Origin of the sequence: Brotaphodocola sp., assembly GCF_050873065.1 — a bacterium.
GTDB lineage: Bacteria > Bacillota > Clostridia > Lachnospirales > Lachnospiraceae > Brotaphodocola.
The window spans coordinates 1-50,825 of the sequence record NZ_JBNMIC010000020.1 but is presented as its reverse complement, the minus strand read 5'-3'; the positions used below and the strand labels follow the sequence as shown (position 1 = coordinate 50,825).

Sequence of the window (50,825 nt, the reverse complement as noted above, 5' to 3'; positions counted from 1 at the left end):
GCAACCATCTTCCCCTGCGCCGAGTGCGCATCCTTGCGGAGCATTTTTTGTATGATAGGACGCAATTTCCTATCATACAAAAAACGAGCAGTCAAAAACTGGATTTACGCAGTTTCTGCTACTCGTTTACCCGCTCATTATATTTCCTGTTTTTCAAAAAGTCAACAAAAAATTTGCTTGCTTTTTTCTCTTCTCCTCGTTTATAATAGGCTTACGAAAAATGGAATTCAAACAGAATCATCAAGAAAAGCCGGCTTTTACAGAGCGTGAAATCAGGAGGATTTGCTTATCCTCACCGATTTCACGCTTTTTTTATCTCATAGGAACTTGCATCCTTTTTATTCTCGGCTTCCTTCTTGCTACAAACGAAAGGAGTTTTTGTCATGAACAACACGAAAAACAAACTGGCAGACATGCCAATCCGCCCCCTGCTATACACGATGGCAGTCCCTCTGATGCTCTCGCTTCTCGTTCAGTCTCTCTACAACATCGTCGACAGCATCTTTATCGCAAGACTCTCTGAGACTGCGCTGACTGCGACCTCCCTCGTCTATGCAATTCAGTTTCTGATGATTGCGATCGGTGTCGGAACCGCGGTCGGCTTGAATGCTCTGCTCTCCAAAAAGATTGGACAACGCAAGATTGACGAAGCCTGTCAGACTGCAACGACTGGTCTTTTTCTGATGATTGCAACCTCTCTCTTCTTCTCACTTGTCGGCGTCTTCTTCTCAGATGCAATCGCCAAAAATATGACAACTGATCCCGAACTTCGAGAACTTTGCAGACAGTACCTCTCGATCAACCTCGTCTACTGTGAGGGCATTTTTCTTCAAACTTACGGTCAGCGTCTGCTCCAGGCAGTCGGAGATACCATACTTTCGATGCTCTCCCTGATCATCGGCGCGATCCTGAACATCATTCTTGACCCGATCATGATCTTTGGATTGTTTGGCTGTCCTGCAATGGGAATCCGGGGCGCAGCCATTGCAACTGTCATCGGACAGATCGCAGGGGCGATCTCTGCGCTTCTCTTCAATCGTTTCAAAAATCCGCTGATTCACGTTCGCTTCCGCGGTTATCGATTCAACTGGCAGGATGTCCGCGACATCTACCGCGTCGGACTCCCCACGATTGTCATGCAGGCGATCGGAAGCCTGATGACATTCACCATCAACCATTTCCTTCTTGAGATTTCGACCACCGCAGTCGCTTTCTTCGGAATTTACTACAAGCTCCAGAATTTCCTGATGATGCCAATCAACGGTCTCGGACAAGCCGGAATCCCAATTGTCGGCTACAACTACGGTGCAAAAAATATCTCCCGCATCCGCGAGACGTGGCGAGTTCTACTCCCAACCGGTGCCGGAATTGCCCTGTGTGGAACCGCACTTTTCTGGCTCTTTCCGGGTCAACTGCTGACCCTCTTTTCCGCAAATGCACAAATGTTGGCACTCGGCGTCCCTGCACTCAGAATTATTTCCGTCTCCTTCGTCTTTGCCTCAATCACGATTCTTTGCGGATACTTTGCTTCCGGACTCGGAAACGGAATCGTCAACATGGTCAGTGCGGGAATCCGCCAGTTTGTTCTTCTGATTCCCTGTCTCTCCTTCTTGATCAGAACCGTTGGTCTCTCGCATGCCTGGTACGCATTCTGGGTCGCAGAAGTCTGCGCCTTTGCCTACAGCTTTACCACCTCCCGCCGTCTGTTGAAAACAACGATAAAGACCTGCTCAAACAATCCCATACATAAATAAAAAATGTGGTTTCCATCTCATAGGAAAGTCCGCGGGCTTTTCCCCACAAATTTACAACTTATAAAAAACAGGGAACAAACTTCAGCCCCAACACAACCGTTTGAAGTTCGTTCCCTGCTCCGTAAAACCTTATTTGATCTTTTATTTATTTTTCCGTCGGTTCTTTTTTCCTGTTTCTGTATCGTTACAGCTATTGCTCCAGATTACCCGAATTGTCACGATTTTTCTCCATGAACTCCACAATCAGTTCATAAACTTCCTCTCTTGATTTCCCGAGAGCTGTTCCAAGCTCCAGATACAACAGTTTTTCTGCCATCTGGAAGTATTTCTCATCCGTCTGCGTCGCTTTTTTCCCCTGCTCCATTCTGAGTTTCTTGCGCCAGTAGATCATCTTGATAATCGAAATCAACGCTTCCGGATCATTCTGCTTGACTGCCTCTTTATACTTCTGTTCCCGGGTCTTCTCATTGTCGATCCACATCGCCTCAATCTCCGGAATCCGCTCAATAAATTTCTGTGCTTCCTCTGCCGTCATGCACGGGCGCAGGCTCGTCTCCGAAGCTGAAACCGGGACATAAATCTTCTCCTGAAGATTATCCAATGGAACTAAGCGATAATATAATTTCTTACTGTCCGCTCCGCTCATTTCCAGATGCAAAATCTCCTCGACTCTGCACACTCCGGTGATCGGTTTGACAACAAATTCTCCTGTCTGATATTCACGCATAAAACCCCTCCATTCTATCACTTTTATTATAATCCTTCTTTTTCTTTCCTTCAAAAGCGATTTTTCATAAAAATGAAGGGGCTCTGTCTGCGCATTCTCACCAAATTTGGACTTAATTCAGCCGGTATAATTTCCGGTACTTGTCTTTCAGATAATTCACATAATAGTGCGGATTGAAGTCCTCGCCTGTCATATCGCGGATGATCTCGGCGCTCGTCTTCATCTTGCCGAAGCGATGAACATGCTCTCTCAAATACTCGCGGATCACCTCAAGTTTTCCGGTCTCAAGCAGTCCGTCGACATCCATCTGCGTGCGCATGTAGGCATACATCTGTGCTCCAAACGCACTTCCAAGCGCATATGACGGGAAATATCCAAATGATCCCTGTGCCCAGTGGATATCCTGAAGCACACCCTCGGCATCATTTGCCGGGCGGATTCCAAGATATTTTTCATAGAGATCACCCCAGAGTTTCGGCAGTTCCCGCACATCGAAATCGCCCTCAATCAGCTTTTTCTCAAGCTCATAGCGCACAAGCACGTGAAGGCTGTACGTCAGCTCATCTGCCTCCGTGCGGATCAGTCCCGGCTGTACCTTGTTGATTGCCCGGACAAACATCTCACGCCCGACTCCGCGCAGTTCCTCCGGGAAGAGTTCTTTGAGTTTGCCGTAGAGCGGTACCCAGAATGACTCACTGCGCCCGATCAGATTTTCAAAGAAACGCGACTGGGACTCATGCATCCCCATCGAAGCACCCTGCCCGACAAGTGTCTGCGTCAATTCATCTGCAATTCCCATCTCGTAAACCGCATGACCGGACTCATGGATCACAGAAAACAGCGAACTGTCGACGCGATCCTTATAGTGCGTCGTGATTCTCACATCGTGGTTGTGCAGATTTGTCGTGAACGGATGCGCGCTCGTCGCAAGCACACCCTTCTTGAAATCAAATCCCACATATTTTGCAAGAAATTCTCCGAGTTCTCTCTGCTTGTCTTCCTCATACTCCCCGCTCAAAAACGAGTCATCGATCGAAACGGAATCCGCACTCATCACCTGGTGCAGAAGCGGAACAATCTCCTCTCTGAGAAGCTCAAAGAACGGATCGAGATGCGCCATATCAAAGCCCTTCTCGTAGGTATCAAGCATCACATCGTAGAGCTTCTGTCCCTCTTTCGCCTGATAACCTGCAAACTTCTTCTGCCAGAACACAATCTTTTCGAGTGTCGGTGCAAAACTCTCGAAGTCATTCTCCTTTCGCGCCTTCGCCCAGATCCGCGCGGAATCTGCGACAAGCTCCTGATAAGCACGGTACTCTCTCGGCGGAATGCATGCAAGCCGGTCGAGTTCTTCCTTCGCCTCGCGAATCACGGCGCGATCGACCTCCGTATTCTCCTCGCCCGGAACATTTTCCTGCTCTGCTTCCTCAAGAAGTTCCCTCATCTGAGGATCTGTCATAACCTCCTGATAGGCTTCCGACAAAATTCCCTGCACGCGAGCCGTGTAAGGTCCCGCCTCCTCCGGAGCCAGCGTCTCATTATCCCACTCAAAAAGTGTCAGCGCCGTCTGGTAAGCCATCGCGCGCTCCAATCTCTTTTCCAGTTCTTTTCTCATAATGATTTTACACCACCGTTCTGTTTTCTAGTTATTGTATTGCTATTTCACAAATGATAACGACTTTTTTCTAATACCTTGCTTTCCAAATCCTCTTAATTATTTTTTATCCACGGAAACGGCTCATCGCCGCAAAAATCTCCTGTGTTCTCGGCTTTGCCAGTCCACACGGCACATAGGAGCCTGAAAATGCACTCCAGCCTCTTTTCTCAAGAGTCTCCGAGAGAATCTCCACAACCTGCCGCAGACTGCGCCGTCCATCAATCACCTGCTCAAGTGCATATCTCAACAGGCTTGCGAGTGCCGTATTCTGCTCCGGATCTGCCAGCTGTTCGACAAAACGCATCTCCACGCTCTCCCGGTCGATCGAGAACGAATCCGTGCCTGAAGAGCGAATCTTGCTCCCCCGCCCTGCTCTCTGCTCAGATTTTTGCTCCCCGTTCTCTTCCCCATTCTCTGCACAGCCTGCATTTCGTCCTCTTCCGCCTCTTCCATACTTTTCGGCATAGGCACGCCCCGTTGAAGCAGACTTTGTCGCACCTGATGATTTTCCCGCCTTAAATGCCTGATCAAATGCCGGGATCCCAAATCCCGGTGCCTGTGTTCTCGGCGCTTTGTGCGCCTTGCAGAGTTCTTTTACCCGCTCCGTGATATCCACCGGGCGGTAGGCATCCATCTGGATCACCTGATCTGCGATATAAAAGAAGGCGCCGGAACTTCCCGCAACAAGGATCGTTGAGACTCCCGCCTTCTCATACAGATCACGGGCGCGTTCAAGAAATGGTGTGATCGGCTCTTTCTCGCGGCTGATGACTTCCTGCATAAATTCATCGCGCACCATAAAATTCGTCGCTGAGGTGTCCTCATCAATCAGGAAAAGCCTGCTTCCCGCCTCAAGTCCTTCGACGACCGCTGCCGCCTGTGAGGTGCTTCCGCTCGCGTCCTGCGTCGCAAATGCCTTTGTGTCCTTTCCATTCGGAAGATCATTGATGAACATCGAAATATCAAGATTCCGGATAAATCTTCCCTCCTCCGCGCGCAGTTTCACCGCCGTGTCATCTGTGATCACAAACTCACGTCCATCACCTGCAATGTGATTGTAAACACCCATCTGAAGTGCCGAAAGCAGCGTCGACTTTCCGTGATAACCACCTCCGACAATCAGCGTGATTCCCTCCGGCACTGCCATTCCGGAAATCTCCCCACGGTGAGGCAGAGCAAAGGTCCGGCGCATCGTCTTTGGCGACTCAAACGGCACACTCTCCTTCATCGGAAGGTCTGAGATTCCGCTCTTTCTCGGAAGAATCGAACCATCTGCGACAAACGCGGTCAGATGTTCTTCCCTCAAAATCTCTCTCATCCGGTGTTGATCCTCTGCTAAAAAGACTGTCTCTTCCACCTGTTTTTTATTCAGATTCCGGTAGAAAAAACTGCGCTCCACGCACTTTGGCAGAAAATCAAACAGAATTTTCTCGAGACCGCCCGCATCGATTGTCCTGCCAAATGCCGGAAAACCGACATGAAAACGGGCAGTCAGTTTTCTATCCCCGATCTCACACGCACTCCGCTCAAGCACCTCCTGGCCGCAGCGGCTGATCGAGATCAGTCCACTCTTTCCTGATCCCCTCGTCTTAAAATTGTAAGACTCGATCTGACCGGCAAACTGGCGGATCAGAAAATCCTCAAGTGCGACTCTCATAAACGGCTTTGCTAGATATTCAGCCGGAAAACCCGCCTTTCCAAGTTCCACTTCCACATGGACACTCGACGGAGATGCAAACGGATCCCCCTGCACATGATCGATGACAAGCTCATACGTTTCAAACGAGTATGCGCCCGCAAGCGACTTATATGCCGGATAACTCTTGTGATCAATCGCCCGCAGCATCGTGCGCAGCTCATTTGACGATTTTCCCGCACTCTTATTCCATGACTTATTTGACAAATTTCCTGATAATTGCATATCTTAAACACCTCTCATAATTTCCATAAGGATTTTCACTTGTTTTATTATTTGCACAGGCGACGTAAGACGAGAAAGTCACTGCAAACCCGTGTGAGACGTCGGTGTTTAGACTGCGTATTTTGCAGTCTTACGCACCGCTACGTCGAACCCGGAGCGAGAGCGTGTTCGCAGGACTTTACTCGTCGTCGGAGCCATGTCAGCCATAAAAATGATAAGCGTAACCTCTCCTCCAAGTGCTGATACAAAAACAGCACCCCGGATATCCGGAGTGCCGCTTCTGCTCCTGCACAGTCGTATCAGAAGTATTTCTTACTTCCCCAGAGGTTGGCCTTTTTCAGATCCAGATATTCGTTGTAGGCTTTCTCCAAAATCTGCTTCTCATTAGAAAACTTCAGCAGATGATATGCCTCATAAAACTTGTAATACCCGGAATCCACAAAATGCTCTTCGCGTTGTGGTTTGCTGTAATAGCTGTCCGCCATCATCAGATACCAGTGCACATCCTTCTCCACCATATCCTGCGGTGTGTTGAATGAGTAGGAACTCTTTCCGATATACTTGATGATGGAAGCACTGACGCCGGTTTCTTCCTTTACTTCCCGAAGTGCCGTCTCCTTATATTCCTCTCCTGCTTCTACAGTGCCCTTAGGTAAAACCCAGCCCTCATACTTATTCTTGTAATTCTTGTAGAGAACCAGAATCTTGCCGCGAAATATAACCACACCTCCACAGCTCGTTGCTTCTATCATTGCAATTCCTCCTGCCTGGCTGTGCATCCTGCACTGCCTTGGTGTGTCCATTTAGACTGTTTCTAACGATTCAAAGATGCAAAATCGTTACGATTGGTTTTAGTATAACTCTTATTTACAGAAGTTGCAAGATGAAGTTCAGTTCCCGTTGTGAACCTTGTCACTGTTCACACATTGCTCAAACAGCAACGGACATCAGCGCGAAAACCATTCGTCAAAGATCTTTCTCGCAATCGGAGCGGCAACTTTTCCGCCGGATCCACTCTCCTCGACAAGCACTGTGACCACAATCTGAGGGTTATCCACCGGAGCAAATCCCGTAAACCACGCATGTGTCTCTTTTCCCGTCTCAAATTCCGCAGAACCCGTCTTTCCCGCTGCCGCATAGGCATCCGTCCGCACTGCCGATCCGGTTCCCGCTGTGACAACTCCGCGCATCAGCGCTGAGAGCGTATCCGCCTCAGCCGGGTTCATCAAGGTCGCAGCGGCAGACGGGAGAAATTTCTGCACCGTCTCACCCGCAGCGCTCTCCACATGATCGATCAGATACGGCTTCATCAGGATTCCGCCATTGGCGATCGCCGCCGTGATCATCGCATTGTGAAGCGGCGTCATCTGGGTTCCGCCCTGACCGATCGCAGTCTGGAGTCTGTCCCACTCTCCCGCGTCCTCAGCGAGAACAAACGAACTCTTGCTGTATGCAATCGAGAGCGGCAGATCCGAATTGAAGAGCAGGCTGTCCGCCATCGTCCTCACGCTGCTAAGATCAAATCCAAGTCCCATGCTCGCAAACGCGCCGTTGCATGAATTCGCAAACGCCTGACGGATGTCCTGATGGCCGTGGGACTCCCCGTGATAACAGGAAATCTTGTAATCTCCGACCTGGAAAGATCCGTTGCAGTCAAATGTGAAGTCCTGCCAGGTGTCAGGATTCTGACGGATATAGGCAAGCATCGTGATGATCTTAAACGTCGATCCCGGCGGATAGAGACCCTGAGTGGCACGGTTTAAGAGCTGCGCCTTCGTGTTATCCCCCGAGATCAGACTGTTCCAGTCCTCGGCAAGCGTGTTCGGATTAAAGCCCGGCTTGGAAACCATCGCAAGGATTTTGCCCGTCGACGGCTCCATGACGACAACCGCACCACGGCGGTCACCGAGCGCCTCCGACGCCGTCTTCTGAAGACCCACGTCGAGAGTCGTCACAACATTGTCACCGATATTTTTATCTCCCGCAAGCTCATTTGCTGTTCGCTCCACGAGATTCACGTGAGAACTCAGGAGGTAAAAATTTGCCAGAGATTCCAGCCCCGTCTTTCCGTGATCGGAGTACCCGACCACATGCGCAAAAAGGGAGTCAAACGGGTACGAGCGTTTCTCACCGCCATCGTCCGCAACCGTCGTCTTGGCGAGGACCTGTCCGTCCCTGCTCAAGATCTCACCGCGCACAATCCGGTCTGCAAAACTGTCGAGACGGGCATTGTAAGAATTGTTGATGACGGTCTGGCTGCGAACCTGAAGAAAGTATCCGAAATATACGAGCAGACAGAGAAAAAGCCCCGCAAACACGTAGGTAATTCCCAGAATGCCCTTGTTGGAATCCAAGCGCGGTGTCTGTTTCTTTCTCACTCTTCCTCATCCTCCTCTTCTTCCTCATCTTCATCATTCTTTTTCAGAATGTACAGTCCCTGAATCACTCCAAACAGAAGAAAAGTGCTGAGCACCGAACTTCCTCCGTAACTGACAAACGGAAGTGTCACACCGGTCGATGGAATGAATTTTGTCACGCCGCCGATCGTCAGAAAGACCTGAACCGCATAGACAACCGCAAGTCCAAATGCAATCAGCTTATAAAAAAGTGCCTGCATCTTCGCCGCAATCATCACAAACTGAAGGAAACAACCGACACAGATCAGGATCACGCACATTGCAAAGATTCCTCCAAGCTCCTCCGAGATCGCCGCAAAGATAAAATCTTTTTCGACAACCGGAATCTTGTACGGCATTCCCTGATAGAGTCCCATTCCAAACCATCCGCCGGTTCCAATCGCAAACAGGGACTGGGTGATCTGATAGCCCCGGTTATCAATATCCGCCCACGGATTGCGCCACGCCTCCACTCTCGTCCGCACATGGGCAAACAGATGATAGGCGAGCACCGAAGCCCCGCAGCCGCCGAGAAGACCGCCAAGAAGGTAGAGCACATTCGTCGTCGCGACAAAGAGCATCGCCAGATAAGTCACAAAAAAGATCAGCGCACTTCCGAGGTCCTTTGAGAGCACAAGGACAAGCACGTGCGCCCCCGCCATCGCAGTCGTCAGAATCACAGTCCGTCTGTCGATATCCTGATAGAACATCGTCGCGACAAAAAAGACAAAACTGATCTTGACAAACTCGGACGGCTGGAACGCGATTCCTCCTATAGATACCGAGAGCTGGGCACCGAAGCTGTTATTTCCGATAATCCAGACAACCACGAGAAGTCCCAGGCCAAGAAATCCGTAAATCCACGGAATTTTTGCCAGCTGCCAGACGCGGTCCATGATAAACGGAATGATCCAGGTGATCAGCGCCGACACCGCCACAATCAGAAACTGGCGGATCGCCTTGTCAAACGAGAGGCGCGTCAGCATGATAAATCCCACACAGAGCAGCATACACATGTTGTTGACGAGAATCCGGGACATATTTCGGTAAAACAGCCGGTACAGCCCAATATAAGCGGCAAAGAAAATCAGCTGTGCCAGATAAAACAGAATGATCCTCTCATCCTCCGACTTGAGGAAAAGAATCGCATACGCAATCAGGTGAATAAAAAACATCATCACATTCTGGCGTGCACACGTCTGATTCTGTTCCCAGACATCGTGAAAACGGAAATAGCTGAAATTCAGGTAGGTATAGACCGCCATCAGGAAAATCAGCACGTATTTTGACACTTCAATAATCACATTTGTCATATCACTTTATTCCTCTAATTTCGTTGCTGTCCACGCGCTTTGCAAACAGCAACCTACTTCTTCACTCCACTCTACTCCACACCGCGTTTCATATGACCGCGGGTAAAATCAGCAAACGGTGCCCCGCCTTCCTGGCCGTAACGGAAGTGATCGGCAAATGCCCGAATGATCTCTCGGATCTGTGCCGGTTTCTCAATCGTAAACGCAAGGCGGATCACCTCCGGATCGATCCGCTCCACCGTCTTTTCCATGCCAAGCAGCGACAGCGGACTCGGATTGTAAATCGTGTTATAGCAGAAGCGGCAGTGATTCTTCATCGGAATCCTCTTTCCGGTTCTGTCCGTCATGAACAGGATTTCCGGTTTGTGCGTGCATCCCTTCGTCGTTCTCACGACACACTGCGCCGATACCATCGCCGGAAGATAGCCGTAAACCTGAAGTTCCCACTCGATTCCGTCCGCTTTCGTCTTCTTCGACAGCGACTCTAATTCCCGGGAATTCAGCTCAAGCGGGAAAGTCTGACGATCCATTCCAAGATGTTTCATCTCACGGGCTGCAACGGAATTCATCGCATACAGGTTTGGATCTGAAACTCTCACGATGTCGGTGATCCCGAGTTCCTCAAGCATTTTGATCTCATCAAGGGAGCGCAGAACCATTCCGTCAAATCTCGCCTTTCTCAGTTCTTCCCCATGTGCGCGAAAATATGCCTCTGCCTCCGTCCGGAAAATATGCGGAAGAAGCAGATAGCAGGATTTTCCCATCATATGACAGCTGACTACACAGTCAAGCCAGTTCTCCGCATCAAACCCGACCGCGTCAAGGTAAACCGCATCGACATCCGGCTCCTTTAGCACATCGTGAAATGCGGACGGATCCTCAAGCGAGATATGGATTCGCGGACTGCCATCTTCCCTGTGTTTTTCAAGCTCTTTTTCCCGCGCAGAGTATTCGATTTTTTCTTTTCTCCATCCGGTTGTCACACACAGAGAATCCTGACCGTCAGCCCGAGTCTCGATCTCTTCCGCAGATCCGCTCCGGGCGCAAGAAGAGTTCGAAGAGTTCTCCTGCCTGAAAGTTCTGTGCCACGGTTTTAAGATCGCCTCTTTTAACTCCTCCATGCCCTGACGGCGCAGTTCGTTGAGCGCCTGGACCGGCACAAAGCAGTCTCCCTCAAGGTTGGCTTCAAGCGCCTCAAAGAAGAAGGACGCACCGCCCGTCTTATTCATCTGTTTTAAGAGCTTTTCCTCTGTCAGCGGCTGATTCTGCGCACTCTGCACGAGAGCACCCTCAACGCGCACGCGCGCGCTTCCATCCTCCGTCTCAAGCATCAGACGCAGGTTTTCTCCCTCATGGACAGTCACAACTCCGCGGATCGGCCTCTGGAGCACCTTGTTTACATACTCGCGGTCGATCTCGTCAAAAAGTGTCTGGTTCGTCTCGCGAAATGCCGGTTTTTCCTTGAGGACGACCATCTCACGGCCGTTGTGGTGACGATAATAGCCGTCTGTCTGGCCTCCGCGGTCAAACAGATCGAGAAGCTGTTTGCGGTCCTCCGGGTCGACATGGTATCCCGATCTTCCCTTGCTCAGATAGAGATCGACATACTTGCGGTATATCCGGACAACACCTGCGGTATATCTCGGGCTCCTCATTCGTCCCTCAATCTTGAGCGAATAGACACCGGCCTCTAAAATCTCCGGCAGAATGTCGAGCGTGCACAGATCCTTTAAGCTGAGTACATAGGACTCGTCTGCCTGTCTCTCGCCGCTGCGCTTTTCTCCTGCCTGTCTGCTTCCAAATGAGTTTCCTCCCGCGCTTCCCTTTCGAGTTCCCGGCTTTCCAAATGAAGACGAAGCACCGCCTTTCCTGCCGGATTTTCCTGTTCCAGATTTCCCAGATTTTCCGCTTCCGGAAGGCAGCTTGATCTCCCGGTTTCTGCGCTCAGAAGATGCGCTCATCTCCCGCGTATTTCTTCTCGCATTTCCGCTTCCATTTCCATCGACCTCATAAGGAAGACGGCAGGGCTGTGCGCAGCGTCCTCTGTTTCCGCTCCGCCCGCCGATCAGGCTGCTGAGCAGGCACTGACCCGAATAGCAATAACACAGCGCCCCGTGTACAAAACACTCGATCTCGAGGTTTAATTTCTCATGAATCTCTGCAATCTCTTTCAGCGACAGCTCACGCGCCGGCACGACGCGCTCTGCTCCCATCTCCTGCAAAATCTCCGCACTGCGGTATCCCGTGATCGTCATCTGCGTGCTCGCATGCACAGGAAGATCCGGGAAGACCTCGCGGATCGTGCGGATTGCACCGAGATCCTGAACAATGACTGCATCAAGTCCCCTCTCATAATAAGGTCTCAAATAGTCAACAAGATCTTCGAGTTCCTCTTCCTTCATCAGCGTATTGACCGTCATATAAATCTTTTTTCCGTGCAGATGCACATAGTCGATCGCTTCAAGGAACCGGTCCTCCTCCGGATTATCCGCATAGGCGCGCGCTCCATACCGGCTTCCGCCCATATAGATCGCATCTGCACCGGCACTCACTGCGGCCTTCATGCTCTCCATCGACCCGGCAGGTGCCAGGACTTCCACTTGTGGTCGTTTCATCTCTCTTACATTCCTCCGTCTCAAAAAGAAAGGATGTCCCAGCTCTGAGACACCCCCTCCCATCCAATTTTACGTTCTAACGCTCTCGTGCAGCCTTGCTGCCTTCCTTTATTTTTCGGAATTCTTCTTTGCAGCCTCTGCATCGCTTTCGAGAACTTCCGCCGATGCCGCAGCTTCCGCCTTCGCAGTTTTCTCCGTCGTCACAGTTTTTTCTGTTGTCACGGTTTTCTCGGTCGTCTCCATCACTTCTGCCGGTTTGGCAAGATCGTTTTCTTCCTCATCTGTCAGAGTCTCCTTGCCTGCACCTGCAAGTTTCTTTTTAAGCTCCCGCAGTTTTCTGCGCTCATCCTCAAGCTCACGGCGTGCACTCTCAAGCTTCATCTGAGTCGTGATCAGCTCATGTTTGAGGCTGTACGTATCCTTCTCCAGATCATTCTTCTGGTCCGCAAGCTCATTTGCGCGCTCCTGCTCTTTGAAATAATCATCCGCGATATTCAGCTCAATCATCAGCATCTGATACTCTTCGCTCATTCTGAGGAAACCGTCAAACTGTTTGACCTTGCCGATCTTCTCATTCAAATATGCGGCAACCTTTCTCAAATACTCCTCATTCTCCACTCCGCCGAGGGTGTAGACAACGCCATCGATCAAGACTTCCGCATAATTTTTATTTTCTTTCTGTACTTTTCGTTCCATTGTGATCGCTCCTGATTTCTCTTCTCTCATGGTCTGTATCTTCTCATGGTCTGTATCTATTGAAGGAAACATCCCTTAGTCTGTCACTGTATCATCCGGAATTTTCCGTTCAAAAAATTCCTGCCCAGATACGGTAACCTTAGTTTACCATATCTGGAACCAAGGAACAAGAGTCATTCCATGTCTGTTTACGTGTTACCGCCCATGCATTGCACAAACCTTAACATTTTCACCCCTTGAACGGGATATCCAGATGACGGTATGCCGCCTCCGTCGCAACCCGCCCGCGCGGAGTCCGGTTGATGAATCCATTCATCAGAAGATACGGCTCATAGACATCCTCGAGCGTACCGGCATCCTCTCCCATCGCCGCTGCAAGCGTCTCAAGTCCAACCGGTCCTCCGCCGAACTTTTCAATCATCAGCAGCAGAATGTTCCGGTCGTTGTTGTCCAGTCCCATCTTATCCACATCGAGAATATCAAGAGCAAAGTCTGCAACCTCTTTCGTGATCACTCCATCGTATTTTACCTGCGCAAAATCGCGCACTCTCTTTAAGAGACGATTCGCAAGACGCGGAGTTCCCCTCGACCGGCGCGCAATCTCCGCTGCCCCCCGGGGATCAATCTCCACCCCGAGGACTCTTGCAGAGCGCTCCACAATCACGCTCAGCTCCTCCGGCGTATAGAATTCCAATTTCTGGACCACGCCAAAACGGTCTCTTAATGGAGCTGTCAAAAGTCCTGCCCGCGTCGTTGCGCCCACAAGCGTAAAATGCGGAAGGTCAAGGCGAATCGATCTCGCGGACGCCTCTTTTCCGAGCATAATGTCAATCGCAAAGTCCTCCATCGCCGGATAGAGCACCTCCTCCACCTGACGGTTCAACCGGTGAATCTCATCGACAAAGAGGACATCTCCCTCCTGAAGGTTGTTGAGAATAGCCGCCATCTCGCCCGGTTTCTCAATCGCCGGACCGGAAGTCACCTTCATGTTGACGCCCATCTCATTTGCAATAATCCCGGAAAGCGTCGTCTTTCCCAGTCCCGGCGGCCCGTAAAACAGCACATGGTCGAGGGACTCTCCTCTCGCCTTCGCCGCCTCAATGTAAATCTTGAGATTGTGGCGGATTTTCTCCTGACCGATATATTCCTCAAGCGTCTGCGGCCTGAGATTCGGCTCTAACGCCTTGTCCTCCGCCGTCACTTCCGTTGTGATAATTCGTCGCTCCATTTATCTTTTTCTTCCTCTATCCTTTTTGGCCTCACCCTGCCAGATATTTTAAGGAGGCTTTCAAGACAGCCTCCACGCTTATTCCATCTGTGATCTCAACTTTCCGCACAGCCCGCGAAGCCTCCGTCAGTGAATATCCAAGTGCCGTCAGCGCCTCAATCGCATCCTTTGTCACTCCCCTTGACGCCGAACTGCCGCCGGATGATCGCGCCGTCTGCTCCTTCCTGTCACTGTCCGTGCCCTCCAGATCACCGGAAAGAATCTCCTCCATCGAAATCTTGTCCTTTAAATCCAGAATGACTCTCTTTGCGGTCTTTGGCCCGATTCCCGGTGTTTTCGCAATCGCCTTTGCATCCTCCGAGACAATCGCAATCCGAAGATCATCCGGCGCAAGCACAGACAAGATCCCAAGCGCCGCTTTCGGTCCGATTCCATTGACACCGAGAAGCTGTTCAAACATCTTTAAATCCTGTCTCGTCAGAAAACCGTACAGCGTCATCGCATCCTCTCTCACCTGAAAAGATGTGTAGAGCCGTACCTCCTCTCCAATCCTCGGAAGCTGATCCAAAACCGAGACCGGCACCTGAATATTCCAGCCGATTCCCCCGGCTTCCACAACCGCCTGATTCTCCCAGATCTCCGCAAGCGGTCCCTTGATATATGAAAACAATTTCCGATCCTCCAATCACCCTGTCCATCGTTTTTACGTTTCTGAATGGCAGTATACCATATCCCCCATCCAAATGCAAACATAAGTTCTCATTTCACTTTCCTCGTTGACTTTCCAAAGCTTCCTTTTTATAATATTTATAATAAATTTTCAAGCCGCCGATCCTAACCCGCCATTTTATCGAATACTTACTTGAAAGAGGACTTTCCATGATCACCATCGAAAAACGTTTAAATCTTCCGGACACCTATCCGCTCGAGCGCATCGGAGCGCTTGAGGATCTGCTCTTTTTTGACATTGAGACCACCGGATTTTCCGGTGACCGCTCCCACCTCTACCTGATCGGATGCACCTACTATCAGGACGGAAACTGGAACCTGATCCAGTGGTTTGCCGACACGCAGGAGGCTGAAGCAGAACTGCTCCACAGTTTTTTCGCCTTTCTAAAGAACTATCGCACCCTGATCCACTTTAACGGGGACGGGTTCGACATTCCATATCTGCTCAAGCGCTGTCACCATTTTGATCTTCCATACGATTTCTCCGGGATCAAAAGCGTCGACATTTACCGCAAAATCAAGCCTTACCGAAAGCTTCTCGGACTTGAGAGCATGAAGCAGAAATCGATTGAGCAGTTTCTCGGCGTATCGCGGAAAGACCGCTACTCGGGCGGCGAGCTGATCGCCGTCTACGAGGAATATCTGATGACGCATGAACAGAGTCTCTACGACGATCTGATTCTCCACAACGAGGATGATCTCAAGGGAATGCCGGCGATTCTGCCGATCTTAAATTATCCGGATTTCTTCGAGCAGAACCTCTCCCTCATCTCCCAGCAGGTGCTCGCTGAGACAGATTTCTATGGAAGGCGCCGTCATCTGCTCCGCCTTGTCTGCGCGGCAGACTGTGAGATTCCCGTTCCTGTCGGGTACAGCCTCGAGCCCGTCTCCTGTGATATAGAGGGAAACAAACTGACTCTGACGATCGATCTCTATGAGGGAACGCTGAAGCATTTCTATGCCAATTACCGGGACTACTACTACCTTCCGGAACAGGATACCGCAATTCACAAGAGTCTTCTCTCGCTTGCGGGTTCCGCCGCCCGCGCAAAGGCGACTGCCCGCACCTGCTATACCGCCCAGAAAGACTGCTTCGTCCCTCAATTTGAAATTCTCTGGGAACCCGCATTCAAAAAAGAGCCGAAAGATCGGCTCTCCTATGCGGCGCTCTCTGATGTCCGGCTCTCGGACTCCGGTGATTTTGCTGCCTATTTAAGTCAGGTTCTGCATCATCTCGGACTCAGATAATTCAGATCATTTAGATCATTCAATAAATATTTGAACAAAACACAGACAGGCCGGAAACCTGCTTTCGCGCGCTCCCGACCTGTCTGATTTTTATGTTGTTTTTCACTGGTTCAAATCATTTTATGATTCATTCATTTAACCAGTTTAGCGCACGATCATGGCATCTCTGCCTGCGCCGGTTCCGATGAATTTTACCGGAACTCCGATGTACTCCTCAATAAAGCGGATGTATGCCTTTGCGTTCTCCGGCAGCTCCTCGTAGGTTGTGCATCCGGAAATATCGCCAAAGTTGCCGTCAAACTCTTTGTAAACCGGCTTTGCGCTGTTGAGAACCGTCAGATTCGTGGTGAAATCCTCGGTAACGGTTCCGTTGCAGTCGTAAGCAACGCAAACCTTGATCTTATCAAATTTTCCGATCGTATCTAAATGGTTCACGCACAGAGCGGTCAGACCATTCAGACGCTTTGCATACTTTAAGGTCACAAGATCCAGCCATCCGCAACGTCTCGGACGATGGGTAACCGTACCATACTCATGACCCAGCTCGCGGATCTTGTCTCCGGTCTCATCAAGAAGCTCGGTTACATACGGGCCCTCGCCGACACGGCTGGAATATGCCTTGATGACACCATACACATTGCCGATATCGCCTGCGCTCAGTCCGCTTCCGGTTACCATACCGCCGACAGTCGGGTTGGAGGAAGTTACATACGGATAAGAACCAAAGTCGATGTCAAGAAGAGTTGCCTGGGCACCCTCCACGATCACGTTCTTATCCTCCTCAAGTGCCTTGTGCAGATAAGTCACCGTGTCACACATATACGGCTTTAACTGCTCTGCATAGCTGCTGTATTCTGCATAGATCTTCTCAAAGTCAAGTGCCTCATCGATCGTGGTATCTTCCGGGTCATAGAACTTTAAGAGTGCCTTCTTGGATTCCACTGCATGCTGCAGTTTCTCCTTGAAGTTCGCCTCATACAGATCCTCCATACGGATTCCGCTGCGCTCATACTTATCGCAGTATGCCGGTCCGATTCCCTTTCCGGTCGTTCCGATCTTGCTGCCGCCTCTCGCCTTTTCAAGCGCACGGTCAAGCATTCTGTGGTACGGGAAAATGATCTGTACTTTCTCGCTGATTTTCAGATGATGATCTACATCGAAGCCATGAGCCTTCAGGTTTGCAATCTCCTCAAGCAGAACCTGCGGATTCAGAACCATTCCGTTTCCAAGCACGGCAATCGTGTGGCCGGAAAGAATTCCGGACGGGGTCAGGCGCATTGCATACTTTACGCCGCCTGCCTCAATCGTATGGCCGGCATTGTCTCCGCCAGTGGCGCGAACTGCGATATCTGCATGCTCTGCCAGATAGTCAATGACCTTGCCCTTTCCCTCATCACCGTAAAAACAACCAATAACGACATCTACCTTTGACATAATCAATCTCCTTCGTCTTTATCATAAAACAAAGTTTTAGTTTTGCCCTGATTTTTTCAAGCATTAACAGTATATCGGATAACGGGAGCAAAATCAATATAAAAAGCACAAAAAGGCGGGCAGATTTTCTAATCTGCCTGCCTTTAGTTATTAGCGAATCTTATAACTATTAATTAATTTTGGATAGACTTCTCCCGTCACATCCTGAATTTTCTGATGGAACTGATGGATCAGAAAATTTAAAGTCCCCGGCCGGAGCGGATACCACTAAACCGTGATCTCTGCGGTCATACCGAGCACATCTTTGTTCTCATCGAGAACCGGCTGAATGACCTCTGCGAGGAACTCATCGACCTGCTGCGGTGCACGGCCCACATAGCGGGACGGCTCCATGCATGCCTTCAGAGACTCTAAGCTCATGCCAAAGGTCGGATCTGCTGCGATCAGTTCGAGCAGGTTGTTGTCAAGTCCCTTCTCCTTCACGTTCTTTCCAGCCTCCATGGACAGCTGACGAATGCGCTCGTGGAGCTCCTGACGGTCTCCGCCTGCCTTCACGGCATCCATCATGATGTTCTCGGTTGCCATGAACGGAAGCTCTGCCATCATGTGCTTCTCAATTACCTTCGGATATACCACAAGTCCATCCACAACATTCAGGTACAGATCCAGGATTCCGTCAATTGCGAGGAAGCCCTCCGGGATGCTCAGACGCTTGTTTGCAGAATCATCAAGGGTGCGCTCAAACCACTGTGTGGAGGAAACCATCATCGGGTTCATCACATCGCTCATCACATAGTTGGACAGGGATGCAATTCTCTCACTTCTCATCGGATTGCGCTTATATGCCATTGCGGAAGAACCGATCTGATTCTTCTCAAACGGCTCCTCAACCTCCTTCAAGTGCTGAAGAAGACGGATGTCATTTGAGAACTTGTGCGCACTCTGGGCAATTCCTGCCAGAATGTTCAGCACACGGGTGTCGATCTTTCTCGAATAGGTCTGACCGGATACCGGATAGCATCCCGCAAATCCCATCTTCTCTGCGATCATCTGATCTGCCTTGCGGCACTTCTCGTGATCTCCCTCAAACAGCTCCAGAAAGCTTGCCTGAGTTCCCGTCGTTCCCTTTGAGCCGAGCAGTTTCATCGAGCCAAGAACGTACTCTAAGTCCTCGAGATCCAGATATAAATCATGGAGCCACAGGGTAGCGCGCTTTCCAACAGTCGTCGGCTGTGCCGGCTGGAAGTGGGTGAATGCAAGTGTCGGCTGGTTCTTGTAATGATCTGCAAACTTTGCAAGCTCTGCCATCACATTGATCAGTTTCTTGCGGACAAGGCGAAGTCCCTCTGTCATAATGATGAGGTCGGTATTGTCGCCTACATAGCAGGAAGTTGCACCCAGATGGATGATTCCCTTTGCCTTCGGGCACTGCTGTCCATATGCATATACATGGGACATGACATCATGGCGCACAAGTTTCTCGCGCTCCTTTGCCACCTCATAGTTGATATCCTCTGCATGCTCTTTCAGCTCATCGATCTGCTCCTGGGTGATCGGAAGACCAAGCTCCTTCTCGGTCTCTGCCAGAGCAATCCACAGCTTTCTCCATGTCTTGAATTTCTTGTCCGGAGAGAAGATGTACTGCATCTCTCTGCTCGCATAGCGCTCTGATAACGGGCTCTGATATCGGTCGTTCATCAAAAGAACCTCCTGTGTCTTATTTTTATGACTTCTGTCTCTGTCTTGTGGCTTACGTTTTCTCTCGTCTTGCCTGTCTTATTCCTCTGTATCTGAATCAAACGTTCACGTTCTTTGTCTTTGCTATTACCGGGTGTACTCACCGCGGATATCCTCTGTCGGCGGGTCTACCGGATACTTGCCGGAGAAGCATGCCGTACAGATCGGAAGTCCCTCAGAGAGTTCTGAGAGGCGCTCAATCTTTAAGTAGGACAGGGAATCTGCACCGATGATCTGACGGATCTGTTCAACCGTGCGTCCGCTCGCAATCAGCTGGTCGGAAGACGGAATATCTGTTCCGAAATAGCACGGATAAAGGAACGGCGGTGCACTGACTTTTACGTGCACTTCCTTCGCACCGGCGTCGCGGAGCATCTTTACGATCAGATGGCTCGTCGTTCCGCGGACAATCGAATCGTCGATCATGATGACTCTCTTGCCCTCCACTGCCTCCTTGAGGACATTCAGTTTAACCTTGACGGCCGACACACGGCTGCTCTGCTTCGGCTTGATGAAGGTACGTCCTACATAGGAATTCTTCACAAATGCCGTTCCGTATGGGATTCCGGATTCCATCGAGTATCCGAGCGCTGCGGCATTTCCGGACTCCGGAACGCCAACCACCAGATCGGCCTCCACCGGGGAATCCTTCGCCAGACAACGTCCTGCATAAATGCGGGAGCCATAGACACTCACCCCGTCAAACACGCTGTCCGGTCTCGCAAAATAGATGTACTCAAACACACATCTCGCCTGCTTCTCTTTCGGCAGGCACATGCTCTTGTCAGAGACAATTCCGTCCTTCGTGATCGTCACGATCTCACCCGGCTCCACATCGCGCACAAACTCTGCGTCGATCGTGGAGAGGGCACAGCTTTCTGATACCAGTATGTAGGCATTGTCCTTCTTGCCGATGCACAGCGGCTTGAATCCAAAAGGATCCCTCGCACCGATCAGCTTTCTCGGGCTCATGATGACCAGAGAATACGCACCGACAATCTTCTTCATCGCATTCGCGACAGCCGCCTCTACGGTCGGAGTCTTCACTCGTTCTCTCGCAATGTGATAAGCGATGACCTCCGAGTCAATCGTCGTCTGGAAGATTGCTCCGGTGTACTCGAGTTCCCGGCGCAGCTGCGGGGCATTGACCAGGTTTCCGTTGTGAGCCAGTGCCAGTGTACCCTTTACATAATTGAGAACAAGCGGCTGGGCATTCTCACGCGTGCTGCTGCCCGCAGTGGAATAACGCACATGACCCACGCCGATATTTCCGTGAAGTCCTTCCAAAATCTCGTGCGTAAACACCTCATTGCAAAGACCCATTCCCTTGTAGGCATTTACTTTTTCCTTCGGTCCCTCTGTATCGCTGACTGCGATTCCGCAGCTCTCCTGTCCGCGATGCTGCAGTGCAAATAATCCATAGTAAATTTCGGATGCCACATCATTGCCGTCAAAATCATACATTCCAAAAACACCACACTCCTCATGTACATCATCGGAATGCAGCATCTGTCTCTCGTCCTTCATCGGCTTTTCTCGTTCCTCTCTCTCCATGGTATCAGTTTCTCTCGCAACTTATAAGCAGAATAAATAAATAGCTGCCAGTTCAGTAGAAATTATAATACAGCATATAAGGAATTGCAATAGCATCTTTTATTAGATTAATTAATGAGCGTTTATTGCATCTTGTATACGGGTAGGAATTTTCTGAACTGAAAATTCCGTACGATACAGTAACGGATGAAGATTTTGCCGGTCTGGAATGCGAAGCATCGGCAAAATCCATTACAGTTTGTGCAACGAACTGTAATGAGCGTTTATTGCTTGTCTGATTCATTTTTATCATAATCGGTTTCACGAAAACTGTCAATCGTTACTGCACGCCAAAAAAGAGGACTGCATCACAGCACCCGCCCGGTGTAGCTGCAGCCCTCAGATTTTTTATCGTCCGGTCACTTCATCAGCGGCATTCGTCACGGCGCGCTCGAGATCGTCCGCAAGTCCGCCGATCACCCCGGTGCTCTCCTCACCCCCACTCTGCGTTGTCATGGAGTCTAAAGAGGCCGGTTCCGTCTCCGGCACAGTACCCATGGAATCTGTGGATTCCACAGTTCCGGCGCCGCCCATCGATGTTTCCGCCGGAGCTGTGATGTTCTCACCGCCCGTCCCACTCTCTAAGGATGTGCCCGCCTGTCCGGTCTGCGCCTGCGTCGTCATCTGGGCATTATTCCCACTGTTTCCATTGTTTCTGTCTCTCGTACAGCCTGACAGCATAAGCGCCGTCAATACGACGACAAAAAGGCAGCCTAAAATCCTGAATCTCTTCATATCTGTTCTCCTTTCACCTGCTCTTCATGCACAGTAACTTTTTCATGCCTTCTTAGTATGTGAAAAAATGTTCCAGATTATCTCAGGACTTTGCTGCCTTTTTTTCCAGAATTTTCAAAAAAACATTTCAAGCAAATGCTTTCAAAAACGGATGTCTTACTTGGAAGATGCCTCGATCACATCTGCCATCGTGTACAGTCCCGGCTTCTGGGAAGCAAGGAAAATCGCCGCCTCGATTGCTCCCTTTGCAAAAATTGCCTTGGAGTATGCGGTGTGGGAGAAGGTCACTACCTCATCGGTTCCCGCAAAGATCACATCGTGCTCTCCGACAATCGAACCGCCGCGCACGGCAGAGATTCCGATTTCCTTCGGATCACGCTTTGCGCGCTCCTTAGAGCGGTCATACTTGTAATGGTAGACATCATTCATCGCATCATTGATTGAGTCTGCAAGTGCCAGAGCGGTTCCGCTCGGCGCATCTAACTTCTGGTTGTGGTGTTTCTCCACGATCTCCACATCAAATCCTGCTCCTGCGAGAACCTTTGCCGCATCCTTTAAGAGTTTCATCAGCGTGTTGATTCCGAGAGACATGTTTGCAGAGCGAAGCACAGCCGTCTGCTCTGCCGTCTGATTCACATGGGCAATCTGCTCCTCGGAGAGTCCCGTCGTGCAGAGCACAAGCGGAAGCTTCTTCTCTGCGCAGACATCCATCAGCGCATCGACTGCTTTTGCGGAGCTGAAATCCACGACAACATCTGCCGGGACATCGCACTCGCTCAGGGACGCAAATACCGGGAAAGTCTCCTGACCGGAAGCGTGAAGATCGATTCCTGCAACAAGCTCAATTCCCTCTGTCTTTTCCACAAGTCCTGCGATGGTGCGTCCCATTGCACCACCACATCCATGCATAATCATTCTTACCATATCTGTCAATTCCTCTTTATCTGCAATATCGTTATACGAAATTTATCTGTCATTCTTCCATTCTTGTGAAATTTCCGTTCCCGTTCATGCACCACACAAACGGGAAGATTTTTCTGATCGGATTACAGAATTCCGTACTCTTCCATTGCCTTCTTTAAGCGCTCTTTGTTCTGCGGCTCCATCTCGGTAAGCGGCAGACGCAGCGGGCCAACTTCCTTGCCCATCATGTTCATTGCTGCCTTAACCGGAATCGGGTTTACCTCACAGAAGAGTGCATTGATTACCGGAATTGCCTTTAACTGCATCTCACAGCTCTTCTTCACATCGCCCTCAAAGAAGGAAGCGCAGATGTCGTGAGTCTGGCGCGGAGCAACGTTGGCGAGAACGGAGATCACGCCCTTTCCGCCGAGTGCCAGAAGCGGAACGATCTGGTCATCATTTCCAGAGTACAGATCCACACAGCCATCCGCTAACTGCATGATCTCTGCGATTGCGGAGAAGTTTGCACTTGCCTCTTTTACGCCCACGATGTTCGGAACATCCTTGCACAGCTTCACGATCGTCTCCGGCTTCATCGTCACACCGGTACGGCTCGGAACGTGGTATAAAAGGATCGGCAGGCTTACAGAATTTGCGATTGCAGTATAGTGAGCAATCAGGCCGTTCTGGGTAGCCTTGTTGTAGTAAGGGGTTACAAGAAGAAGACCGTCTGCGCCGGCTTTCTCTGCGCCCTGAGACAGATGAATCGCCTCTTTTGTGGAGTTAGAACCGGTTCCTGCAATAACCGGAATGCGGTGATTTACGACCTCACACACATAGCGGATGACATCGAGATGCTCCTCATGGCTCATCGTAGCGGACTCACCTGTCGTTCCGCACGCGATGATCGCATCGGTTCCGCCTGCAATCTGCTCCTCAACGATCTCTTTTAACTTCGGGTAATTTACCTCTCCGGACTCAGTAAACGGGGTAACGAGTGCAACTCCTGCGCCTTCAAAAATAGCCATAACTTCTCCTCCTAAATTTCACATCACATGAATAAATGTAAATAATAAATATGAATATGCAAAACAATAAAGGCTGTGAACTCTGTGGCGACGAATGATCGCCCTTAAAGTTCGCAGCCTCTGCTCTTCTCTTTAAGTAGCGCTCCATCCACCCCTGGATGACAGTCATATGATTCTTCACCAGCTGACCAGACAAACGACGTTCGGCTCGTCCCCTGCCTTCGGCGCCCACCCTTTCCAGCGCCTTCCCCTGCGGCCTGACGCATCTGGTACTGTACTCATGCTTCGCGCAACCTCTACTTTTTTGTTTTTCTGTATGTTGTTATACTACCATTATATGAAAGAATTGTCAATCCCGGATATTTCCCGGATAGTCTGCCGTGCAATCAAAAAGACGCTCCGGCATCAAAAACATCCACGCTCACGCGCTCCACCCGGTCGGCAAGCTCCTCCGGCCGCTCCGGAAGCACCTGTCCGGTCAGAATCACGCCGGCCTCATCCCGGCAGTCCAGAATCGCCTTGAGTTCTTCCCGCTCAATAATTCCCTGATCAAGCGTTCCGAGCACCTCATCGAGAACCAGAAGATCACACTCCCCCGTCGTCAGAACTTTCTTCGCATAGTTCAGACCGTTGCGGATGTTGACGCGCTCCTCCCGCTTCTCCTCCTCACTCAGATGTTCAAAATAGCAGTTCGATTTCTCGAAACGGAAAATCTTGATTTCCGGCTCCAGACGCTCCAGAATCTCCATGTTGTCAAACTTCTGACTGCCCTTGAGAAATTCAATAATAATCACATTCTTTTTTCTTGCGGCAGCCTGAAGCGCTCTTCCGAGTGCCAGCGCTGTTTTGCCGGAACAGGTTCCGCCGCAGATCATCTCTACTTTTCCTGTACTCATCTTTATGCACCTCAATGGTTTTATCGCGCGCCTATCGTATCACATTCTGATTTATTTTGCAAGTTTTATCGTGTTGCCGCCCCAACCGCTCTTTATCAAAAATTCTCATTTTCCTTCTCCTCGGCACACTCAAGCTTGCTGATCGACACCTCATAGGCAACCCGCTTTTCACACTGAGTCTCGCTGAGTTTTTTCGTGTACTCGCGGCTCTGGACACGTCCCCAGACCCTGACTCTCGTTCCGACCTCGAAGTTTGACGCAAATCTCGCATTCCGTCCCCACGCAATACACGGAATGTAATCCGATTTTCCATACGGGCGGTTTACCGCCAGGAGAAGATCCGCAATCTCTCTGCCAAGCGGCGTTTTCCGATAAATCGGATTCTTGCATATGTAGCCATCGAGGAAGATCTGATTGGTCTTTGTATAGTCCGTAAATTTTTCCATGAAATGAATCTCACGAACAAAGACAGAGAGCACCAGACGATTCTTCACTCCCTCATGGCGGTTGTAAGAGCGGAACTGCCCGATCGCCTCGACGGTGCAGCCCCGGTAGTCTTCTTTCACATTGATCAGGCGCTCGGAAATCATGAGCGGGATGATGTCAGCCTGCTCGCTCAGACGGCTCACTGCAACCTCAACCACATAGAACCCTTCGCCAAACACCTCATGGCTGAAGGTAAATCCGGATACAATCTCTCCGATCACACTCACTTTGTTGTTCTCAATCATTTTGTCTGCCATGGTACTTCTCTCTCCTTTTTCATAAACATTTTTTGCTTTTCGCTGGTACTATCTATATGACCGGAAATTCCTGCCTATGAAAAGAAGCGTTCGCCTTATCCCGACAAACTCCGGCACTTCTCCCTGTTTCCCCACGTTTTTCCGTGCGAAACGCCAAAATTTTTTCCTCTGGCAGTTTGAGAAATTTCTCATTTTCCGTGAAACAAAACAGAAGGCAGACAAAAGACGGAGACACTTTTTTCATGTCTCCGCCTTCTGCATAGTTGATCGGGGTTGTTGTATCGTGTTACAAATTCTTACAGGTTGTTACAGGTTTGTTGTATGGTGTATTCGTGTATCATGTGCTGTTTTTCTTTCTTACTTCTGGCCGTTTCTGTTGAAGTTGATCAGGCTTCCTGCCTTCACAATCTTGCGCTCGTTATCGGTCATCGGCTGTACATACAGATGGATCTCTTCTGCCTTGCCATTCTTGATGACATAAGCCGGAATATCGCTCAGATCACCATCCATTGCAGTGCGTGCGTTCGGAACGTAGATGTAATCGTCTACCTCGAACATCGTCGGCTCACCCTTTAAGTGGAACGGGATCATGCCCCAGTTCATGCAGTTAGAACGATAACGCTTCGTTGCGTACTCCTGCGTGATGTTTGCAAGTGCGCCCAGTACTCTCTGGCAGGAAGCAGCCTGCTCTCTTGCGGAACCGTCGCCCGGCTTGTTGGAGTAGATCGTGGAACCGATCTCCACATCCTCTGCCTTGACGGACTCCTGACCCGGGATCGTGTTGACTACCTTCATGACCTCTGCAATCTCTGCATTCACGGTTCCGGCCAGTCTCTCCTGCTCCATTGCCTGTACGGCCTTTGCACGGCCTACATACTCCGGATCACGTCTCGAGAGCGTAAACTCAGCCAGTCCGAGCGGGTTGGAGCGGAAGGAAGAAGTCTCACCGGACGGAATCAGCTCATCGGTTGTCGTCACCTCATCAAGAATCTTGGAAGAAACCTTTAACAGAATGTTCTCAGAGAGTGCCTCCATCTCCGGCCAGTCCTTAATGTTCGGTCCGAAGCGAAGCTCGGAATCGAGATCTGCCTTGTTGTAGCCGTTGTAGACTCTTGCTTTGTAAGCGCGATCGTCGTAGTTGTACTCCGGAATATCGCCCCAGCAATCCATCGTCTCTGCGGAAGTCAGCTTACCACCGTTTGCTGCGGTTGCTGCGATCGAACGAGCATCCATCAGAGCAACTGCGGACATCTGACCGTTGCCCGGCTTAGAACCTTCACGGTTCGGGAAGTTTCTCGTCGTATGACGGATAGAAAGTGCATTGTTAGCCGGGGTATCGCCTGCGCCGAAGCACGGTCCACAGAATGCGGAACGGATCACGGCACCTGCATCCATCAGATCTGCAAGCAGACCCTTGCGGTCGAGGTCGGTGTAAACCGGCTGAGAGGAAGGATATACGGACAGATAGAACTCGCCGTCTCCGATGTTCTTGCCCTTCAGTGCGTGAGCTGCCTCAACAACGTTCGTGTAGTTACCACCAGCACAACCTGCGATGATTCCCTGCTGTACCTGAAGCTTGCCGTCCTTTGTAATCTTGTCAAGCAGAGTGAAGTGTGCTCTTCCCTCAGCGACCTGATCTGCTGCCTTCTCGGTCTCGCGCAGGATGTCCTCAAGGTTCTCATACAGGTAATCGATCTCGTATGCGTTTGACGGATGGAACGGAAGTGCGATCATCGGCTTGATCGTGCTCAAATCGATCTCCACACAGCCATCGTAATATGCAACTGCATCCGGATTCAGCTCCTTGAACTCATCGCCACGGCCATGCTTGGTCAGGAAGGCTTTCGTATCCTCATCGGTTCTCCAGATCGAGGACAGGCAGGTGGTCTCAGTTGTCATAACATCGATGCCGTTTCTGTAATCGGTTGTCATCGAGGAAACGCCCGGTCCAACAAACTCCATTACCTTATTCTTTACATATCCGTTCTTGTATACCGCTCCACAGATTGCGAGTGCAATATCGTGCGGTCCTACGAACGGCTGTGGCTTTCCGGTCAGGTAGATTGCGATTACGCCCGGGTAAGCGACATCGTAGGTCTGCTTTAACAGCTGTTTGGACAGCTCGCCACCGCCCTCACCGATTGCCATCGTACCGAGTGCACCGTAACGGGTGTGGGAGTCAGAACCGAGGATCATCTTTCCACCGCCTGCGAAACGCTCACGCATGAACTGGTGGCAGACTGCGATGTGCTGCGGAACGAAGAGACCGCCGTACTTCTTTGCTGCGGACAGACCGAAGTAATGGTCATCGTCGTTGATCGTACCACCAACTGCACACAGGGAGTTGTGACAGCAGGTCAGTACATAAGGAAGCGGGAACTTCTCCATGCCTGAAGCACGGGCAGTCTGGATGATGCCGACGAACGTGATGTCGTGGGAAACCATTGCATCAAACTTGATCTGGAGCTTGTCCATGTTGTCGTTCTGGTTGTGTGCCTTCATGATTCCATAGGCAATCGTACCCTTCTTTGCCTCTTCCTTTGTGGCTGCCTTGCCGGTAAGCTGTTCCACTCTTGCTGCCTCTGCTTCCGGAATCAAGGTCTCACCATTTACGAGATAAACTCCACCTTCATGTAACTTTACCATAATGTCCTCCTGTTTTTTGACTTTAACTTTTCTTTTTCACATTCATACTTTTTGCTTTTCTTAATCCACTTTTGTTCTTTTGTCTCCCCATGCGGGTTATCCCAGAAACTGGAATACAAGACTGCCGATCAGCAGCACCATGGCACCACCGATTCGGGATGAGATCTGAGCGTAGCTCATCAGATCCATGCGCTTTGCCGCGCCGAGAACAGCAAGGTCTCCTGCACCTCCCATATTTGCCATGCAAAGACCGGCGGTGATTGCAGACTCAATCGGGAAGAAACCGATGAACCATCCAAAGACTGCAGATCCGAGCACACAGCCGAGAACGATCAGAACCGCAATCGTCAAGTTTGCCGGGCTGAGTGCCGAGATGATCTCATTGAAATCAATCAGGGTGATGCCGACACCGACCATCTGGATCCAGATCAGCTTGGAACCGCAGAACTGCTGACATCTGTGGCAGGCCGCCTTTAAGTTTTCCGGAATCAGGTTAAAAATATTTGCCAGTGCCGCAAAAATAATCAGGTATGCGAAATTCGGAATTGCCACTCCGAACACGGACGGCAGAATCTTTTTTGCTGTCAGCTGTGCGAGAACAAAGAAACCGCCTGTCAGGAAAATCGCCGCTGCGATGTCATCCATCGTGAGCGTCACTTTCGCTGCTTCCTTATCCTTGACTGCATCCTTGCCCTTTGCGCGGATCAGTTCTCCGTGGCCGGTCAGTGCCGGGAAGAGACGTCCAACGTTGTCAAGAATGATCGCAAAGAGAACCGATACGATGTTTCCGACTGCAAGAATCGCCAGTGCAAAGGAAAGATAGCTTGCCGCATCCTGCCCGGTCACATCCTCATACACCGATGCCAGCGGGATTGCACCTGCTCCGGCACCGCCTCCCATGATCGGAAGCACATAGGAAATCACAATCTCAACCGGACCTTTTCCAAAAATCATTCCCCCGAGAATTCCAAAAAGGCAGGCACCTGCAAGAGAGGCCAGAATATCCGGCAGATACAGGGTTGCCGATTTGATTAACAGCTTGCGGTCAAGTCCCAGAAGAGATCCAACCACCAGAATCGAGATAAATACATTCAGGAAGCTGTAATCACTCATCCAGCCCTTTGAGATCGCCACCACGCCCTCCGGCATCTTGCCGAAGTATGTAACCAGACCACAGACTAAAAATGTCAGAATTGCTCCGCCGCCAAAATACTTGTTCCAGATCGGAAGTCTCTCTCCGATCTCACCGAGGATGATTCCGAGTGTGAACATCACCGCGATCGCACCGATCAGCTGGTTTGGCACAATCCCAAAACCGATTGCCGCAAGCACAACCACTGCGAAAAATGCAAAAATGTACCACTCCATCCCGTAGATTTTAAAAGTTTTCATAAGCCCGTTTTCTCCTTCTCCCCGCAGACCGTTTAGATACCAAGCATCTTTGCCGGATTTTCTTTCGTCATCCGGTCAACTTCCTCCTTCGTGAATCCACCCACATCGTACAGATAATCAATATATTCCTTGATGGACTCATACCAGTACGGATTCTGCGTCTGACCACTGTCGGTTGCCACAATGAAATGCTCGCATCCGATCGCCTTCATCGCCTCCACATTCGTTTCCAGGTTTTTCTTGTAAACGCCCCCGCCGATCGGCTGTGCGTAGACGTGCTCGAGAAGGACATCGTAATCCTTTACCATTCTCGCCTGCTCCTCCACGCTCATGCCAACTACCCAGAACTCCGGATGTGTGATGACAATCTTCTTGACCCCTGCGTTTCTTGCAGCCTCTGCCACGATTCTGCACTCTTCCGGTGAGATGTGGCCGGTCTCAAGCACGGCATCGTAATCCCTTATCAGCTCAAAGACATCTTTGAGTTCCGGAACGATCTTTCCATCTCTGACAACCGAAACCCAGTTTGTCTTGTTTTGCTTCTTACAGTCATTCTCTGCTGTGTTTGTCGGCATCCAGACTAACTTTCCCCCAAGTTTTAAAGCTGTCTCGACTGCCCACGGATTGATTCCGCCAACAAAGCGGTTCAGCGCAACGCCTCCAAACATCTGAAAGTCCGAAGTATCGCCATACTTTTCTTCCTTGACCCGGTTGACGATCTGTGCTCTCCCGACGGTCGGCATCACATGTGACTTGATCACAACCGCCCGGACACCCCGTTTAACAGCAGCTTCCATGATCTCAAGATCATTCATTTTCCGCTGTCTGACATCTGGCGCCGTGTGAATGTGAAGGTCAATGATTCCCTTCAGTCTGTTCTCTTCCATGTTCTCTCCTCCTGTCTGTCTATCGAATATAGACATAACCGTCCATGATTCGTCTTGCTGTTCTCTGTACGGCAACACCCGGAACTTTTGCATCCGCCGGATTCCCGCCCTGAAGCTTTACCGTCGGCACCATCGTCATAATTCCGCTCGGATGACCGATCCGGATATTTGCTGCGCCCATATCCCGCGCCACTTCAGCGACAAGGCTTCCCTCAAGTTTTGCAGCCACTGCGATTGAGCTTGCCGCAGTCAGCGGGCAGGCCTTGTGGCACTTAAATACAGAAATGACTCTCGCACAGACATCCATCTTATCTGCCTCAACTTCCTTGCCCTCAAGATCGGTGTAGGAAACCGGCTTTGTGACAAATCCGACTTTCGGAACACCCGGCTGGTGATCGGTTGCATCCTTTAAATCTTTTGCAAATCCCATCATGACGCAGGCTGTTCCACGGATCTTCTCAAGCAGGTCGCAGACTTCCTTGTTCGCATTGACCGCTTCCGGAAGCTCGGTTCCCTTCATGCCGATGTCCTCTGCGCGGACGAGGACGATCGGGTTTGACACATCGATGATCGTCGCATCGATTTTTCCAAATCCCGGAATATCCAGGACATCCTTCACATTTCCGGTCGGCAGAAGCTTTCCGGTCTTTGCACCCGCAGGATTTAAGAAATCTACTTTCAGCTCCGCTGCCGTTCCATCCACACCGGCGATCTCACAGTCACCATCATCGGCAAAGGTGTGAGTCTCAGGATCAATCGGGACATCGACATTGATGTACTTATCGGTGTTCTTGTTGAGCATTCTCACAGTTGTCACCGGCTCGGTGATCGTGACCATTCCCTCCTCAACCGCAAATGCAGGAACCGCTGCGGTCATATTTCCGCAGTTGGACTTGTAGTCGACCTGACGCTTTCCGACGATGACCTGACCGACGAGATACTCAATATCAACTCCCGGCTCCCCGGACTTCCAGATCACAACGATCTTGTTGTTGGAGGAAACGGTTCCGCCCATGCCGTCGATCTGTTTCGGATCCGGACAGCCCATGACCTGCATAAAAATATCATCCCACTCTGCGCGGTCTTCCGGCAGATCTTCTTTCTTAAACAGACATCCTTTTGAGGTACCGCCTCTCATAAACACGGTCTTAAACTTTCTCATTTTTCTCCTCCTGCTTGATTTGATTATCTTTTTTGAATCTGATTTTATTATTTTAACATTTGTTATTTAAAATCACATTTGTTTTGTTGGTATTATCATACAATACTTGTTAATGATTTTCCATATCACTTTTTCACAATTATTTTCATTTATTTTTGTAACATATGTTGATTGAAATAACATTTGTTGTTATGTGCTATTTTTTCTCACGAAACTCGTTTTCTTTTCCATTTTCATTTGATATAATAGGAAATACAAGAGAAGAATATCAGTCAGACTCATCCGGACACGCAGAAACTTCTCACATTACTCGTTTTAAGGAGATTGCTCATATGAATACAAAGATCACATTTGAGGAGGATTCTGCCACCCTCATGTCGGAGATTGCCGACCTTTATTATAATCAGGGAATGACGCAGCAGGAGATTGCGCGTCAGTACGACTGCAACCGTTTTAAGATTGCCAAGATGATTCAGAATGCAAGGGAAGAAGGGATCGTGGAGATCACGATTCATAAGCCGAACAAACGTCACTCAGCCCTCGAGCACGCGCTGACGGAGACGTTCCAGCTCTCCAAGGCGATCGTTCTCGATACCCGGGATCTCTCGCGCGCGGAAGCTCTCACCGAGATCGGAAAGACCGGAGCAAACTATCTCGAAAAAATTCTGACACCAAATGCCACCATCGGTGTGACCTGGGGAAAGACGATCCGGAGTGTTGCGACTGCGCTCGATCCCAAAACGCAGAATCCGGTAAACGTCGTCCAGCTGTGCGGCTGTTTCCGCCATATCAACTCTTCGGACGGTTCCAGAAACATCACGCACACAATCGCGATGAAATTTAACGGGGAGTATTTTTATATGAATATTCCGGTATATATCAACGATGAGCAGGCAAGAAATGCCATGCTCAGAGAACCGCTGATCGAACACACCTTAAATGCGACCCGAAAGATGGACGTCGTCCTGACGGGCATCGGCAGCCGCTCCAGTCTTCCGTTCAACAACCCGGTGTTAAAGCCTTATCTCGCAAAGGAAGACTGGAATGAGGAGAAAAATTGCATCGGCAGCATCTACGGATATGTGCTCGACAAGGACGGACGAATTGCAAATATCAGCTTAAACCGCAAGATTGTCGCCGCCTCCCTTCAGGATGTTCTGACGACACCGCACAAGCTCGCGATTGCGACCGGGCGCCACAAGGTCGACATGATGATCGCCTGCATGAAAAACCGCTACATCAACGAGCTGATCACTGACCGCGCGACCGCAGAACAGATTTTAAGCAATGTAAATTCTGAGCAGTGAAATTGCTTCGATCAAATAACACTTTCCTGAAAATTTTCCGATATACAAAAAATGGGAACTGCACCTTTTCAGATGCAATTCCCATTTTTTATTTTTCCAATCAACCCTTCTTGAAGGATGCACGCTTACGCAGAAGAGGATCAAGAATACGCTTACGGATACGCAGGTTCTCCGGGGTAACCTCAAGAAGCTCATCGGTATCGATGAACTCGAGGCACTGCTCAAGGCTCATCACCTTCTTCGGAACCAGACGCAGAGCTTCATCGGAGCTTGAGGAACGGGTGTTGGTCAGCTTCTTCGTCTTGCAGACGTTAACCTCGATATCCTCGGTCTTCGGGCTCTGTCCGATAACCATACCGGAATATACCTTCTCGCCAGGTCCGATGAACAGGGTTCCACGCTCCTGTGCATTGAACAGACCGTAGGTGATTGCCTCACCACTCTCGTATGCGATCAGGGAACCGGTTCTGCGGTAGCTTAAATCACCCTTGTACGGGCCATATCCGTCGAACATCGTGTTGATGATACCATTTCCCTTGGTATCGGTCATGAACTCACCGCGGTATCCGATCAGACCTCTTGCCGGGATGGAGAACTCCAGACGGGTGTATCCGCCGTTTGTCGGGCTCATTCCCTGAAGCTCACCCTTTCTGGAAGTCAGCTTCTGGATAACAGCGCCGGTGAACTCCTCCGGAACATCGATGTAAGCAAGCTCCATCGGCTCCTGCTTCTGGTTTCTCTCATTGTACTTGTAGAGAACCTCTGCCTTGCTGACTGCGAACTCAAAGCCCTCACGGCGCATGTTCTCGATCAGGACGGACAGATGAAGCTCACCACGTCCGGATACCTTGAAGCAATCCGGGGAATCCGTCTCCTCAACACGCAGGCTGACATCGGTGTTCAGCTCACGGAACAGACGCTCACGGATGTGACGGGAAGTGATGAACTTACCTTCCTGACCTGCTAACGGACTGTCGTTTACCATGAAGTTCATGGCGATCGTCGGCTCAGAAATCTTCTGGAACGGAATTGCCTCCGGGTTCTCCACGGAACACAGGGTATCTCCGATGTGAAGATCGGTGATTCCGGAAACAGCAACGATATCTCCGATGGTTGCCTCCTGAACCTCAACTCTCTTCAGACCGTCGAACTGGTACAGCTTACCGATCTTAACGCGGCGCATCTTATCCGGATCGTGATGGTTTACGATTGCAACTTCCTGGTTGACCTTTACAACACCATTGTCGATCTTACCGATACCGATACGGCCTACATACTCGTTGTAGTCGATTGTGGAGATCAGCATCTGGGTTGGTGCATCCGGATCACCCTGCGGAGCCGGAATGTAGTTGATGATCGTCTCAAACAGCGGGCTCATGTCCACGTCCGGATCGTCCAGTTCCTTCTTCGCAAATCCAGCCTTTGCAGATGCGTATACGAACGGGCAGTCAAGCTGCTCATCAGAAGCATCCAGATCCATGAACAGTTCCAGAACCTCATCGATGACATCGTTCGGTCTTGCCTCCGGACGGTCGATCTTGTTGATGCAGACGATGACAGAGAGATCCAGATCCAGTGCCTTCTGCAGAACGAACTTCGTCTGCGGCATCGGGCCCTCATAAGCATCTACAACCAGAACAACGCCGTCTACCATCTTCAGTACACGCTCAACCTCTCCGCCGAAGTCTGCATGTCCAGGAGTATCGATGATGTTGATCTTCTTGTCTTTGTAGAAAACTGCGGTGTTCTTGGACAGAATGGTGATACCGCGCTCACGCTCGATATCGTTGGAGTCCATGACACGCTCTTCCACTTCCTGATTTGCACGGAATACACCGCTCTGCTTTAACAGCTCATCAACCAGGGTTGTTTTACCGTGGTCAACATGGGCGATAATCGCGATGTTTCTTACGTCTTCTCTCTTAATCTTCATCTCTGTGATCTTCCTTTTTAATCTTTAAAAGAGCTAAGGACAATCAACTCTGCCCTTAGCTCCTGTTCTCAGTTTCCATTACAGTACTCTAATATAGCATTGCATTCCACAGATTGCAAGGTTTTTTTTCGCGATTTTCACATTTTATAAGGTGTGAAAACCTTGCACGCAAAAAAATACAAAACCGCATCATCAATCCTCAAACAGGATCATCTCCCCGTCAAGCATTCCATAATAGAGGGTTCCCTCCCGCTCAATCTGCGCCCTTCCGGCAGTCTTCTCCGTCACCTGACTGAGGAATGATCCCGTCTGGTCGACCGGAACCATAAATGTCATGTCAACCTGATCCGTGTACTGGGTGTCGAGTATCGTCAGCCCCATCTGCCCTGCGACATACTGGAGTTTTCCGACCCCATTGTAATCCGTGTGGATCAGAATCCGGTCTCCGAGGCATTTTTCCACAATCGCACTGTTTTCAAGTCCCTCCTGAACCGCACCGGAGTAGGCGCGCACAAGGCCTCCGGTTCCAAGCAGAGTTCCCCCAAAGTAACGGGTGACAACCACGCAGATGTTGCGGACTTCCTCGCCGAGAAGCACATCGAGCATCGGACGGCCCGCCGTCTGGCTCGGCTCCCCGTCATCGCTGCATCTCTGCACCTGACCACGCTCTCCGATCACATAGGCGGAGCAGTTATGTCTCGCATCCCAGTACTTTTTTTTCATCTCCTCGATGAAGGCGATCGCCTCCTCCTCACTCTTTACCGGTCTTGTCGTCGCGATAAAACGGGACTTTTTCTCGACAAGTTCTCCCTCCCCGCCCCGGTAGAGAATTTTATACTGTTTTGGCATGTTGCTTGTCTGTTCCATATTTCGTTTCCTTTTCTCTCGTTCTCTGGTTTTCCAGTTTTCTTTTCCAATCCACGTATGCTGATCTTACATGCGTTGTTTTAATCAAAATCGCTGTGGCCGAACGGATTTGAATCCTTTCTTCCACGGTATCTTCCTATCTTCTTTCATATCATACCATAAGAAAAGAAAGATTGCCAGTGAATTGCCAGCGTTGGATTCTTACCTGTTACTGTTTGCGCAACGCGTGAACAGTAACCTACTGCCTACTCACGTACAGTAACAAAATTCTGCACAGTTTACTTGTCGGTCAGTTTTTGTTATAATGAGAAAAGCTGATACACATTTTTATTTTTCAGGAGGATTTTTTGCCAAATACATGAATTATGGAAAAGAAGCAACAGAAAAGAAGATCGATCTGATCTATTCTAAGAAAAAGAAATACACGACCCGTGTCCTTCTCACTTTCTTCAAGACCTTTCTGATTCTCTGCCTCTTTGCCGTTCTGGTCACTTCCAGCATCGGCATCGGCATTTTCATGGGAATCATTGACAGTGCCCCGGAACTCAATGTAGACAGCATTGTCCCGGTCGGCTATGCCACAACGGTCTATGACAGTGCCGGAAATCTGACTGACACGCTCGTGCAAACCGGTTCCAACCGCGAGGAAGCCTCCTATGATGAGCTTCCCAAGGACCTCATCAATGCCTTCGTCGCGATCGAGGATTCGCGATTCTGGCAGCACAACGGAATTGATCTGCGCTCCATCTCCCGCGCGGCTGTCGGCGTTCTGACCGGCAAAAATCTCGGCGGTGGAAGCACGCTGACCCAGCAGCTGATCAAGAACAACGTCTTCAACGGCGGAATGGAGACCAGCTTCGGTGCCCGCCTAGAGAGAAAGATCCAAGAGCAGTATCTCGCGCTCCAGCTCACGCGCTCCATGGACCGCAAGCTGATCCTCACAAATTACTTAAACACGATCAACCTTGGAAACAACACGCTCGGAGTCAAAGTTGCCGCCAGACGGTATTTTAATAAGAATGTCTCCGACCTGACACTTTCCGAGTGTGCCGTCATTGCAGGAATCACCCAGAACCCTTCCCGCCTGAATCCGATCACAGGACAGGAAGCAAATGCCGAGAAGCGCAAAGTGATCCTTCAATATATGTACGAACAGGGCTACATCACAAAAGAGCAGCAGGAAGAGGCACTCGCCGACGATGTCTATGCGCGTATTCAGAACATCGACACCGCCAACCGCGAGAACTCCAACCCGTACAGCTACTTCACCGATGAGCTGATCCAGCAGGTCAAGGATACGCTGATGGAAAAACTCGGATACACCGACACGCAGGCGCACAACCTGATTTACAGCGGCGGTCTCCAGATTTATACGACTCAGGATCCGTCTCTCCAGACCATCGTGGATGAGGAGGTCAACAATCCGGAAAACTACGCAGTCAAGCGCTACTCGATCGAATACCGTCTTTCCGTCACACATGCAGATGGTACGACGGAACACTTCTCGGAAAAATCGATGCGCACCTGGCATGCAGATGTCCGCGAGGACAATTTTGACGGTCTCTACGACACCGAGGAAGCGATCGATGCAGATATCGAGGCTTATAAAGCCTACCTGCTTAAGGAGGGTGATACTGTCATCGGAGAGCGGCTGACAAAAGTACTTGAACCTCAGGTTTCCTTTGTTCTCATGGATCAGAAAACCGGACAGGTCAAGGCAATCAGCGGAGGCCGCGGTTCAAAGACTGCCAGCCTGACGTTAAACCGCGCGACGAACACGCTTCGTCAGCCGGGATCGACATTCAAGATCATTTCCTCGTTTGCACCCGCGATCGATGCGCGCGGAGCAACCCTCGGAACCGTATACTACGACGCCCCGTATACCGTCGGCAACAAAACGTTTTCCAACTGGTACAGTCAGGGTTACACCGGTTACTCGAGCATCCGCGACGGTATCATCTACTCGATGAACATTGTCGCTGTGCGCTGTCTGATGGAAACGGTGACTCCGCAGGTCGGCGTGGAATATGCCAACAACTTCGGAATCACCTCGCTGACGGCAACCGACTACAATGCGGCAACCGCACTCGGCGGACTGACAAAGGGTGTCAGCAACCTTGAGCTGACTGCCGCCTACGCCGCAATCGCAAACGGCGGTGTCTACACGAAACCGATCTTCTTCACGAAGATTCTCGATCACGACGGTAAGATCCTGATCAACAATGAGCCGGAGACGCACCGCGTGCTCAAGGATTCCACCGCCTTTCTTCTGACGGATGCGATGTCCGACTCGATGGAGGCAAACCGCAAGTTCGGAAGTTCGATCAACTCGACGAGCACGCGTGCGAAGATCCCGAACATGTCAAGTGCCGGAAAGAGTGGAACGACATCCAAGAACAATGATATCTGGTTTGTCGGTTACACCCCGTACTTCACGGCAGGTATCTGGGCGGGCTGCGACGACAACCAGAAGCTGACTTCCCGAAACGGAGGCACCTCCTTCCACAAGGATATCTGGCGGAAGATCATGACCCGGGTTCACGACGGAAAGGACGATCCCGGTTTCAGCGTTCCGGACAGTGTCGAGACGGCCGTGATCTGCCGAAAGTCCGGAAAACTCGCAATCCCCGGAGTCTGTGATGAAGATCCGCGCGGAGATGCCACCTACACCGAATATTTCGCAAAGGGCAGCGTTCCGACAGATCTGTGCGATGTCCACGTTCGCGCAACCGTGTGCAGCATCACCGGACTTCTTCCGAACTCCGGATGTCCGAAGTCCACAAAGATCCGTCTGGCACTCCCAGCCGATGCGGAGAGTACGACCGATGATTCCGACTACGCGATGCCGACGAAAAAGTGCAGCGGACACAGGGCTTCCACAATCACCCCTACGACAGCAGCCAGTGAAAGCGGCGGAAGTCTCAACCAGACTCCGGAGACGCTTCCGCCAGCCGGAACCAGCAGCCTTGGTCCTGGCTATGGCCCGGGAGGTGGTGCTTCTGTCCTTCCGAGAGCCGGAGTTTCCAACGGCCCCGGACGCGATTAACTAACAAGTTTTTTTCTTATTCTTTCATTTTCGGCTGAAAGAGGAGGGCGGCAAGATAGCCAAAAATCAGTGCGGCGGAGATTCCCGCTGCACTGGCCTCTAGCCCTCCGCTAAAAATCCCGGTCATCCCATCCTCTGCAATTCCTTCTTTCACTCCCTTCCAGAGTGTATTTCCAAATCCGAGAAGCGGCACCCCGGCTCCCGCACCCGCCCACTCCGCAAAGGGCTGATAAATTCCAAAAAATCCGAGAATTGATCCAAGAACCACAAGCAGCACCATCACGCGCCCCGGCATCATCTTTGTGCGGTCAAGCAAAATCTGGACAAGCGCACAGATTCCTCCTCCGACAAGAAACGCTTTTCCGACTTCTATTGCAGCTTCCGTTATTGTCATTTATTCTGTTCTCCTTTCTCAGCTCATGCCATCTATATCCTAATAGCATCCTATATCTGCGATCTTTCCCGATCCAGTTTTTTATCCGATTTTCCATCTGGTTTTTCATACGATTTCTAATCAGACTTCTATCCGGTTTCTTTCGTCACGGATTTTCCATGTTCCGCCCACTCTCACACCCGCTCAAGAATCACTGCGTGCGCGATTCCCGGAATATTCTCCCCCTCATTGTAGCTGACGGTGGAGAGCAGGGCACCTGTCGGCAGAAAGAGAACTCTCTTCCATGTCCCACGCAAAAGTTCCGGAAGAATCCTCGCACACAGCGTGACTGCCGAACATCCGCACCCACTTCCGCCCGCATGGACATCCTGAGACGCCCGGTCATAAATCTCAATTCCGCAGTCCATATGGATTCCGGACAGCTCATGCCCCTGCTCTCTCATGAAATCCAGAAGAATCTTCTGACCGACTGTCCCGAGATCCCCTGTGATAATCCGGTCATAATACGTCTCATCGACTCCGAAATCCCCGAAATTTGTCATGATCGTATCCCATGCTGCCGGCGCCATCGCAGCTCCCATATTCATCGAATCGTGGATCCCCATATCTACCAGTTTCCCGGTTGTAACTCCCGAAATTCTGACTGCCACTCCCGATGCGGGACGCTTTGATGAGAGAACCACCGCGCCGCACCCTGTCACAGTCCACGAGGCGCTCTGCGGTCTCTGGCTTCCATATCCAAGCGGAAACCGGAACTGTTTCTCCGCAGTCGCATAGTGGCTCGATGCAAGTGCGAGCACACAGTCGGCATCCCCGGCCCCGATACACATGCTTCCGAGACTCAGCGCCTCCCCCATCGTCGAACACGCGCCGTAAAGCCCAAACAGAGGGATCTCCAGATCCACCGTTCCAAACGAGGTCGCAATCAGCTGGCCGAGCAGATCTCCCGCAAACAGATAGCGGACATCCTTTCTGTGGATATCCCGCTTTTCCAGTGCCAGATCCGCCGCCTGCTTCTGCATGGCACTCTCCGCCTGCTCCCAGTTTGGCGCGCCAAACATCGGATCCTGCTCCACAAGGTCAAACGCTTTTCCAAGAGGTCCCTCACCCTCCTTTTTTCCGACGACGGACGCCGATGAGATCAGGTAAACCGGGCGTCCCGGAACCATGCTCGCTTTTCCTTTCTGCATCTTATTAAAATCTCCTTTCTTCTCCTGGAATCTTATTTTTACCTGTTATTTGTGAATGTTATTGATTTTTTTAGAATTCCCTTTCTCCCCGGTTCTATTCCAGAGATTCCATGAAGTCTAAAGCTTTTTTCTCTTTTCACACATATCTGTCTTCCATTTCGCATATACTGATCTCTGAAAAGGATGTGATATACTATGATGATTCTCAATTTTTTAAGAAACCACGCACGTACCCTTATGACCCTGATCTGTCTGTTCACGATTATCACGCTTCTCGGCATTCTCTGGATGAACACCCGTCAGCCGACCTATGAGGGAAGCACACTGATCCGGCAGATCTCTCCCGGCTCTCTCAAATGCACTCAAAATCCCTTCGCCATCCCGTTGGAGGTGGGTCTGTGAGCGCTTCCACCTCTGCGGTCTATCTGAATTTAAGAGAGATCTCAGAAGTGCATGAAAAAGACGTTTTTTTGAGGGATGTGGCCGATGTCTACTGCAAGAATCCCCATATCCAGAACCGGTGCAATTCGATGAAAATCCGAACGCTTCACAGTTCAAAGCCTCGGCGCTATGTCTGTCAGGCTCTGGATGTGATCTCCCTCTTAGAATCTGCTGATTCCACGATTCAGGTCACGAACATCGGAAAAGTCGAATTCATCATCGACTATCAGCCTCCGCACCCGCCAAGGTATTTCTCGGCATGGGCAAAGACTCTGGCCGTCTGCCTGATCGCATTCTGCGGATCCGCTTTCGCCATCATGACATTCAACAACGATGTCAATGTGACCGACGTCTTCTCCGAGGTCTACCATCTTGTGACCGGACAGGAAAAATCCGGTTTCACCGTCCTCGAGGCCTCCTATTCCCTTGGACTTGCCATCGGGATTCTCACTTTTTTCAACCATGTGCTCCGCTTCAAGCTGAACACGGATCCGACGCCGCTTGAGGTGGAAATGCGGCTCTACGAGGAAAATATCTGCAAGACACTGATTCAAAACGACTCTCGAAAGGAGCAGGACATCGATGTTCACTAATCCACTTCTCCGTTTTCTTCTGCTCGCTCTGATCGGACTGAGCGCCGGAAGCATCATTGCGGCCGGTGTCTTCGCATTTCTCGCCATCATCGGCGTTTTCCCCCGCCTGATCGGAAAGACCAAGACGCGCTCCCACATCATGCTCTACGAGACGGTGATCGTTTCCGGCGGAATCTTTGGAAATTTCTGGGACATCTATGAATTCCCACTCACCCAGGTCTTCTCCCCGATCGCCCCGGTTCTTCTCGCCATCTTCGGAGTCTGTGTCGGCGTTTTCGTCGGCTGTCTCGCCATGTCACTCGCAGAAACACTGAAGGCACTTCCGGTCATCAGCAGACGGATCCGTCTCTCGGTTGGACTCCAGTATCTGATTTTCTCAATCGCACTCGGCAAACTGGCAGGATCCCTGCTCTACTTTTTTTATGGGATGGACGGGTGAAATTTTTATATCAGAGTGCTCTATGACTATGATAGAATTTTTGAACGGAAAAATGTTAAAAATAATAAGAACAAGAAGAAATGGAGGATAATTTCCTATGGAACTGAACAAGAAAGCATACGGCGATTACGTCAAACAGATCACGCCCGTCAACGGACTTCTCACGGATATGGGAAAAGCCTTTCTGACTGGAGGTCTCATCTGTGCAGGCGCGCAGATCCTGATTCTCCTTCTCGTCAGCCGCACCGGACTTGAAAAAGAAAAAGCACAGACTCTCGCACAGCTGACACTGATCTTTCTCAGCGCTCTCTTTACCGGTCTCGGAATCTACCCCAAAATTGTCAAATGGGGCGGGGCAGGTGCTCTCGTTCCGATCACCGGATTTGCAAACTCCGTTGCCGCCCCCGCAATCGAATACCGGGCAGAAGGCCATGTCTTTGGCATCGGCGTCAAGATCTTCACGATTGCCGGTCCGGTGATTCTCTACGGAGTCTTAAGCAGCTGGATTCTCGGTCTGATTTTTCTGATCGGAACGTTCTTTGGAATCGTAAGATTATGAAGGCTCTCTCATCCACTCCCGCATGCGCTGCAAAATTCGTTTTTCCATGCGGGATACCTGTACCTGTGACAATGACAGTTCTCTTGCAATCTGCGTCTGTGTCTGATCTTCAAAGTAACGCCTCACAATAATCTCCCTCTCTATGCCTTCAAGCTTTCCGAGAAGGCGCTCGAGAATGAGGCGGTTCATCAGATGTTCTTCCTCCCGGTTGTCATCCGCAAGGCGGTCCATCAGGAAAAGTTCCTGTCCATCTTTATTTCCAATATTCCGGTCAATCGAATCCACCTGTGCAGCTGCCTCAAGGGATGCCGCCGCTTCCTCCCGCGACACCCCGACACGTCCGGCAATCTCATCGAGTCCCGGCTCTCTGCCAAATTCTGCCGTCAGCGCTTCCCTCGCCGAGCAGACACGCACTGCCAGTTCTTTCATTGAACGGCTGACTTTAATCATCCCGTCATCTCTTAAAACTCTCCGGATCTCTCCGGCAATCATGGGCACTGCATACGTCGAGAAGCAGACGTCAAAACTCAGATCAAAGCGATCGACCGCCTTCAAAAGTCCAATGCATCCAATCTGGAACAGATCCTCTGCCTCATATCCTCTTCCCATAAAGCGCCGGACCATGCTCCAGACAAGGCCGGTATTTGCAAGCACAACCGCTTCCCGGCACTGCCTCTCTCCCTCTCTGGCCCGCCGCAAAAGTTCCCGCACATCCTCCATGCCATCACCGCCCGATTCTCTTTTTCATGATGACAAGCGTCCCTTTACCAGGCTCTGATTGCACTTCCAGCTCATCCATGAATGCCTCCATAAAGGAAAAGCCCATGCCGGAGCGCTCCCCGGAGCGATCGGTTGTAAAGAGCGGTTCGAGTGCCTTTTCCACGTTCTCGATACCTTTTCCACTGTCCCGAATCTGAATCGTAAGTTCCGTCCCCTCGATCTCCATGTCCATCTCAATGATTCCCGGTCTCCCTCCGTACCCATGAATCTCCGCATTCGTCACAGCCTCTGAGACCGCAGTCTTCACATCCTCAATCTCCTCAAGCGTCGGATCGAGACGACTCATGAAAACGGCCGCCACCACCCGGGCAAACTCCTCATTCTCCGATAAACTTTCCATCTCCATATGAAACCGCTGCATGCACCTTTCCTCCGTCTCACCCTGCAATTGCCGCTTCTTTTGTGTCAAAATGGCGGATCAGGCGCGTCACTCCCCCGATCGCAAGCACACGCCTAATCTGCTCTTTTACCCCGTAAAGGGTCACACTCCCCCCGCTTCTCGCCATCTGCTTATAGCGGTTTAGAAGGACTCCGATTCCGGAAGAATCCATGAACTCCGTTCTGGAAAAATCAAACACCACCTTGCGGATATAATTTTCCGAGAACAGAAGATCCGTCTCATACCTCAAGTTCCGGCAGTTGTGATGATCCAGTTCTTTCGGAAGGTGAATCACCAGAATCTGATCTCTTGCCTCATAAGTGAAGGTTTCTGTCATAGCTATGTCCCCCTTTTTATTCCTATATTTTTTATATTTAAGTAACTTCTATAACAATAAATGAAGAAAACTTTTAATCGAAACTTATCTATTTCGTTAATTCAAATCAAGCACTCAGTATTCTTAACTGGCGCCGAGATGGGAAAGTGCAGGCAAACCCGTGTGAGACGTCGGTGCTTAGACTGCGTATTTTGCAGTCTTATGCACCGCTACGTCGAACCCGGAGCGAGAGCGCGTTTGCATGACTTTACCCATCGTCGGCGCCCCATCTCAGCACCGATCCATTTCTACTTCTCCATCTCGCCATCCAATTTTACCAAAATAAAAAGCACGCCAGATCCGTCGCCTACGCAATTTCTCTGTCGTGCTTTTTATTTTCTAATCTTTTTCTTAATATCCTCTCTGTCTCTGCGCCTCTCTCGCATACTCAGAATTCGGGAAATTCAAAATCACATCCCCGTAATACGTGTTTGCAGAGTTCATATCTCCCTGTGCCTGGTAGACACTTCCGAGCTTATACAGCGCAGAAGGGTTGTCTCCCTTGATCATCAGACTCTTCTGGTAATACTCAAGTGCCTGCTGGGATGCCGGGTCCTGAGAAGCCGCCTCATCGCCCAATCCCTCCAGAATTTTCCACGCCTTCTCTCCCATATCGGTCTGAATCCATGAGACGGTATTCCGGACGGAGGCATCATCATTCATCACAGAAAAATCTGTATCCGAGTAGAGCTGTGCTGCCGTCTTCATATCATTGTCTCGGTACGCCTGAAGAATCTGAACCAGTTTCTGATACTGGCTTAAAATTCCATCATTGCTGCTGACAATCGTCTGAAGGGAATCTTCCGCTTTCTGCTTTTCCGCATTCGCCGTTTCAAGCTGGCTGTTCAAGTCGTCCACTTCCAGATTTTTCTGATTCAGCTGTTCGAGGATCTTCTGTGCCTCCTGATTGTGGCTCGCGTTGAGTGCCTCTGTCTTTGCCGGCATGACAAGAAAGAAAATCACCATCGCTCCGAGGACAAGACCCACCAGAATGTTTAAAACCGACTGAAGTCCCGTCGTCTCTTTGTAGCTTGGCGGGATGATGATGTCATCATCCTGCATCTGACGGTGAGAAAACGCATTTTTCAGCTTTCTTCTCTCTACTTCCGCCTTTCCGGTGTGCTTCTTTGCCACATCCATGTAGCGCTGGGCCTGCGGATTGTAGCGGTCAACCTTGAGTGCCTGATACAGACAGCGCCCTGCCTTTGTGTAATCTTCCCGCTGAAGATAGAGCAGAGCGAGCAGTTCCTGTGCCTTCACATACTGCGGAAAATCCTCAAGCATGCGGGAGAGCATCAGCACTGCGAGATCCTCGTTGTTGTTTGCGGCATGTCCAAGCGCCTGATTGAACTTTTTCTCCGCCTGGTCTGCCATCTCGAGATAGCCCTTGTCCTCATGGACGCGCCGCAGATATTCTTCCGCAAGATTGTCCTTGTCCTGAAGATTCAGACTGATCACCCACTGCGTGAGTGCTGCTCCGACTTCTCCGGTCTCATTGTAAATCAGTCCCAGAAGATTCCGGGCGTCCGTCTGGTACTTGTCAAATCGCAGACTTCTCTTGAGTGCCGCAGCCGCTCCGGTCAGATCTCTCTGTCCCGCTTTCTCGAGTCCCAGATTATAATAGGCATCCGCGATCCGGCGGTTTCTTTTTTGTGTATCCATCCTATATCCTCTATATCCGCCTTACTGTTTTTTCTCTCTCAAAAATTCCATCATCAGGTCATTCATATCCGTTAAATCTTCCCGCACAATCGCCGCTTCCACTTCACTCACCTCAAGGCTCGGCTTAAATCGGGCAATCTCCTGCTCAAAATCCAGCATGACTGTTCTTCACCCATCCTTTCTTCCATTCCAAAGTCACCGTTTCCGGGAATCCTTCTCGCAAACAGCTTCCGGCATCGAATTTAAGATTCTCTGAATCTCTCCGATCAGATACAGCGAGCCGACAACATACAGGCGGTCATTCTCGCCCTTTTTTGCCAGTGCCGCCCGAAGCGCCTCCCCCGCCGAGGGATACTGCTCAACACAATTGCAGCCAGCCGTCCGGAAAAGTCCCGCAAGCAGATGTTCATCTGTCGCACGCGCACTGTCGATATGGACAACGGTCACAGCCGACGGATGAAGACTCTCACAGAGCATTTTTACCATCTCCCGGTAATCCTTGTCCGAGACCGCTGCAAACAGCAGCTGAATGTTTTTCTCACTCTTCTGTGCCCGGACCGCCTCAATAAAAGCGGAGATTCCTCCGGGATTATGGGCACCGTCAAGCCAGACATCTTCTCTGACTTTCTGCATTCTTCCGGGCCAGCACACATGAGAGAGCGCCTCTTTTTTGGTCTGATCCGCCACCGGACGGATCTCTCCGTTTTTGACAAGCACCTCTATCGTCCTGAGTGCAAGCAGGGCATTCTGTGCCTGATACGGGGCAGAAAACTTCACTTCCGAAACAATATTGCGATCGGTCGCATCCTGTTCTTGTATATTCTTCGCTTCCCTCTCCTGTACACTGGCGGCAGAATCAAAACTGCCATAATTGACCGGATAACAGGCAGAACCCATGCGCTCTGCCTGCCCTGCAATCACTGCGGATGCCTCCGGCTTGGTATCATCAAAAATCACCGGCACTCCCGCCTTGATGATTCCCGCTTTCTGCATCGCAATCTCCGGAATGCTTGTACCAAGATAAGCGGTGTGATCGAGACTGATCGAAGTGATGACACAGGCTTTCGGGCTCCGGATGACATTCGTCGTGTCGAGAAGTCCTCCGAGTCCGGTTTCCAACACCACCCAGTCCGGTTTCTCCCGCCCATACAGATCCATTGCCATCAGAAAGACAAATTCAAAGAACGTCGGATGGGCATATCCCCTCGCACACATCTTTTCTGTGACGGCACGCACATTCTCAAAACTCTTTTCAAACGTTTCCTCGGGTGCCGGACTTCCGTCGAGAAGAAACCGCTCTTTCACATCGGTCAGATGCGGAGAGATAAACGTTCCGACCCGGTATCCGGCGCGCAGAAGAACCGCTGTCAGATCCGCACAGACGGAGCCCTTGCCGTTTGTGCCTGCCACATGAATGATGCGGAGCGAATCGTCCGGATTTCCAAGTTCTGCAAGGAAATCCCGCACCTGCTCCAGCGTGTTTTTCTTTCTGGTCCAGAACGGAATCTGATCCAGATAAGCTCTTGCCTGCTGTTCCATCTCTTTCTTTTTCTTTCCTTTCCAGGCTCTGAACTGTTACAATGTATGCAATCATGTCCGGGGTTATGCACACTTTCTGCCTGTGCCCCCGGACATGTCTGCTGTTTCTGCCTGATGCTCTCTTTTATCTATCCTATTTTCTTATTTCTTTAACTGAGCTAAATGCTCCTCAACCTGCTTCATCATCTGGGTGTACTTTTCTAACTTTGCCTTCTCCTCAGCGATCTTTGCCTCCGGAGCCTTGCTGATGAATTTCTCATTGCTGAGCATTCCGTTTACACGCTTGAGCTCGCCCTCAAGACGGGTCTTCTCCTTCTCAAGACGCTCAATCTCCTTATCCACATCGACAAGCTCTGCAAACGGCATGTAAATCGATGCAGAAGAGATCACTGCGGACACGGCGTCCTCACCGATTCCGGTCTTATCGGACTGAAGCTCTACCTCACTCGCATAGGCAAGTGCTGCAAAGAACGATTTGCTGTGTTCAAAGATCTCAAGGACATCCTGACGATCAGATACGACAAATACCTTTGCCTTTTTGCTCGGCGGAACATTCATGGAAGTGCGCACGTTACGGATTGCACGGACTGCCTCCTTGATCGTCTCAACTGCCTGCTCCTCAGATGCAAAGTTGAGTTTCTCGCTGTACTCCGGCCAAGCAGAGATCATGATCGAGGACTCTTCCTCCTGAAGGTTGCAGAAGATCTCCTCCGTGATGAACGGCATATACGGGTGCAGAAGCTTTAAGGACTGAATCAGAACCTTCTTTAAGGTCCACAGAGCTGCTGCCTTCGTCGTGTCCTCATCGTTCCACAGACGCGGTTTTACCATCTCGATATACCAGTCGCAGAACTCCTCCCAGATGAAGTCGTAGACCTTCTGGAGGGCAATTCCAAGCTCGAACTTGTCGAGATTCTCCGTGACATCCTTTGCCAGTGTATTGACGCGGGAGAGGATCCACTTGTCTGCCAGAGTAAGCGGTGCGCTCTCTGCCAGAGATGCATCTGCATCCTTTGCGTATGCGCGGTCATACTCTGCCATGCGCTCTGCGCTTGCCTTCTCGATGTTCATCATGATGAAACGGGATGCATTCCATACCTTGTTTGCGAAGTTACGGCTGTTCTCCACACGCTCCCAGTAGAAACGCATATCGTTGCCCGGTGCATTTCCGGTGATCAGCGTCATACGCAGGGCATCTGCGCCGTACTTGTCGATAACCTCAAGCGGATCGATTCCGTTTCCGAGGGACTTACTCATCTTGCGTCCCTGGGAGTCGCGGACAAGACCGTGGATCAGAACCGTGTTGAACGGGCATTTGCCGGTCTGCTCAATTCCGGAGAATACCATACGGATTACCCAGAAGAAGATGATGTCGTAACCGGTTACAAGCACGTCGGTCGGATAGAAGTAGTCAAGCTCTTTCGTCTTGTCCGGCCAGCCGAGCGTGGAGAACGGCCACAGTGCAGAGGAAAACCAGGTATCAAGCGTATCCTCATCCTGCTTGAAATGTGTGCATCCGCACTTCGGGCACTTCTCCGGCATCTCTTTTGCGACAACGATCTCGCCGCACTCATCACAGTAGTAAGCCGGGATCCGGTGGCCCCACCACAGCTGTCTCGAGATACACCAGTCGCGGATTCCCTCAAGCCAGTGCATATAGGTCTTTCCAAAGCTTTCTGGAACGAACTTGAGCTCTCCGCTCTTCAATGCCTCGATCGCCGGTTTTGCCATCTCCTCCATGCGGACGAACCACTGCTGTTTTACCATCGGCTCTACGGTCGTCTTGCAGCGGTCATGGATACCAACATTGTGAGCGTGCGGAACAACCTTCACGAGAAGACCGAGCGCTTTCAGATCCTCAACCATTGCCTTTCTCGCCTCATAGCGATCCATGCCATCGTACTTGCTTCCCGGGCAGTTGATCGTTGCATCGTCATGCATGATACAGATCTCCGGCAGATTGTGACGGCGGCCAACCTCGAAGTCATTCGGGTCATGTGCCGGGGTGATCTTTACGCATCCGGTACCGAACTCCTTGTCTACGTAGGCATCAGCGACAACCGGAATCTCTCGGTCCGTTAACGGAAGTTTGAGCATCTTTCCGACAAGGTCCTTATAACGGTCATCATCTGGGTTTACTGCAACTGCGGTATCGCCAAGCAGAGTCTCCGGACGGGTCGTTGCGATCTCAACGAACCTTCCCTCCTCACCGACGATCGGGTAGTTGATGTGCCAGAAGAAGCCGTTCTGCTCCTCGTGCTCTACCTCAGCGTCAGAGATGGAAGTCTGACATACCGGACACCAGTTGATGATTCTCGAACCCTTGTAGATATATCCTTTTTCGTGAAGTTTGATGAAAACTTCCTGAACTGCCTTGGAACAACCCTCATCCATTGTGAAACGCTCGCGATCCCAGTCAGCGGAAGAGCCGAGCTTGTGGAGCTGGTTGATGATGCGGGTGCCGTATACCTTCTTCCAGTCCCAGCATGCCTCGAGGAACTTGTCACGTCCGAGATCGTGCTTGTCAATGCCCTCGCTCTTTAACTTGTCGATAACCTTAACCTCGGTTGCGATTGCTGCGTGGTCGGTTCCCGGCTGCCACAGAGCCTCATAGCCCTGCATTCTCTTGTAACGGATCAGGATATCCTGCATCGTGTTGTCAAGTGCATGACCCATGTGCAGCTGTCCGGTGATGTTTGGCGGCGGCATAACGATCGTAAACGGCTTCTTTCCCTCTCTCTTTCCGCGCTCTGCATCTGCGTGGAAGTACTTGTTGTCCAGCCATTTCTGGTACAGTTTTTCTTCAATCGCAGAAGGATTGTAAGTCTTTTCCAGTTCTTTCATGTTTCTTCCTTTCTCTGTGGGTTTCCCCGTAAATCCTGGAAACCTCTATGTGATCTTTCTTGTATCCGGTTCAAGGGCGGATCTTCAAATAAAATAAAATTTTACAAAATAAAAAACGCCCCTTATGCAGCAAAGACTCTCACTGCACAAAGGGCGAAATCCATCTCTTTGGAAATTCCGCGGTACCACCTTGATTTATCGCTTTTCTCTCCTTAACGCGGATCAGACGGGAAATCTTACTCTGAGAAATCTCATTCAGACTTCCGGCTCCGAAGCTACCTTCGTGCGCGCTCTCCGGGATCATCTTTCAGCCGATGGATCATCCTCTCTGGCGGATGCCTGCGCTCTACTCCTCTTCTTCACTGCCTTTTCATATGGTATTTATGATAGTATTTCCACGCAAATTTGTCAAGAAGCAAAATCGGATCGAAATTACAGTTTTCTCTTTTTCGTGACAAATCCTCCCGCAAGCACAAGTCCGGCAACTGCCAATACAGCTACAACAAGAACGACTGCACTTTTCCAGGTAAATATAGGGATTTTCCACTCCTGAACCCCAACCTCATCTCTCACCGTCAGCTCACACCGTTTTGAAGAGTGCCCCTCTCGCTCAAGATAATACGTTCCCGCCGAAAGTTCTGTGAACATCCTGCCATTTCCATCCTCACTCCAGGCATCAATCAGGCGATTGTCCGCATCGTAGAGCGCAAATCGGACACCGGAACTTCCCTTTTTAAACACGGCATCCACTGCCTGCACTTTCACCCGGAGCATGCGGTTTGTCAGGGAAAGCACTGTCTGAGCGCTGCCGCCGATTCTTCCCCACTCATCAACCGTCATCTCATATTCCACCGGATCTGGATGGTAATCATCGGAAGCTTTAGTCTGCTGAATGCGGTACGTCGTATTTTTGTGAACTGCCCATTGTCTAAAGCCAATGGGCTTCCTGCTTCACAGACCTCGTGACCTACTATCTCCACAGGCGTTAATTCGGGCAGTCCCCGCCCTATATATTTATTCTTCTTATGCTATTTGT

Annotated in this window: 42 protein-coding genes and 1 riboswitch; of the genes, 8 read left to right on the top strand and 34 right to left on the bottom strand. The window is 50.5% G+C overall.

Annotation, left to right across the window (positions count from 1 at the left end):
- The first annotated feature begins 383 nt into the window (after positions 1-383).
- On the top strand, positions 384-1,754 hold the full coding sequence (locus tag ACR0QE_RS07210; RefSeq protein WP_432627690.1) for an MATE family efflux transporter: 1,371 nt from the start codon (positions 384-386) through the stop codon (positions 1,752-1,754).
- Between the two features lie 190 nt (positions 1,755-1,944).
- Here ACR0QE_RS07210 and ACR0QE_RS07205 read toward each other — a convergent pair whose 3' ends face one another.
- The 10 genes from ACR0QE_RS07205 to ruvA all read right to left on the bottom strand — a co-directional run bounded on the left by ACR0QE_RS07205 (position 1,945) and on the right by ruvA (position 14,977).
- Complete coding sequence (locus ACR0QE_RS07205) at positions 1,945-2,481, bottom strand: CarD family transcriptional regulator (RefSeq protein WP_432627689.1); 537 nt, start codon at positions 2,479-2,481, stop codon at positions 1,945-1,947.
- 112 nt (positions 2,482-2,593) lie between these two features.
- Complete coding sequence (locus ACR0QE_RS07200; RefSeq protein ID WP_432627688.1) at positions 2,594-4,096, bottom strand: carboxypeptidase M32; 1,503 nt, start codon at positions 4,094-4,096, stop codon at positions 2,594-2,596.
- Positions 4,097-4,202: 106 nt separating this feature from the next.
- Positions 4,203-6,059 (bottom strand): ABC-ATPase domain-containing protein, encoded by a 1,857-nt coding sequence (locus tag ACR0QE_RS07195; RefSeq protein ID WP_432627687.1) that lies wholly within the window; start codon positions 6,057-6,059, stop codon positions 4,203-4,205.
- A 299-nt stretch (positions 6,060-6,358) separates the two neighbouring features.
- Complete coding sequence (locus tag ACR0QE_RS07190) at positions 6,359-6,811, bottom strand: NUDIX hydrolase (protein ID WP_177978619.1); 453 nt, start codon at positions 6,809-6,811, stop codon at positions 6,359-6,361.
- A gap of 195 nt (positions 6,812-7,006) precedes the next feature.
- Positions 7,007-8,437: a peptidoglycan D,D-transpeptidase FtsI family protein gene (locus tag ACR0QE_RS07185; protein WP_432627686.1), complete on the bottom strand. Its 1,431-nt coding sequence runs from the start codon at positions 8,435-8,437 to the stop codon at positions 7,007-7,009.
- Positions 8,434-9,768 carry an FtsW/RodA/SpoVE family cell cycle protein gene (locus tag ACR0QE_RS07180; protein ID WP_432627685.1) on the bottom strand — a complete coding sequence of 445 codons (1,335 nt, stop codon included), beginning with the start codon at positions 9,766-9,768 and terminating at the stop codon, positions 8,434-8,436. Before ACR0QE_RS07180 ends, ACR0QE_RS07185 begins: the two co-directional genes overlap by 4 nt.
- A 71-nt stretch (positions 9,769-9,839) precedes the next feature.
- Positions 9,840-12,383, bottom strand: a complete 2,544-nt coding sequence (locus ACR0QE_RS07175) for a DUF3656 domain-containing U32 family peptidase (RefSeq protein ID WP_432627684.1) — start codon at positions 12,381-12,383, stop codon at positions 9,840-9,842.
- 108 nt (positions 12,384-12,491) lie between these two features.
- The gene (locus tag ACR0QE_RS07170; protein ID WP_432627683.1) at positions 12,492-13,079 is read right to left on the bottom strand and encodes a cell division protein ZapA; all 588 of its coding nucleotides are present in this window, start codon (positions 13,077-13,079) and stop codon (positions 12,492-12,494) included.
- A 229-nt stretch (positions 13,080-13,308) separates the two neighbouring features.
- Complete coding sequence (ruvB, locus tag ACR0QE_RS07165) at positions 13,309-14,307, bottom strand: Holliday junction branch migration DNA helicase RuvB (RefSeq protein ID WP_432627682.1); 999 nt, start codon at positions 14,305-14,307, stop codon at positions 13,309-13,311.
- Positions 14,308-14,338: 31 nt separating this feature from the next.
- Entirely contained in the window at positions 14,339-14,977 is a 639-nt protein-coding gene (ruvA, locus tag ACR0QE_RS07160; RefSeq protein ID WP_432627681.1) for a Holliday junction branch migration protein RuvA, read from the bottom strand.
- Between the two features lie 209 nt (positions 14,978-15,186).
- Between ruvA and ACR0QE_RS07155 the strand changes: the two genes are divergently transcribed.
- A complete protein-coding gene (locus ACR0QE_RS07155; RefSeq protein WP_432627680.1) occupies positions 15,187-16,284 on the top strand; it encodes a ribonuclease H-like domain-containing protein in 1,098 nt (365 codons plus the stop codon).
- A gap of 144 nt (positions 16,285-16,428) precedes the next feature.
- On the opposite strand, the gene ACR0QE_RS07150 is transcribed toward ACR0QE_RS07155, so the two are convergent.
- The 12 genes from ACR0QE_RS07150 to ACR0QE_RS07095 all read right to left on the bottom strand — a co-directional run bounded on the left by ACR0QE_RS07150 (position 16,429) and on the right by ACR0QE_RS07095 (position 31,440).
- On the bottom strand, positions 16,429-17,718 hold the full coding sequence (locus tag ACR0QE_RS07150; protein WP_432627679.1) for an adenylosuccinate synthase: 1,290 nt from the start codon (positions 17,716-17,718) through the stop codon (positions 16,429-16,431).
- Between the two features lie 267 nt (positions 17,719-17,985).
- Positions 17,986-19,416: an adenylosuccinate lyase gene (purB, locus tag ACR0QE_RS07145; protein WP_432627678.1), complete on the bottom strand. Its 1,431-nt coding sequence runs from the start codon at positions 19,414-19,416 to the stop codon at positions 17,986-17,988.
- 126 nt (positions 19,417-19,542) lie between these two features.
- Positions 19,543-20,982, bottom strand: a complete 1,440-nt coding sequence (gene purF, locus ACR0QE_RS07140; RefSeq protein WP_432627693.1) for an amidophosphoribosyltransferase — start codon at positions 20,980-20,982, stop codon at positions 19,543-19,545.
- A 414-nt stretch (positions 20,983-21,396) separates the two neighbouring features.
- On the bottom strand, positions 21,397-21,783 hold the full coding sequence (locus ACR0QE_RS07135) for a hypothetical protein (protein WP_432627677.1): 387 nt from the start codon (positions 21,781-21,783) through the stop codon (positions 21,397-21,399).
- Between the two features lie 156 nt (positions 21,784-21,939).
- Entirely contained in the window at positions 21,940-22,707 is a 768-nt protein-coding gene (gene dapB, locus ACR0QE_RS07130) for a 4-hydroxy-tetrahydrodipicolinate reductase (RefSeq protein WP_432627676.1), read from the bottom strand.
- A 122-nt stretch (positions 22,708-22,829) separates the two neighbouring features.
- Positions 22,830-23,714 carry a 4-hydroxy-tetrahydrodipicolinate synthase gene (gene dapA / locus ACR0QE_RS07125; RefSeq protein WP_432627675.1) on the bottom strand — a complete coding sequence of 295 codons (885 nt, stop codon included), beginning with the start codon at positions 23,712-23,714 and terminating at the stop codon, positions 22,830-22,832.
- Positions 23,715-23,843: 129 nt separating this feature from the next.
- Positions 23,844-24,021: riboswitch (Lysine riboswitch) on the bottom strand.
- 79 nt (positions 24,022-24,100) lie between these two features.
- Positions 24,101-24,610, bottom strand: coding sequence for a cob(I)yrinic acid a,c-diamide adenosyltransferase (locus ACR0QE_RS07120; RefSeq protein ID WP_432627674.1), 510 nt, complete (start codon positions 24,608-24,610; stop codon positions 24,101-24,103).
- Positions 24,611-24,705: 95 nt separating this feature from the next.
- Complete coding sequence (locus tag ACR0QE_RS07115; protein ID WP_432627673.1) at positions 24,706-25,353, bottom strand: single-stranded DNA-binding protein; 648 nt, start codon at positions 25,351-25,353, stop codon at positions 24,706-24,708.
- A gap of 357 nt (positions 25,354-25,710) precedes the next feature.
- Positions 25,711-27,999, bottom strand: coding sequence for a hydratase (locus ACR0QE_RS07110; protein ID WP_432627672.1), 2,289 nt, complete (start codon positions 27,997-27,999; stop codon positions 25,711-25,713).
- A 96-nt stretch (positions 28,000-28,095) separates the two neighbouring features.
- Complete coding sequence (locus ACR0QE_RS07105) at positions 28,096-29,391, bottom strand: 2-hydroxycarboxylate transporter family protein (RefSeq protein WP_432627671.1); 1,296 nt, start codon at positions 29,389-29,391, stop codon at positions 28,096-28,098.
- A gap of 32 nt (positions 29,392-29,423) precedes the next feature.
- Positions 29,424-30,278 (bottom strand): DUF6282 family protein, encoded by an 855-nt coding sequence (locus ACR0QE_RS07100; RefSeq protein WP_432627670.1) that lies wholly within the window; start codon positions 30,276-30,278, stop codon positions 29,424-29,426.
- A 19-nt stretch (positions 30,279-30,297) separates the two neighbouring features.
- Complete coding sequence (locus ACR0QE_RS07095; protein ID WP_432627668.1) at positions 30,298-31,440, bottom strand: 2-methylaconitate cis-trans isomerase PrpF family protein; 1,143 nt, start codon at positions 31,438-31,440, stop codon at positions 30,298-30,300.
- 332 nt (positions 31,441-31,772) lie between these two features.
- On the opposite strand from ACR0QE_RS07095, the gene ACR0QE_RS07090 reads away from it, so the two are divergent.
- Complete coding sequence (locus ACR0QE_RS07090; RefSeq protein ID WP_432627667.1) at positions 31,773-32,747, top strand: sugar-binding transcriptional regulator; 975 nt, start codon at positions 31,773-31,775, stop codon at positions 32,745-32,747.
- Positions 32,748-32,847: 100 nt separating this feature from the next.
- Here the strand turns inward: ACR0QE_RS07090 and typA are convergent, their stop codons facing one another.
- Both typA and ACR0QE_RS07080 read right to left on the bottom strand, forming a co-directional pair.
- Positions 32,848-34,680 carry a translational GTPase TypA gene (typA, locus tag ACR0QE_RS07085; protein WP_432627666.1) on the bottom strand — a complete coding sequence of 611 codons (1,833 nt, stop codon included), beginning with the start codon at positions 34,678-34,680 and terminating at the stop codon, positions 32,848-32,850.
- A 192-nt stretch (positions 34,681-34,872) separates the two neighbouring features.
- Positions 34,873-35,529, bottom strand: a complete 657-nt coding sequence (locus ACR0QE_RS07080; protein WP_432627692.1) for a YigZ family protein — start codon at positions 35,527-35,529, stop codon at positions 34,873-34,875.
- Between the two features lie 376 nt (positions 35,530-35,905).
- On the opposite strand from ACR0QE_RS07080, the gene ACR0QE_RS07075 reads away from it, so the two are divergent.
- Positions 35,906-38,593 (top strand): transglycosylase domain-containing protein, encoded by a 2,688-nt coding sequence (locus ACR0QE_RS07075; protein ID WP_432627665.1) that lies wholly within the window; start codon positions 35,906-35,908, stop codon positions 38,591-38,593.
- 16 nt (positions 38,594-38,609) lie between these two features.
- Here ACR0QE_RS07075 and ACR0QE_RS07070 read toward each other — a convergent pair whose 3' ends face one another.
- Positions 38,610-38,966, bottom strand: a complete 357-nt coding sequence (locus ACR0QE_RS07070) for a SpoVA/SpoVAEb family sporulation membrane protein (RefSeq protein WP_432627691.1) — start codon at positions 38,964-38,966, stop codon at positions 38,610-38,612.
- 194 nt (positions 38,967-39,160) lie between these two features.
- A complete protein-coding gene (locus ACR0QE_RS07065) occupies positions 39,161-40,177 on the bottom strand; it encodes a stage V sporulation protein AD (protein WP_432627664.1) in 1,017 nt (338 codons plus the stop codon).
- Between the two features lie 195 nt (positions 40,178-40,372).
- Here ACR0QE_RS07065 and ACR0QE_RS07060 point away from each other — a divergent pair, with 195 nt between their 5' ends.
- The 4 genes from ACR0QE_RS07060 to ACR0QE_RS07045 all read left to right on the top strand — a co-directional run bounded on the left by ACR0QE_RS07060 (position 40,373) and on the right by ACR0QE_RS07045 (position 42,209).
- The gene (locus ACR0QE_RS07060) at positions 40,373-40,579 is read left to right on the top strand and encodes a hypothetical protein (protein WP_432627663.1); all 207 of its coding nucleotides are present in this window, start codon (positions 40,373-40,375) and stop codon (positions 40,577-40,579) included.
- Positions 40,576-41,211 (top strand): stage V sporulation protein AA, encoded by a 636-nt coding sequence (locus tag ACR0QE_RS07055; protein WP_432627662.1) that lies wholly within the window; start codon positions 40,576-40,578, stop codon positions 41,209-41,211. The genes ACR0QE_RS07060 and ACR0QE_RS07055 overlap by 4 nt, the downstream gene beginning before the upstream one ends.
- The gene (locus ACR0QE_RS07050; protein ID WP_432627661.1) at positions 41,201-41,650 is read left to right on the top strand and encodes a stage V sporulation protein AB; all 450 of its coding nucleotides are present in this window, start codon (positions 41,201-41,203) and stop codon (positions 41,648-41,650) included. Before ACR0QE_RS07055 ends, ACR0QE_RS07050 begins: the two co-directional genes overlap by 11 nt.
- A gap of 97 nt (positions 41,651-41,747) precedes the next feature.
- The gene (locus tag ACR0QE_RS07045; protein ID WP_432627660.1) at positions 41,748-42,209 is read left to right on the top strand and encodes a SpoVA/SpoVAEb family sporulation membrane protein; all 462 of its coding nucleotides are present in this window, start codon (positions 41,748-41,750) and stop codon (positions 42,207-42,209) included.
- On the opposite strand, the gene ACR0QE_RS07040 is transcribed toward ACR0QE_RS07045, so the two are convergent.
- From ACR0QE_RS07040 to ACR0QE_RS07005, 8 genes are all read right to left on the bottom strand, one after another.
- Positions 42,204-42,929, bottom strand: a complete 726-nt coding sequence (locus tag ACR0QE_RS07040; RefSeq protein ID WP_432627659.1) for a SigB/SigF/SigG family RNA polymerase sigma factor — start codon at positions 42,927-42,929, stop codon at positions 42,204-42,206. The two genes, ACR0QE_RS07045 and ACR0QE_RS07040, sit on opposite strands and share 6 nt — an antisense overlap.
- Before the next feature lie 4 nt (positions 42,930-42,933).
- Positions 42,934-43,350 (bottom strand): anti-sigma F factor, encoded by a 417-nt coding sequence (gene spoIIAB / locus ACR0QE_RS07035; RefSeq protein ID WP_432627658.1) that lies wholly within the window; start codon positions 43,348-43,350, stop codon positions 42,934-42,936.
- A gap of 16 nt (positions 43,351-43,366) precedes the next feature.
- Positions 43,367-43,705, bottom strand: coding sequence for an STAS domain-containing protein (locus tag ACR0QE_RS07030; RefSeq protein ID WP_432627657.1), 339 nt, complete (start codon positions 43,703-43,705; stop codon positions 43,367-43,369).
- 390 nt (positions 43,706-44,095) lie between these two features.
- Entirely contained in the window at positions 44,096-45,406 is a 1,311-nt protein-coding gene (locus ACR0QE_RS07025; protein ID WP_432627656.1) for a tetratricopeptide repeat protein, read from the bottom strand.
- A gap of 21 nt (positions 45,407-45,427) precedes the next feature.
- Positions 45,428-45,565, bottom strand: coding sequence for a hypothetical protein (locus tag ACR0QE_RS07020; protein ID WP_432627655.1), 138 nt, complete (start codon positions 45,563-45,565; stop codon positions 45,428-45,430).
- A gap of 36 nt (positions 45,566-45,601) precedes the next feature.
- Entirely contained in the window at positions 45,602-46,945 is a 1,344-nt protein-coding gene (locus ACR0QE_RS07015; protein WP_432627654.1) for a bifunctional folylpolyglutamate synthase/dihydrofolate synthase, read from the bottom strand.
- A gap of 141 nt (positions 46,946-47,086) precedes the next feature.
- Complete coding sequence (locus ACR0QE_RS07010; protein ID WP_432627653.1) at positions 47,087-49,789, bottom strand: valine--tRNA ligase; 2,703 nt, start codon at positions 49,787-49,789, stop codon at positions 47,087-47,089.
- A gap of 432 nt (positions 49,790-50,221) precedes the next feature.
- Positions 50,222-50,629: a hypothetical protein gene (locus ACR0QE_RS07005; protein WP_432627652.1), complete on the bottom strand. Its 408-nt coding sequence runs from the start codon at positions 50,627-50,629 to the stop codon at positions 50,222-50,224.
- Between the last annotated feature and the right edge of the window lie 196 nt (positions 50,630-50,825).

Excerpts from the sequence above, each read along its gene's own strand:
- ACR0QE_RS07210 (WP_432627690.1), top strand. The coding sequence starts at position 384 with ATGAACAACACGAAAAACAAACTGGCAGACATGCCAATCCGCCCCCTG.
- ACR0QE_RS07205 (WP_432627689.1), bottom strand. The coding sequence starts at position 2,481 with ATGCGTGAATATCAGACAGGAGAATTTGTTGTCAAACCGATCACCGGA.
- ACR0QE_RS07200 (WP_432627688.1), bottom strand. The coding sequence starts at position 4,096 with ATGAGAAAAGAACTGGAAAAGAGATTGGAGCGCGCGATGGCTTACCAG.
- ACR0QE_RS07195 (WP_432627687.1), bottom strand. The coding sequence starts at position 6,059 with ATGCAATTATCAGGAAATTTGTCAAATAAGTCATGGAATAAGAGTGCG.
- ACR0QE_RS07190 (WP_177978619.1), bottom strand. The coding sequence starts at position 6,811 with ATGATAGAAGCAACGAGCTGTGGAGGTGTGGTTATATTTCGCGGCAAG.
- ACR0QE_RS07180 (WP_432627685.1), bottom strand. The coding sequence starts at position 9,768 with ATGACAAATGTGATTATTGAAGTGTCAAAATACGTGCTGATTTTCCTG.
- ACR0QE_RS07175 (WP_432627684.1), bottom strand. The coding sequence starts at position 12,383 with ATGAAACGACCACAAGTGGAAGTCCTGGCACCTGCCGGGTCGATGGAG.
- ACR0QE_RS07170 (WP_432627683.1), bottom strand. The coding sequence starts at position 13,079 with ATGGAACGAAAAGTACAGAAAGAAAATAAAAATTATGCGGAAGTCTTG.
- ruvB (WP_432627682.1), bottom strand. The coding sequence starts at position 14,307 with ATGGAGCGACGAATTATCACAACGGAAGTGACGGCGGAGGACAAGGCG.
- ACR0QE_RS07155 (WP_432627680.1), top strand. The coding sequence starts at position 15,187 with ATGATCACCATCGAAAAACGTTTAAATCTTCCGGACACCTATCCGCTC.
- ACR0QE_RS07150 (WP_432627679.1), bottom strand. The coding sequence starts at position 17,718 with ATGTCAAAGGTAGATGTCGTTATTGGTTGTTTTTACGGTGATGAGGGA.
- purB (WP_432627678.1), bottom strand. The coding sequence starts at position 19,416 with ATGAACGACCGATATCAGAGCCCGTTATCAGAGCGCTATGCGAGCAGA.
- purF (WP_432627693.1), bottom strand. The coding sequence starts at position 20,982 with ATGAAGGACGAGAGACAGATGCTGCATTCCGATGATGTACATGAGGAG.
- ACR0QE_RS07135 (WP_432627677.1), bottom strand. The coding sequence starts at position 21,783 with ATGAAGAGATTCAGGATTTTAGGCTGCCTTTTTGTCGTCGTATTGACG.
- dapB (WP_432627676.1), bottom strand. The coding sequence starts at position 22,707 with ATGGTAAGAATGATTATGCATGGATGTGGTGGTGCAATGGGACGCACC.
- dapA (WP_432627675.1), bottom strand. The coding sequence starts at position 23,714 with ATGGCTATTTTTGAAGGCGCAGGAGTTGCACTCGTTACCCCGTTTACT.
- ACR0QE_RS07120 (WP_432627674.1), bottom strand. The coding sequence starts at position 24,610 with ATGAGTACAGGAAAAGTAGAGATGATCTGCGGCGGAACCTGTTCCGGC.
- ACR0QE_RS07115 (WP_432627673.1), bottom strand. The coding sequence starts at position 25,353 with ATGGCAGACAAAATGATTGAGAACAACAAAGTGAGTGTGATCGGAGAG.
- ACR0QE_RS07110 (WP_432627672.1), bottom strand. The coding sequence starts at position 27,999 with ATGGTAAAGTTACATGAAGGTGGAGTTTATCTCGTAAATGGTGAGACC.
- ACR0QE_RS07105 (WP_432627671.1), bottom strand. The coding sequence starts at position 29,391 with ATGAAAACTTTTAAAATCTACGGGATGGAGTGGTACATTTTTGCATTT.
- ACR0QE_RS07100 (WP_432627670.1), bottom strand. The coding sequence starts at position 30,278 with ATGGAAGAGAACAGACTGAAGGGAATCATTGACCTTCACATTCACACG.
- ACR0QE_RS07095 (WP_432627668.1), bottom strand. The coding sequence starts at position 31,440 with ATGAGAAAGTTTAAGACCGTGTTTATGAGAGGCGGTACCTCAAAAGGA.
- ACR0QE_RS07090 (WP_432627667.1), top strand. The coding sequence starts at position 31,773 with ATGAATACAAAGATCACATTTGAGGAGGATTCTGCCACCCTCATGTCG.
- typA (WP_432627666.1), bottom strand. The coding sequence starts at position 34,680 with ATGAAGATTAAGAGAGAAGACGTAAGAAACATCGCGATTATCGCCCAT.
- ACR0QE_RS07080 (WP_432627692.1), bottom strand. The coding sequence starts at position 35,529 with ATGCCAAAACAGTATAAAATTCTCTACCGGGGCGGGGAGGGAGAACTT.
- ACR0QE_RS07075 (WP_432627665.1), top strand. The coding sequence starts at position 35,906 with ATGAATTATGGAAAAGAAGCAACAGAAAAGAAGATCGATCTGATCTAT.
- ACR0QE_RS07065 (WP_432627664.1), bottom strand. The coding sequence starts at position 40,177 with ATGCAGAAAGGAAAAGCGAGCATGGTTCCGGGACGCCCGGTTTACCTG.
- ACR0QE_RS07060 (WP_432627663.1), top strand. The coding sequence starts at position 40,373 with ATGATGATTCTCAATTTTTTAAGAAACCACGCACGTACCCTTATGACC.
- ACR0QE_RS07050 (WP_432627661.1), top strand. The coding sequence starts at position 41,201 with ATGTTCACTAATCCACTTCTCCGTTTTCTTCTGCTCGCTCTGATCGGA.
- ACR0QE_RS07045 (WP_432627660.1), top strand. The coding sequence starts at position 41,748 with ATGGAACTGAACAAGAAAGCATACGGCGATTACGTCAAACAGATCACG.
- ACR0QE_RS07040 (WP_432627659.1), bottom strand. The coding sequence starts at position 42,929 with ATGGAGGATGTGCGGGAACTTTTGCGGCGGGCCAGAGAGGGAGAGAGG.
- spoIIAB (WP_432627658.1), bottom strand. The coding sequence starts at position 43,350 with ATGCAGCGGTTTCATATGGAGATGGAAAGTTTATCGGAGAATGAGGAG.
- ACR0QE_RS07030 (WP_432627657.1), bottom strand. The coding sequence starts at position 43,705 with ATGACAGAAACCTTCACTTATGAGGCAAGAGATCAGATTCTGGTGATT.
- ACR0QE_RS07025 (WP_432627656.1), bottom strand. The coding sequence starts at position 45,406 with ATGGATACACAAAAAAGAAACCGCCGGATCGCGGATGCCTATTATAAT.
- ACR0QE_RS07020 (WP_432627655.1), bottom strand. The coding sequence starts at position 45,565 with ATGCTGGATTTTGAGCAGGAGATTGCCCGATTTAAGCCGAGCCTTGAG.
- ACR0QE_RS07015 (WP_432627654.1), bottom strand. The coding sequence starts at position 46,945 with ATGGAACAGCAGGCAAGAGCTTATCTGGATCAGATTCCGTTCTGGACC.
- ACR0QE_RS07010 (WP_432627653.1), bottom strand. The coding sequence starts at position 49,789 with ATGAAAGAACTGGAAAAGACTTACAATCCTTCTGCGATTGAAGAAAAA.
- ACR0QE_RS07005 (WP_432627652.1), bottom strand. The coding sequence starts at position 50,629 with ATGACGGTTGATGAGTGGGGAAGAATCGGCGGCAGCGCTCAGACAGTG.